Here is a 56,332-nt window from a genome sequence, read left to right as displayed (position 1 = left end):
GGCGGCCAGCACCGCGCGGGTCGTGGCCCCCACGACATCGGGGACCGCGCCGTCGGCGGCGTCCCACGGGCGACCGTGCGACACCCACCCGGTGCGCACCCCGGCGGCCCGCCCGGCGGCGACGTCGGCGTGCCCGGCGTCGCCGATCATCCAGACCTGGTCCCGGTCGGCGTCGGTGGCGTCGAGCCGGTCCAGCGCGACCTCGAGCAGCCGGGGGTCGGGCTTCTCCACGCCTTCCTCGCCGGAGACCACGATCGCGTCGACGTGCTGGGCGATCCCGCAGCGCGCGATCTTGCCCCGCTGCTGGTGCGAGACCCCGTTGGTCACCACGGCCACCCGGTCCCCGGCGACCCGCAGCGCGTCCAGGTCGTCGAGCACGCCGTCGTAGGCCCGGACATGGTCCCGGATGCCTGCGCGGAACCGGTCGATCGCGGCCTCGACGTCGTCGGGCCAGCCGAGCCGGTCGACGAGCTCGCGGGCGACGTCGGCCTTGGGCGAGAACCCGCCGCGGTCCGCCGCCACGATCGCGGCCAGGTCCGCGTCCGTGCCGCCGTCGTCCGCCACGGCGGCCGCCGCCCAGGCGGCGAAGGCGTCGTCGCGGCCCACGAGGGTGTTGTCGAGGTCGAGGAGCCAGATCATGGCGGCAGGCTACGCGGAGCGGCGCCACCGGCGTCGCGGGCGCCCGGCCAGCGGATCGGGCGGCCGGTGGCCGGGCGGCAGCTCGGCACGCTCGCCCAGCGCCACGAGCACCGACGGCACCAGCTCCTTGGCCGTGCGCCGGTAGCCGGCGGCGCTGGGGTGGAACCGGTCGAGGCTGAACGCCTCGTCCGGGTAGGAGATGAAGAACGGTCCGACGACCTCGGCCAGCGAGACGGCGTGCGCCCCGGCCCGCCGGGCCGCCACCGACTGGGCGGCGGCGAGCTGGCGCGACGCCCGCGCGCCGAGGACCCGCAGCGGCTGCGGCACGGGCCGCAGGGCGCCCAGGTCCGGGCACGTACCCACGACGACGGCGCTGCCCCGGGCGTGCAGGCGGTCGACAGCCTCGACCAGGTGACGCACGGAGACGGCGGTGGGGACCCGGTGGGTGACGTCGTTGCCGCCGACCACGACGACGGCGACGTCGGGCCGGTAGCCGGCCGGCAGGTCGTCGAGCTGGGCGGCCAGCGCCGACGACTCCGAGCCGACGACGGCCGCCACCCGCAGCCGGACCGGGCGCTGCAGCTTCTTGGCGACGCCGCGGGCGATGCGCGCCCCGAGCGTGTCCTTGCGGCGCTCGGCGCCGAGGCCGGCCGCGATCGAGTCACCGAGGACGAGCAGCTCGAGCGCGTCGCCGCCGTACTTCTTGCGCCAGACCCGGTCGGCGTCGGGGGCGACCTCGCCGAGCGCCTTGCCGATCCGGCGGCGCGCGACGGCGGCCTGCCGCCGCAGCAGCTCGACGGTCGCCGCCGCGGTGACCGACGCGACGAGGGACACGGCGAGGGCGGTCAGCATGGTGCGGGTACGGCCCATGCCTGCTTTCAACCAGACGCGCCTGAACTCCAGGTGACGTCCGGCTGACGTGTCGGCGGCAGCGTGTCGACGCGCGCCCACGCCCGGTCGGCACCATGATGCCGCCATGACGCAACCGCGCACCATGGGTGTCGAGGAAGAGTTCCTGCTGATCGGACCGGACGGGTCGCCGGTGGCGAAGGCGCAGGAGGCGCTCGAGGCCTCGGGGCACGCCGACGGCGACGGGGGGACGGGAGCGCTCGAACCGGAGTTCATGGAGGAGCAGCTCGAGACGGCGACGCGCCCGCGGGCGTCGCTGGAGGATCTTGCCGCCGAGATCCGTGCCGGACGGGCGCGCGCCCAGGACGCGGCCGACCGGGTCGACGCCCGGGTGGTCGCCCTGGCGACCTCTCCGGTGCCCTTCACCGGGACGACGGTGTCGAAGCTGCGCTATCTGCAGGCGCGCCACACGTTCGGCATGACGGCGCGCGAGCAGCTCACCAGCGGCTGCCACGTGCACGTCGCGGTGGCGGACGAGGTCGAGGGCGTCGCGGTGCTGGACCGGATCGGGCCGTGGCTGGCCACGCTGCTCGCGGTCAGCACCAACTCGCCGTACTGGCAGGGAGAGGACTCGGACTACGCGAGCTTCCGGTCCCAGGTGTGGGCGCGGTGGCCGACGGCAGGCCCGACGCGCCGGTTCGGCACGCCGGAGGCCTACCACGCAGCCGTCGACGCGATCGTGGCCACGGACACCGTGCTGGACCGCGGCATGGTGCACTTCGACGCACGGTTGTCGCCCCGCTATCCCACCGTCGAGCTGCGTGTCGCCGACGTCTGCCTGCACCCGGACACCGCCACCTTGCTGGCCGCGCTGGGGCGAGGGCTCGTCGAGACGGCCGCACGGGAGGCGGCCGACGACGCCCCCGTCACCGAGACCTACCCGGAGCTGCTGCGCACGGCGGCCTGGCGGGCCGGCCGGTCCGGTCTGGGCGGTGACCTCGTGTCCCCGATCACCTGGCGGCCTGCGCCGGCGCACGACGTCGTCGGCCAGCTGGTGAGCCACGTGCGTGAGGCGTTGGTGGACTCCGGCGACCTCGACACGGTCACGGACCTGCTGGGCCGGCTGTGGTCCACCGGCGGGGGAAGCGCGCAGCAGCGGGCCTGGTTCGCCGAGTCCAGCGGCGACCTGCACCGGGTGGCCGAACGTGCCGTCGAGGTCACCCACTCGTGAGCCGGGCAGCGGCGCCCACGACGCGCCCCGTTGCCGGCGTCGCGGACCGGGTCGACGACGGCCGTCCGACGGCGACGTGGTCGGCCCGTTGAGGACGCCACCGGGGACCTCCTCGCGGAAGTGGAGGGTGATGACGATCTCGGGCCGGTGGCGGCGGATCGCGTGGACGATCGCGGCCCGCAGCAGCAGGCCGTACTCGATCACGCCGTCGGGGAACCCGAGGGACTCGACGTCCTCGACGCCGAGGACGCGGGCCGAGTCGGTCTGCTCGTCCCCCCGGGCCCGAGCGCGAGGTGGGGCTGTGACGTTGCAGCCGTACCGTCGGACCACCACATCGGCGGTGAACGAGGTCAGGCGTCAGACTCCTCAGAACCCTCGACCACCCAGGCAGTCGCGATGACGACGTTGTCGGCGAGGAGCGTGACCGCGTCACGCGCGTCCAGGTGCGGGGTGGAGAAGGACAGCTCGACGACGCCGCGGTCGCCGGGGGCTGCGAGCCAGTAGTCGAGCACGAGCACTTCAAGGTCCTGCCCACCGACCTCGGCGGCCCCGCGGGTCACGTGGGCGTGCCTGAGGAACGACCCCGCGGCCGTCGCGGACCCCACCAGCGTGTCGCGCTCCCCCATGGACTTCCGGATCCTGTCCGCGATGCCCAACAGGTGCGGTCGGCCGCCGATCTGGGGCCCGAGATCGTGCCAGTAGAGCGCCAGACTCAGAGCTAGAGCCGCATCGTCCGTGCGCTGCAGCAGGAACGCCAGGAGCCGGCCGCCCCCCGACGACGCCTGGGCACCCGTACGCTCCAACCACTCGCGCATCTCTCGACGCAACCCGGCCCCTCGGTCGCCGAGCACCGTCGTTTGCTTCTTCACGAGCCGGCGGATCTGCTGCCGGCGACGCCCGGCGTCGTCGAGCTCGAGTACGGCCCACTGTCGCGGAAGGTTGAGATCGAAGCCCACTGCCCTCGCACCACCGATCGCGTCGGTATCGTCCGGCCCCAGCTCCGGCAGCGGGACAACGATGTCGGCGCCCTCGTCGGGTGCATCGGTCGGAGCGTCGCCGCTCAGCGCCCCGGCAACCCAGGCGGCGTCGTCGTCACCCGGCTGCGGGGCCAGTGCCAGGAGCACGTCCTCGGGAGTGGCCGACACCGGGTGCGGGCCGGCAGGGTCGAATACCACCCGCTCGATCACCTCGGCGTGCTGGTCGAGGAACGGGACCAGGGTGTCCCCCCGGCGCAGGGCGAACTCCCGATCCGGCGCCTGCGGGGTGAGGAACGCCGCGAGGGTCTGCGCGGACGAGAACAAGCACAGCAGGTACGGCCGCGCCGCACCCTCCGGCGCCGCGAACACCCGGTTCTGCGTCTCGCCGTCGCTGGGCCGCAGGATCGGCACGACCACGAAGTCGTGCCGCAGTGCCTGCCCGATCGCCGGAACGTCCTGCGCCTCCAGCGCCGCCGCCAGCGGTTCGGATCCCACCTCCGGCAGTGCGGCCACGGGGATGGCGTCGCGGTCCTGACTGCTCGTGTCGTCGGTCATGCCACGATCATCCTTTGCGTGCCGGCCCCGTCATCCCGAGGGTGCCTCAGGAAGGATACGCACGTCGAGGTGACCGGCGATGACGTCCGCTGCCTCCGAATCCCCTCGGGATCGCCGGTCCAGAGCCCGTTGTCCCACGTTCGGGTCGACCTCCCACAGGACCTCCGCGTAGAGCCCCTCGACGCTCTCGAACCCACGGAACATGACGAACCACCGGTGAGGAGCCGCGACCGTCGCAAAGACCGGCATCCCGCCTTTCGTCTCGCCCGAGCGGACCTCCAGGACACCGGCGTCGGGGTGCACCAGGAACCACCGTCCGTACAGCTCCACCCCACCCACCGGGGTGTCGGCGCCGGCGCGCGGGCGCCGCCTGAAGAGGCTCATCGGGCCACGAACGGCGCGTCGAGCACCACGTCGACGGCACCATTCTCCAAGGGGCCGGGGATGAGGAACTCGGGCGCCCCGCCAGGGTTGCCGTCCAGCGGGAGACCGTGCCTCACACCCGCCACCTTGCTGCTGTCCACGAGCTCCCCGACGACGATGTTGTCCGCCGCGTTGTAGGCCCCGCTCTCGAGGCCCGTCGGCAGGCCCATGGTCGACCGCGGGTTCTCGAGCGTCCACGGGCTGGTCGGGGTCCACGATGCACCGTCGGCCTTGGCCGCCCATCCCGAGTACGACGGGTTCCGACCGTAGAGGCGGTAGACGACTTGACCGTCCACGGCACCGTCGACATTGCCGCGCAGTGCACCGGCCCACAGCCTCGTCGACTCCCACACGGCACGGGGATCGTTCCGGAGTATGCGCGCCGCGTGCGACGTGCGGAACGCCGTCACGCCCGCTCGTGCCGCCCTGATCATGTGGGGGTTGGTGCCGGCCTCGCGGAGCAGCACCCGCGTCGTCACGACCTTCCCGATCGCCCTGGCCGCACCGCCTAGCCCGATGCATGACAGCGCAGCACCCGCGATGGAGATGATCGACTCGGTCCAAGACCGATCGCCGGTGGCAGCCAGCGCGATGTTTCCGATCGCGTTCACCATCGCGGCGACCGCCGCGACGATCAGCAGCACACCGGCCAGTGCCTGCCCGATGACGGGGATCCACGCCACTGCCAGCGCGAGCACGCCCGCGATGGTCGAGACCCAGCCGGCGATGTCGGTGATGGCGGCGAACAGGTCGGCGCCCCAGTCGTCCCACCAGCCGTCCTTGAGCCCGTCGTGCTGCGTGATGTTCTCGATGTCGCCGAAGGCCCGCTCGGCGGCGCGGTCGCGCATCTCGACGGCACCGTCGATCTCGGATCGAGCAGCCGAGACGGCACCGTTCCACGCCGCGGCGTCGACCCCGAACTGCTCGGCCAACCCCTCCCACTGAGATCGCTCGGCAGCGTCCCGCGCTCCGTCCGCGAGGTCGATGTAGTAGCGCTGTCGCCCGGTCGCGTCCTCGGCCTCCGCCGCCGCGGACCGCGCCCGCTCCAGCGAGGCCGCCGAGTCGTCCTGCGCGACCCGCAGCACCTCGGCGTAGTCCACCAGCGCCTGCCCCGTAGCCGCGTACCGCTTGTGCGCCTTCTGGATGTCCTCGATGGTCTCTTCCTTGCGCTCCATCAACGCGTCGAGCGCCGCGGAGACCATGCCGCCCGTCTCGAGCTGTCCCATCCGCCGCGCGGCCCGGTCGATCGAGTCCGCCACCTCGAGATAGTCGTTCCCACCGGCGAGCACCATCACGGCGTCGCCGGGCACCGGGTCGCTCGGCAGCCCGACCGGGCTCCAGTCCGCAGGCCTGCTCACGCGTCGCCCTCTTCGAGCGCGCGCGCCAGCTCCGAGTCGGCGTCCGTGAACGTGGTCGCCACCGTTGTAGCGACCTCCGCCAGCGAGTTCAGGTTCTCGGTCATCTTCGCCCGCTTGTCGTCCCAGTTGTGCGCGAAGGAGCGCACAGCGTCGGCCAGGCCGTCGTGGCCCACCGACTGCGCGATGCCGTCGCTGCGGGTGTTCGCATTCTCGAACTCGTCCGCTACGGCCGACAACGACTCACCCAGCTCCGTCACTGCAGCGACGTCCATCCGCAGGTCACTCATACCACTCCTCAGGGTTCCCGGCCGAGTGCAGCGTACCCAGCCGTCGGCGCCTCGGCGACGGACAGCGCTCCCTGGCCTTCAGCCCCGACGCGCATGGTCGGGCGAGGCGGCCAAAGTATCGGCCCGGGTCGGTGTCCGCCGCCTCAGTCCTGAGCGAGCGCCGCGAGCGCGTCGCGGACCGTGTCCTCGGCACGCAGGCGCTGCGCGGTGACGATCTGGTCGCGGCTGGCGTGGTCGAGGAACTCGACGGGCAGTCCGCGGTGCACGAACGGCGTGCGCACGCCCTGCTCGCCGGCGCGCTGGGCCAGCATCGCGCCCACCCCGCCGTCGACGACGCCGTCCTCGACCGTGACCACCAGGTCGTGCTCCCCGACCATCTTGACCAGTGCCTCCGGGACGGGCAGGACCCAGGTCGGGGACACCACGTCGACCTCGAGCCCGTGGGCGGCCAGGGACTCGCCGGCCGCGAGCGCCGCACCGGCCATCGACCCGACGCCGACCACGAGCACCCGCCGCCCGGACGGCGCGCCGGAGCCCGGGACGTGCCGGGCCAGGACGTCGAGCCCGTCGAGCTCCTCGACGGCGTCGATCGCCTCGCCCAGCGCCCCCTTGGGATAGCGCACCACCGTCGGGGCGTCGTCGACGTCGACGGCGGCCCGCAGCGCCCCGCGCAGGGTCGCCTCGTCGCGCGGCGCCGCCAGGCGCAGCCCGGGCACGATCCGCAGCATCGCCATGTCCCACATGCCGTTGTGGCTCGCGCCGTCGTCGCCGGTGATGCCGGCACGGTCGAGCACGAACGTCACCCCGGCCTTGTGCAGCGCGACGTCCATGAGGACCTGGTCGAAGGCCCGGTTGAGGAAGGTGGCGTAGACGGCCACGACGGGGTGCAGGCCGGCGAACGCCATGCCGGCCGCGGAGGTGGCGGCGTGCTGCTCGGCGATGCCGACGTCGAAGGTGCGCTCGGGGAACTCGCGCGCGAACGGCGCCAGGCCGACGGGGTGCAGCATGGCCGCGGTGATCGCCACGACGTCGCTCCGGCGGCGGCCGATCTCGACGATCTCGTCCGCGAAGACCTGGGTCCACCCGAACCGCGACGGCGCCACGGGCAGGCCGGTCTCGGGGTGGATCTTGCCGACGGCGTGGAAGCGGTCGGCGACGTCCTCCTCGGCCGGGGTGTAGCCGCGCCCCTTCTCGGTCATGACGTGCACGATGACCGGCCCGCCGAACGCCCGGGCCCGCCGCAGCGCGGCCTCGGTGGCCGCGACGTCGTGCCCGTCCACCGGCCCGATGTACTTCAGCCCGAGGTCCTCGAACATGCCCTGGGGCGCGACGACGTCCTTGAGACCCTTCTTGAGCCCGTGCAGCCAGTCGTAGGCGAAGCGCCCGGGCGCGCCGGTGCGGTGCAGGGCGCGCTTGCCCCAGCCGAGGAACGCCTCGTACCCGCGGGTGACCCGCAGGGTGTCCAGGTGGTTGGCGACGCCACCGATCGTCGGTGAGTAGGACCGACCGTTGTCGTTGACCACGATGACGAGCCGGCGGTCGGCGTCGGCGGCGATGTTGTTGATCGCCTCCCACGCCATGCCCCCGGTGAGCGCACCGTCGCCGATCACCGCGACCACGTGCCGGTCGTCCCGGCCGCTGACGGTGTTGGCCTTGGCGACGCCGTCGGCCCAGGACAGTGCGGTCGAGGCGTGCGAGTTCTCCACGACGTCGTGCTCGGACTCGGCGCGGCTCGGGTACCCGGACAGGCCGCCCCGCTTGCGCAGGGCCGAGAAGTCCTGGCGTCCCGTGAGCAGCTTGTGGACGTAGGACTGGTGGCCGGTGTCGAAGACGAACGTGTCCCGGGGCGAGACGAACGCCCGGTGCATCGCGATCGTCAGCTCGACCACACCGAGGTTCGGACCGAGGTGGCCGCCGGTGCGCGAGACGTTCTCCACCAGGAAGTCCCGGATCTCCCCCGCCAGCCGCACGGTCTGGGCCGGGCTGAGCCGGCGCACGTCCTCGGGCGAGGAGATCGTGCTCAGCAGACCCATGGGTTCCTCCTGCACATCATCGGACCACTCTATGCGGTGATCGCGACCCCGCCGTCCCGACGCCACGGGGTAGATTCGGGGGGTGCGTTTTCTCTCCGGACAGCAGCCCACGACCGACCTCACCTACGGCGACGTCTTCATGGTGCCCTCCCGCTCCGACGTCACCAGCAGGTTCGACGTCGACCTGTCCTCCGACGACGGCACGGGCACCACGGTCCCGATCGTCGTGGCCAACATGACGGCCGTGTCGGGGCGCCGCATGGCCGAGACGGTCGCACGGCGGGGCGGCATCGCGATCCTTCCGCAGGACGTGCCGGTCGACGTCGTGGCGGACGTGGTCGCGGACGTGAAGTCCAAGGACCCGGTGATCGAGTCGGTGGTCACGGTGGTGCCGACCGAGACGGTGGCGACCGTCCTGACCCTGCTCGGCAAGCGGTCGCACGGCGCGGCCGTGGTGGTCGACGACGGCCGCCCGGTCGGGGTGGTCACCGAGTCCGACTGCCTGGCCGTGGACCGGTTCGCCCGGGTCGGGACGCTCGTGGGGGACGACCTGGTGACCCTGGACGCCGCCCAGGTGGAGGCCGACGGTCTCGAGGCGACGTTCGAGCGCCTGCACGCCCAGAAGGTGCGGCTCGCCCCGGTGGTGCGCGACGGCGTGCTGGTCGGTGTGCTGACCCGCAAGGGCGCCGTGCGGTCCACGGTCTACTCCCCCGCCCTGGACACGTCGGGTCGCCTGCGGGTCGGTGCCGCCGTCGGGATCAACGGCGACGTCGCGGCCAAGACCCGCGAGGTGCTGGCCGCGGGCGTCGACGTGCTCGTCGTGGACACCGCGCACGGCCACCAGGACAAGATGATCGCCGCGCTGCGGGCCGTGCGCTCCGTGGACCCGCAGGTGCCGGTCGTGGCCGGGAACGTCGTGACGGCCGACGGCGTGCGCGACCTGGTCGCGGCCGGGGCCGACATCCTCAAGGTGGGCGTGGGCCCGGGCGCGATGTGCACCACGCGCATGCAGACCGCCGTCGGGCGCCCCCAGTTCTCGGCCGTGCTGGAGTGCGCCGCCGCGGCCCGCGAGCTCGGCAAGCACGTGTGGGCCGACGGCGGTGTCCGCCACCCCCGCGACGTCGCGCTCGCGCTGGCCGCGGGCGCCTCCCAGGTGATGATCGGCTCGTGGTTCGCCGGGACGTACGAGTCGCCGGGCGACCTGCACGAGGACGGGTCCGGGCGCCAGTACAAGGACTCCTTCGGCATGGCCTCGGCCCGGGCCGTGGCGGCCCGCACGGCCGGGACCGGCTCGGCGTTCGACCGGGCCCGCAAGGCGCTCTACGAGGAGGGCATCTCGACGGGCAAGATGTACCTCGACCCGGCCCGCCCGGGCGTGGAGGACCTGCTCGACGAGATCACGTCGGGCCTGCGGTCGAGCTGCACCTACGCCGGCGCCCGCACGCTGGGCGAGTTCGCCGAGCGCGCGCTGGTCGGCGTGCAGTCCGCGGCGGGATACGCCGAGGGCATGCCGCTGGCCACCTCCTGGTGACCACCCGCACCCGCCGACGCCGTGCTCGGCGCTAGCCTGCGGTGATGACCGAGACCTCGGCTCGCGACCAGCTCGCCGCGCTGGCCGCCGACGGCTCCTTCGCGGGTCCGTGGCGGCACGCCCGCGGCGAGATCGACCTCTCGGCCGCCCGGCCTGCCGCCGTGCTCGTGCTGTTCGGCGTGCTGGACGCCTTGGCAGCCGATCACGACGCCCAGGCCCGGGCGGTGCACCGCGACCTCGACGTGCTGCTCCTGGCCCGCGCGGCCACGTTGCGCTCCCACGCGGGGCAGGTGGCGTTCCCCGGCGGTCGGGTCGAGCCCGACGAGGGACTCGTCGCCGCGGCGCTGCGCGAGGCCACCGAGGAGACCGGCGTGGACACCGCGGGCGTGGAGGTGCTCGGCACGCTGGACGCGCTGCCGATGCCCGTGAGCAACCACCTCGTCACGCCCGTGCTGGGCTGGTGGGCGCGGCAGTCCCCCGTCGGCGTGGTGGACCCGGCCGAGTCGGCGCACGTCTTCCGGGCCCCCGTGGCCGACCTCCTCGACCCGGCGAGCCGCGTCACCACGGTGCTGCGTCGTGGTCGACAGGTCTGGCGCGGGCCCGCCTTCGAGGTGGACGACGGCGGCACGCAGCACCTGGTGTGGGGTTTCACCGCGGGCATCCTCGACGCGATGTTCGACCACCTGGGCTGGACCGAGCCGTGGGACCACTCCCGCGAGCGGGAGCTGTGATGGCACCCGCGGAGATCGACGTCGACGTCGCGCTCGTGCGCGCGCTCCTGGCCGAGCAGCACCCGGACCTCGCCGACCTGCCGGTGGAGATCGTCGCCCACGGCTGGGACAACGTCATGGCCCGCCTCGGTGCCGACCTGGCCGTGCGGGTCCCCCGACGGGCGCTGGCGGCGCCGCTGATCGAGCACGAGCAGCAGTGGCTGCCGGTCCTGGCCCCTCGGCTGCAGGTCCCGGTGCCGGTGCCCGTCCGGGTGGGCGTCCCGAGCCGGGCGCTCGGCTACCCGTGGGGCTGGTCGGTGGTGCCGTGGATCGCGGGGCTGCGCGGCTCGGACGTGCCGGTGGACCGCCGTCGTCCGCTCGCCGAGCCGCTGGCCGACCTCTACCGCACCCTGCACCTCCCCACTCCGCGCGACGCCCCGGCGAACCCGGTGCGCGGCGTCCCGCTCGCCACGCGGGACGGCGCGGTCCGCGACCGGGTGGCCTCCGGCGTCGTCCCCGGGCCCGAGCGGGTCCTGGCGGTGTGGTCGCAGGCCGCGGCCGCCGCACCGTGGGCGGGACCGGCCCTGTGGATCCACGGCGACCCGCACCCGGGCAACCTGGTCCTGGCCGAGGACGACTCGTTGCGGGCCGTCGTCGACTTCGGTGACCTGACCGCGGGCGACCCGGCCACCGACCTCGCGACCGCGTGGCTGACGTTCGACGCGCCGGGCCGCAGGCGGTTCCGCGAGCGCCTGGGAGACCTCTACCCCGCCGACGACCCCGTCTGGCTCCGTGCCCGCGGGTGGGCGCTGTCGATGGCGACGTCGATGCTGACCTCCGGCCCGGAGCACGCCTGGGTGCACGCGATGGGTGCGGAGGCCCTGGACCGGGTGCTCGACGACTCCTGACGCGACACACTGACCCCATGAGCCGGTCGGTGGTCCCCCAGGACGTGCGTGACGTCGTCGCCGCCGTCGACCCTCCCGGGCGGCGCCGTGACGCCGGCACGCTGCTGGACCTCATGATGCGCGTCACCGGTGAGCCCCCGGTGCTGCACGGGACCATCGTCGGCTTCGGGCAGTACCACGACGAGTACGCCTCGGGCCGTTCCGGGGACGCCCCCGCGGCGGGGTTCGCGCCGCGCCGGGCGAGCTCGGTGGTCTACCTCATGGACGGGATCGACGCGCACGCGGCCGAGGTGGAGCGGCTCGGGCCGCACCGGCGCGGGGTCGGCTGCCTGTACCTGACGAACCTGGAGAAGGTCGACCTCGACGTCCTGGAGCGGATCGTGGCCGACGCGTACCGGACGCTGACGGCCGGCACCTACGGCTCGCGGGCCCGCGACGGGCAGGCCTGACCGCTGCTTCTTGCCATCCCGGGGACCACCGAGGTTTAATACCTCGTAGATCGAGGGATAGAGGAGCTATGCACATCGACAAGGACCTGGTCGCGGCGTCCGCAACCCCGCTCGTCCTCGGCATCCTGGCCGACGGGGACTCCTACGGGTACGCGATCGCCAAGCAGGTGGCCGAGCTGTCCGCCGGGCACCTCGAGTGGACCGACGGCATGCTTTACCCGCTGCTGCACCGCCTGGAGCGCAACGGCCTGGTGGAGGCGTCGTGGGACCGCGCCGGGTCCGGCCGGCGCCGCAAGCACTACGCGATCACGCCGGCCGGGCGCGCCGCCCTGACCGAGCGCCAGGAGCAGTGGGCCGTGGTGACAGCGGCGCTGGGGCGCGCCTGGCAGTCGGTCGCCGACGCCGCGCCGCGGCCGGTCCTCGGCGGACCCCACCCGGCAGGCGGGCCCGCGTGATGACCGAGGACGCCACCCCGCTGGAGGTCCAGGTCGACCGGTGGCGGGACTACGTGCGCCGCCACCGCGCGATCGCGCCGGCGGACGTCGACGAGATGACCGACCACCTGCGCGAGCGCATCGACGACCTGCGCGCTACCGGGCTGGACGACGAGGAGGCCTTCCTGGTCGCGGTCAAGCGGATGGGACGCCTCGACGCCGTCTCCCGGGAGTTCGCCCGGGAGCACTCCGAACGACTCTGGAAGCAGCTCGTGCTGCCACCCGGCGGGGACGCCACCACCGCTCGACCCGGCTGGCGCGAGCTCGGGATCGTGCTGGCGCTCGGCCTCGGGGCGGGCCTGACCGTGCGCCTCGGTGTGGCGACGCTCAGCGAGGACGCCCTGCTGCGCAACGTCGTGCTCCTGGTCGCGCCCTACCTGCTGGCCTACTTCGTCTGGAAACGCCGGCCGCCGGTCGCCCTGGTGACCGCGCTGGCCGGGATCCTCGCAGCGCTCGCCGCCGTGGTGAACCTCTACCCGTTCACGCCGGGTGGCTCCACCGAGCTGCTCGCCGCCGTGCACGCCCCGGTCGTGGTGTGGGCCGCCGTCGGGGTGGCCTACGCCGGCGGGCGCTGGCGCTCGGCCGACCGCCGGATGGACTTCGTGCGCTTCACCGGGGAGCTGGCGATCTACGTCGTGTTGCTGGCGCTCGGCGGGGGCGTGCTGCTCGGCCTGACCGCCGGGCTGCTGAACCTGGTCGACGTCGACCTCGAACCGGCGATGGGACAGTGGATCCTGCCGTTCTGCGTCCCCGGTGCCGTGCTCGTCGCCGCCTGGCTCGTCGAGGCCAAGCAGGAGGTCGTGGAGAACATCGCCCCGGTCCTGACCCGCGTGTTCACGCCCCTGACCACCGTCACGCTCGCGGTGTCGTTCGTGGTGCTGGCCGCCGCCGGCGGGCTGGCGGACGTCGACCGCGAGCTGCTGATCCTGCTGGACGCGGTGCTGATCCTCGTGCTGGCCCTGCTGCTCTACTCGATCTCCGCCCGCGACCCGTTGGCGCGGCCCGGGGTGTTCGACGGGCTGCAGCTCGCGCTGGTCGTGGCGGCGCTGGCGGTCGACGCGCTCGCCCTGACGGCCATGCTGACTCGGATCGCGGAGTTCGGCGCGAGCCCCAACAAGGTCGCGGCCCTCGGCCTGAACCTCCTGCTGCTGGTCCACCTGGTCCGCACCGGCTGGCTGCTGCTGCAGTTCTGCCGCCGACGCCGCGGGTTCGGCGCGCTCGAGCGGTGGCAGACCCGTTACCTGCCGGTCTACGCGCTCTGGGCCGCGGTGGTCGTGGTGGCGTTCGGCCCGGTCTTCGCCTTCGCCTGAACCGACGGCGCGCGCGTGGCGGCGCGGGCGTGGCGGTCAGGCGAGCCGGGACGGGTCGGCGCCCCGGGCGACGAGCACCGCGCGCACGGCCGCGAGCGCCCGCCCGTAGGCGCCGTCGTCCCCGAGCAGCACCGACCGGTCGTTCGCGGCGCCCAGGAGCGCGCCGACCTCGAACACGACCTGCGGGGCGTCGGTGTCCGGGGCGAGCTCACCCTGTCCCACCGCCACCTGCACGTGATGGCCGAGGTAGGCGTCCCACTCGCGACGTACCGCGACGACGGCGTCCCGGACCGGCCCCGGTCGCGAACCCTCCTCGGCCTCGGCGGCACGGAAGAAGCAGCCGCCGGCAAAGGTGCGCGAGCGCGAGTACGCGTTCCAGCGCGCCACCAGCGCCCACACCCGGGCCAGCCCCGGGGCCGCGGTCCGCGCGGGGGCGACGACGTCGTCCAGGAACACCTCGCGGGCGCGGGCCACGGTGGCCAGCTGGAGCTGTTCCTTGGCCCCGAACAGGCCGGCGATCGCGCTCTTTCCGGCCCCGGTCCCGGCCGAGAGGGAGCCGAAGGTCAGCCCCTCCAGGCCGTGCGTGGACGCCACCTGGACGGCGTGGTCCAGCACCGCCTGCCGGCTGCGCTGCCCGCGCAGCCGTCGCCCGTCCGACGGCGGGCCCTCGTCCCGCGGCGGGGCGTCGAGAGGGTGCGTCTCAGCTGTCATGAGATAACTATACGCTCGTTCGTACAGTGATATCGTCGAGGAACACGCCGATCCTCGGAGGAACATCGTGGTCCCCACCGCCGTCCGCACCACCTTCCGGACCCTGTCCGCCGCCGCACCCCCGCTCGCCGTCGGGCTCGGAGCGCGCACGTTCACCCGCGTCGGACCGCCCGCGCGGGTCCGCAGCATCGACGCCGAGACCCACGGTGCCGCCCGGTGCGCCACGGTCGAGGTCGACGGGGACAGCGTCGTCACGTCCTCGTGGGGCGCCGCGCCGCAGAGCGGCGCGCCCGCCGTGCTCCTGGTGCACGGCTGGCAGCTGCGAGCCTCCCGGTTCGGGTTCCTCGTCCGTGCGCTCGTCGAGGCCGGATGGCGGGTCGAGTCCTACGACGCACCCGCCCACGGCGACAGCACCGGCGACCGGCTCACCGTGCTCGAGCACATGGCGGCCATGCGCGCCGTCGAGGCCGCCCACGGCCCCTTCACCGCCGTCGTCGGGCACTCCCTGGGCGCGTTCTCCGCCGCCACGGCCCTGCACGACGGGTTCGCCGCCGACCGGTTCGTCTCGCTGGCGGCGCCCACCGGGTTCGACTCCGTCGTCGCCTCGTTCATGCGGCTCGCCGGGATCTCCCCGAGGCTGCACGACCGGCTCTGCGACCGGATCGCCCGGACCGGCTTCCCCGACGAGACCGACCTGCGCGACCGGTTCGACCTGTGCCGGCACCCGGTGCCGGCCCGGGTCTCGACCCTGTTCGTCCAGGACCTCGACGACACCATGCACAGTGCCGACGAGGCCCGCGCCCTGCATGCCGCCCACCCGGGCAGCGAGCTCCTGATCACCTCGGGCCTGGGCCACAACCGCATCATGGACGACGAGACCGTGGTCAAGACCGTCGTCGACCACCTGGGCCCCGCCCGATCCTGACCCGGCACCGCTGTGGGTGCACGACGCGCCGCCGACCCGATCGTCTGATCGGCGCGTCGTGCACCCACAGCGGGGTGGTGCTCAGTCGACGAGCGAGCGGAGCACGTACTGCAGGATGCCGCCGTTGCGGTAGTAGTCGGCCTCACCCGGGGTGTCGATGCGCACCACGGCGTCGAACTCGACGGTGGAGCCGTCGTCCTTGGTGGCCGTGACCGCGACCGTCTCCGGCACGGAGCCGTCGTTGAGGGCCGTGACGCCGGAGATGTCGAACGTCTCCGTGCCGTCCAGACCCAGGGACTCGACCGACTCGCCGGCCGGGAACTGCAGCGGCAGCACACCCATGCCGATGAGGTTGGAGCGGTGGATCCGCTCGAACGACTCGGTGATGACGGCCTTGACGCCGAGCAGCGCGGTGCCCTTGGCGGCCCAGTCGCGCGAGGAGCCGGAGCCGTACTCCTTGCCGCCGAGCACGACCAGCGGGGTGCCCTGCGCCGCGTAGTCCTGCGCCGCGTCGTAGATGGTGTCCTGCTCGCCCTTGACGAAATTGTAGGTGAAGCCACCCTCGACGCCGTCCAGCAGCAGGTTCTTGAGCCGGATGTTGGCGAACGTGCCGCGGATCATGACCTCGTGGTTCCCTCGGCGCGAGCCGTAGGAGTTGAAGTCGCGGCGGCCCACACCGTGCTCGGCCAGGTACTTGCCCGCCGGGCTGTCCGGCTTGATCGCACCCGCCGGGGAGATGTGGTCGGTGGTGACCGAGTCGCCCAGCTTGGCGAGCACTCGGGCCCCCGCGATGTCCTCGACCGGAGCGGCCTCCGCGCCCATGCCCTCGAAGTACGGGGGCTTGCGCACGTACGTGGACTCGGTGTCCCAGGCGAACGTGTCGCCCTCGGGGGTGTCCAGCGCCCGCCAGCGGTCGTCACCGGCGAACACGTCGGCGTAGTCCGACTCGAACATCTTGCGGTCGATCGAGGACTCGATGGTCGCCTGGACCTCGTCCGGGGTCGGCCAGATGTCGGCCAGGAAGATCGGGTTGCCGTCCTCGTCACGGCCCAGCGGGTCGTGCTGGAAGTCGAACTCCATGGTGCCGGCCAGGGCGTAGGCGATGACCAGCGGCGGGGAGGCCAGGTAGTTCATCTTGACGTCCGGGTTGATCCGGCCCTCGAAGTTGCGGTTGCCGGAGAGCACCGAGACGACGGCGAGGTCGTTCTCCTGCACCGCCTCGGAGATCTTCTCGTCCAGCGGGCCGGAGTTGCCGATGCAGGTGGCGCAGCCGTAGCCGACCAGGTGGAAGCCGAGCTTCTCCAGGTACGGCCACATGCCGGCCTTCTCGTAGTAGTTCGTCACGACCTGCGAGCCGGGGGCCATCGACGTCTTGACCCACGGCTTGGACGTGAGGCCCTTCTCGACGGCGTTCTTGGCCAGCAGGGCCGCGGCGAGCATGACCGACGGGTTCGAGGTGTTGGTGCAGCTCGTGATCGAGGCGATCGCGACCGCGCCGTGGAAGAGCTCGAACTCCTTGCCCTCGGAGTCGGTCACCGGGACGGTGCGGCGCACCGCGGCGTGCGTCGACGGCGAGTCGGAGGCCGGGAAGGACTCCTTCTCGGCCTCGTCGACGGAGTCGATGACGTCCGAGGCGTAGTTCGGCAGGTCCCGGGCGAACGCCGACTTGGCCTGGGACAGCTCGATGCGGTCCTGCGGACGCTTCGGGCCGGCGATCGAGGGGACCACCGAGGACAGGTCGAGCTCGAGGTACTCCGAGAAGACCGGCTCGACGTAGTCCGAGGACTCGGGGTCGAGCCACAGGCCCTGCTCCTTGGCGTAGGCCTCGACGAGCGAAAGCTGGTCCTCGCTGCGGCCGGTCAGGCGCAGGTAGTCGAGCGTGACGCCGTCGATCGGGAAGATCGCGGCGGTCGAGCCGAACTCCGGGGACATGTTGCCGATGGTGGCGCGGTTGGCCAGCGGGACCTGACCGACGCCGGAGCCGTAGAACTCGACGAACTTGCCGACCACACCGTGCTGACGCAGCATCTGCGTGATCGTCAGCACGACGTCGGTCGCGGTCACGCCCGCCGGGATCTCACCGGTGAGCTTGAAGCCCACGACCCGCGGGATGAGCATCGAGACGGGCTGGCCGAGCATGGCCGCCTCGGCCTCGATGCCGCCGACGCCCCAGCCGAGCACTCCCAGCCCGTTGACCATGGTGGTGTGCGAGTCGGTGCCCACGCAGGTGTCCGGGTAGGCCCGCAGCACACCGTCGACCTCACGGGTCATGACGGTACGCGCCAGGTACTCGATGTTGACCTGGTGGACGATGCCGGTACCGGGCGGGACGACCTTGAAGTCGTCGAACGCCGTCTGGCCCCAGCGCAGGAACTGGTAGCGCTCGTGGTTGCGCTCGTACTCGATCTCGACGTTGCGCTCGAACGCGTCCGCGCGGCCGGCGACGTCGATCTGCACGGAGTGGTCGATGACCATCTCGGCCGGGGCGAGCGGGTTGATGCGGGTGGGGTCCCCGCCGAGCTCGGCGACGGCCTCACGCATCGTGGCCAGGTCCACGACGCAGGGCACGCCGGTGAAGTCCTGCATGATCACGCGCGCCGGCGTGAACTGGATCTCGGTGCTGGGCTGGGCGTCCGGGTCCCAGCCGGCCAGGGCGCGGACGTGGTCGGCGGTGATGTTCGCGCCGTCCTCGGTCCGCAGCAGGTTCTCGGCGAGGATCTTCAACGAGTACGGGAGGCGCTCCAGCCCCTCGACGGCCGACAGCCGGAAGATCTCGTACGAGCTCCCGGCGACCTCCAGGGTTCCCTTCGATCCGAACGTGTCCACGCTGCTCACTGCGGCTCCTTCATCGGGGGCTGTCCGGCGCGGGCACCGATCCTGCGTCTCGCAGCGGTTCCGTCGCCGATGTTTGCGGGGGCTCCGCCCAGCGTACGCAGTCGTCGCCGGGCTGTGCTCAGCATAACCCATATATCTTGACGTCAAGATACTTAGGCGTGCCTCACCCGGGAACGCCGCTCCGCCCCCGGCCGTTGAACCGCTGCCGCCCACGGAAGGTCAGCGCATGCCCGCACCCCTGCCCCCGCTCGGCGACCAGGCCGACCGCCTGGTCACGCTCGGCCTGGTGCCCGACGACGCCACGCTCGACGCGGCCGCCCTGCGGGACGCCGCGGCCGGCCTCGCCCGGACTGCACCTCCCGGCGCGCTGCTGGTCGTGCACCCGCGGCACCTGCCGCCGTCCGCCCTCGCACCCCACCTGCTCCGGACCGTGGCCACCCGGTCGGGCGACGTCGTGCGCCACGGGTTCGTGGTGGCGGACATGACCGACGTCGACGACTTCGCCCCGGCCGCCGTCGACGTCCCCGACGCCGACGTCTACGCGGTGGCGGTCCCCGACCGTGGCGACGACCTCGCCGGGTGGTCGCCCCAGGAGGCCGCGGCGGAGATCGCCGGGCGCGGACGAGCACCGCTCACCCTCGCCGAGGGGCTGCACTGGGTGCTGCAGGTGCCCGACGTGCTGGAGAGGAACCGCTGCTTCATGACGATCGGTTCCCGGCGTCGCTCCGCCGACGGTCGCTACGACGCCCGCACCCCCGCGATCTGGATCTCTGGCGGGACCGGACGGGACGGCGCACAGCGACGCGGAGCGGCCAAGGTCGGCTGGTGCTGGTGGCGCAACCGGCACTCCTGGCTGGGCTTCGCCTCGACGGATGGCAGGCTGGCACCATGACGAGCCCCGCCGCCGTCACCGAACGGCCCCTCGTGACCTTCCTGCCCAGCCCCTTCCTCGGCCCCTCGGTCTGGGAACCCGTGGCGCAGCGCCTGCGCACGCACGGATGGCAGACCCACGTCGCCGACACCTCCGGCACCACGCCCGCACAGGTCCTCGAGCGGTGCGACGCGTCGCTGCCCGACGACGCTCCCCTCGTGCTGGTGCCGCACTCGAACGCCGGCCTGTACGTGCCGGCGATCGCCGCCGTCGCCCCGCCGGCCGGGACCGTGTTCGTCGACGCCGCGCTCGCCCCGGCGTCGGGCACGGCGCCCGTGACGCCCCAGGCCGTGCGCGAGCACCTGCGCGGGCTCGCGGACGCCAACGGGTTCCTGCCACCGTGGCCCGCCTGGTGGCCGCGCGAGGAGGTCCGGGCGCTCGTGCCCGACGACGAGACGTACGACCGCCTCCTGGCGGAGGCGCCGCGGCTGCCTCTCGACTACGTCGAGGCCTCGGTCGAGGTCCCGGCCGGGTGGGAGCGCGGGCGGCTCGCCTACCTCGCGTTCGGGGAGACCTACGCCGCCGAGACACGGCGTGCGCGGGACGCCGGTTGGCCCACCGCGACGCTGCCCGGTGGGCACCTCCACCTGCTGATGGACCCGGACGCCGTCGCGGCCTCGCTCGCCGGTCTGCTCGCGCAGCTCTGAGCCCGGCCGGGCCGCGGACCGCCCGTTCAGCGCTCCAGGACGGCCACGGCCTCCACGTGGTGGGTGTGGGCGAACAGGTCGAACGCCCGCAGCGGGCCCAGCGTGTAGCCGTGCCCGGCCAGCAGCCCGACGTCGCGCGCCAGCGCCGCCGGGTCGCAGGCCACGTACACGACACGTCGCGGCGCCCGCGCGGCCACCGCGTCCACGACGGCACGGCCGGCCCCGGCGCGGGGCGGGTCCAGCACGACGACGTCCGCGGCACCCACGCCCTCGCCCGCGGCATCACCGTCGGCCAGCACGCGATCCACGGCTCCGAGGCGCAGCTCCACGTGACCGAGCCCGTGCACGTTGCGCCGGGCGTCCTTGACCGCCTGGGTGTCCCCCTCCACGGCCACGACCCGCCCGGAGGGGCCCACGGCCGCCGCCAGCGGCAGCGTGAACAGCCCCGCCCCCGAGTAGAGGTCCAGCACCGTCGCGCCGTCCACGTCCCCGACGGCGTCGAGCACCGCGCCGGCGAGCACGCCGGGAGCCTCGCGGTGCACCTGCCAGAACCCGTCGGCGGCCACCCGGTAGCGGTGCTCCACGCCCCGCACCGCGAGCGTCTCGGTCACCGCCCGGCGGGCGTTGGGCCGGGTGTCCGCCCGGCCCCGGCGCCACGGCGTGCCGTCGAGGAGCACGAGGGGGTCGGCGCCGCCGGCGGGCGCGACGAGCTCGAGCTGCCGGCCCGGACGCCAGCGACGCGTGAAGACACCTTCGGTCGCGGCGAGCGCCGCCACCTCCGGCGTCCCGAGAGGCATGGCGTCCAGCGGCACCACGTCGTGCGAGCGGAACCGTCGCATGCCGGCCCGCCCCTCGGCGTCGGTCACCAGGCCGACCCGGGTGCGGTAGCCGAGCCCACCCCGCTCGTCGTCCCCGGGCGCCGCCTCCACGACGACGTCCCGGGTCAGCCCCGCCAGTCGCTGGAGCTGCTCGGCGAGCACGTCGGCCTTCCACCGGCGCTGGGCCGGCAGCGCGACGTGGGAGAGCTCACCGCCGCCGACTCCCCCGGGACCGGCGGCCGGCCAGGCCGGCGTGACCCGATCGGGTGAGGCCGCGAGGACCTCGACGGCGTCCGCACGCCAGTAGCGCGCGCCGCCCTCGGTGACCCGGGCGCGGACCCGTTCACCCGGCAGCGTGTGCCGCACGAACACCACGCGCCCCTCGTGCCGCGCGACGCAGTGGCCGCCGTGGGCCACGGGTCCGACGTCGAGCTCCAGCTCGAGGCCGACCTCCGGGTCCTGGTGGCGGGTACGGGGACGCGGGGCGGAGCGGCGGGGACGGGGCACGCGACCATTGTCCCCCGCCGGGGAACCCGTCAGCGCCCGGCGCGGTCGGGGCCGAGACCGTCGCCGTCGAGCCCCGTCTGCCCGGCCGACGACGACAGCTGCCACGGCACCGAGGCCACGACGACCCCGGGCGTGAAGAGCAGGCGGCCCTTGAGGCGCAGCGCCGACTGGTTGTGCAGCAGGTGCTCCCACCAGTGGCCCACCACGTACTCGGGGATGTAGACCACGACGAGGTCACGCGGCGAGTCCCGCCGCAGCGACCGCACGTACTGGAGCACCGGCCGGGTGATCTCGCGGAACGGCGAGTCGAGCACCCGCAGGGTCACCGGCAGGTCCAGCTCCTCCCACCGCGCCCGCAGGTCGGCGATCTCGTCGGGATCGACCCCGACGGTGACGGCCTCCAGGGTGGACGGCCGCGACGCCCGCGCGTACGCCAGCGCACGCATCGTCGGCTTGTGCACCCGGGAGACGAGGACGACGGCGCGCACCCGGCTGGGCAGCGCCCGCGCACCGGACATGTCCCCGAGCGCCAGCTCCTCGCGCACGCGCTGGTAGTGCTGGTGGATCCCGCGCATCAGGACGAAGAGCAGGCCCATCGCGACCAGAGTGATCCAGGCACCGTGGGTGAACTTGGTGACCAGCACGATCACGAGCACGGCGGCCGTCAGCACGAAGCCCAGCCCGTTCAGCGTCCGGGACCACTTCATGCGGGTGCGCTCGCGAGGGTTCGGCTCCTTGCGCAGCGCTCGCGTCCAGTGCCGCAGCATGCCGAGCTGGGACAGCGTGAACGAGACGAACACGCCGACGATGTAGAGCTGGATCAGCGCGGTGACCTCGGCGTCGAAGACCACCACCAGCACGATCGCGGCCACCGCGAGGGTCACGATCCCGTTCGAGAACGCCATCCGGTCGCCCCGGGTGTGCAGCTGCCGTGGCAGATAGCCGTCCTTGGCCAGCATCGACCCGAGCACCGGGAACCCGTGGAACGCCGTGTTGGCCGCGAGCAGCAGCACCAGGGCGGTGGCGACCATGAGGACCGCGGCGATCACGCCGGCACCGCCGAACACCGTCTCGGCGAGCTGCGCGAGCACCGGGTGCTGCTGGTAGTCCTCCGCGAGCGGGACGCCTCCGCTCGTGAGCTGGGTCGTCGGGTCCTCGACGAACTTGACCCCCGTCGCCCGCGCGAGGAACAGGATCGTCAGGAGCACGGCGGCGGAGATGGCGCCGAGCAGGGCGAGCGTGTTGGCCGCGTTGCGCCGCCGTGGCTTGCGGAACGACGGCACCGCGCTCGTGATGGACTCCACGCCGGTGAGTGCGACGGCACCCGAGGCGAAGGCGCGTGCCACGAGGAACGCCCCGGCGACGCCCACGAGTCCCTGCTCGAACCCGGCGGCCGGCACGATCTCCAGCTCGGCGCTGGCCGCCTGGGGCAGCGTGCCGCTCAGGTACCGGACCGCTCCGACCACGGCGAGGGCCCCCAGGCCTCCCATGAAGCAGTAGATGACCACCACGAACACCCACGCGGACTCCCGCACGCCCCGCAGGTTCACCAACGTCACAGCGACGACCAGCACCACCGCGACGACCGACTCATGACCCCGGGTGAACGGCAGCAGCACGGCCAGGTACTGGGCTCCCGCGGACAGCGAGACCGCGACCGTGAGCACGTAGTCGAGCAGGAGCGCCGAGGCGACGCCGATGCCCGCCGTCGGCCCGAGGTTGGTGGTGGCGACCTCGTAGTCGCCGCCGCCGGAGGGGTAGGCCCGGACGATCTGCCGGTAGGAGGCCACCACGACGAGCAGCACGACGACGACGGCGAGCCCGACCCACGGCGAGATCGTCGTGGCCGTGACGCCCGCGAGCGCGAGCATCAGCAGGATCTCGTCCGGTGCGTACGCCATCGACGACAGCGCGTCCGAGGCGAAGACCGGCAGCGCCGCCCGCTTGGGCAGCGGAGCCTTCTTGGAGCTCTCGCTGCGCAGGGGGCGCCCTACCAGCAGCCGCTTGGCGGCGTCCGCGATGTCCGACACGGAGACTCATGCTATGCCCATGACCCACGCGTCGCGGGGCGGCGGGGCGGATCGGCACCGGCCCGCCGCTGGGTATAGCGTTTCGTGCTGTGCACTTCGTGATCATGGGATGCGGGCGCGTGGGCTCGACCCTCGCCCAGCGGATCGAGGCCAACGGCCACTCGGTCGCCGTCATCGACCAGAACCCCGACGCCTTCCGCCGGCTGCCCCCGGACTTCTCCGGCCACCAGGTCACCGGCGTCGGGTTCGATCGCGACACGCTCGCCCAGGCCGGGATCGACGACACCTACGGGTTCGCCGCGGTCTCCGACGGCGACAACTCGAACGTCCTCGCGGCACGGGTCGCGCGCGAGAACTACGGCGTGGAGCACGTCGTGGCCAGGATCTACGACCCGCACCGGGCCGAGGTCTACCAGCGGCTCGGCATCCCGACCGTCGCGACCGTGCGGTGGACGGCCGACCAGGTGCTCCGACGCATGCTGCCGCTGGGCGCGACCGACGAGTACCGCGACCCCTCGGGCGCCGTCCGGCTGGCCGAGGTGGACTACCACCACGGCTGGCTCGGCCTCTCCGTGCGCCGGATCGAGGCGACGACGGGCTCCCGCGTGGCGTTCCTGACGCGCTACGCCGAGGGCATCCTCGTCGGGCCCGACACGCTGCTGCAGGAGAACGACGTCCTGCACGTGCTCATGACCGCCGACGACGCGCCCCGTGTCGAGCGGCTGCTCACCCACGCCCCCGGGCCCGAGGAGGAGCGGGACTGATGCGCGTCGTCATCGCCGGGGCCGGGTCCGTCGGTCGGTCCATCGCCTCCGAGCTCCTGGCCAACGACCACGAGGTGGTCCTGGTCGACAAGAACCCCTCGGCCATGCGGGTCGCCCAGGTGCCGGAGGCGGACTGGCTGCTCGCCGACGCCTGCGAGACCTCCTCGCTCGACGGCGCGGACGTGGCCTCGGCCGACGTCGTGGTGGGCGCCACCGGTGACGACAAGGTCAACCTGGTGTTCTCGCTGCTGGCCAAGACGGAGTTCGCCGTCCCCCGCACCGTGGCGCGGGTGAACAACCCCCGCAACGAGTGGATGTTCGACGACTCGTGGGGCGTGGACGTCGCCGTGTCGACGCCGCGGATCATGACCGCGATGGTCGAGGAGGCCGTCGCCGTCGGCGACCTGGTCCGGATCTTCACGTTCCACCAGTCGGGGGCGGACATCTTCGAGGTGACGCTGCCCGAGGAGTCGCCGCTGGTGGGACTGCGCATCACCGACGTGCGGTGGCCCACCGACATCGTCCTGGCGTGCGTCGTGCGCGGCACGCAGCCGTTCAGCCCCACCGGCGACGACGCGCTCGAGGCCGGGGACGAGCTGATGTTCGTCACGGGTCAGGAGGCCGACCAGTCGATGCTGCAGCAGCTCGTCGTCGACGGCCCCGAGCTCGGCTGACCCCCAGGACCCGCCCGCGGCGCAACCCGGACGGCCCGGTCACGACCGGGCCGGGCCCGCTCAGCGGGTCGTCGGCTCCCCGGCGGAGTCGCCGCGGTGGGCGCCCCGCACCACGACCCAGGTGAGCCAGAGCACGAGCCCCCACAGGGGCACGCCCAGCACGAGGTGCATGGTGCCCAGCCAGCCGACGTCCCCGTCGAGGTACAGCGGCACCTTCACGGCCAGCCGGACGGCGAAGAGCCCGACCCAGAACCAGCTCGCGATCGTGTAGCGACGCACCAGGTCGGCGTCGGACCGCCAGGCGGCGAGCGCCGCGAACGAGCTCGCTCCCGATTCCTGCCCGACACCCGCGCCGTCGGCGTCGTGGGTCGCGTCGCCGTCGTCGTCCGGGGTGCGCCGCGCACCGGACAGGTCGGAGAACCCGGCCCGGACCGCCTCCACGAACAGACCGACCAGGGGCCAGCGCACCGCGATCGAGACCAGGAAGGCCAGCAGGTAGGCAGCGTTGGTCCACAGCCCCACCGCGTAGAAGTCCTCGGCCTCGCCGGTCCGCCAGGCCCAGAAGACGCCGACGGCGATGCCGAGCACCCCGCCGAGCGCCTGCGTGACCGGGGTGCGCTGCACGAGCCGGGCGACCACGGCGAGCAGCGCCGCACCGCAGGAGGCCACCAGCGACCAGGTCAGGTCCTCGGTGACGACGAAGACGACGACGAAGACCAGGCCGGGCAGCACGGCCTCGACCACGCCGCGCACACCCCCGACCGCCGCGGCGAAGGAGAACGTGTCCCCGGTCAGGGCACGCACGCCGCGTCGCGCGCCGTCACCGGAGGAGTCCTGGTCCGGGTGCGTGGAGGGCGTGGAGCTCATTCGCCGGCCCGCGCGCGCAGCTCGTAGCGCGGGTTGTACATGGTGCGCCGGCCGTCGCGGTCGGTGACCATGCCCTCGACCCGCAGGCGGCGGCCGGGCTCGATGCCGGCGATCTCGCGGCGGCCGAGCCACACGACGTCGATCGAGTCCGACCCGTCGAAGAGCTCGGCCTCGACGGTGGGCACCGTCTGCCGCGGGTGCAGCACGACCGAGCGCAGGACACCGGACGCGCTGACCCGGCTCCGGGCGCGGACGTCGCACAGCGCCGTGCACCCGGAGACCGTGGACGCGGCGTACCGCTCCTCGTCCGCCGCGACGGCGTCCGTGGACGCCAGGGCGGAGCGGAACCGTGACTTGAGAGACATGGCGGTCAGCGGGTCTCGGTGATCTCCGGCCCGCGCGTGAGCGGGTCGAAGGAGGGCGTGTCGGGCGACGCGCCGGCCGGTTCGCCGTCGGTGGCGGCGCCCTCGGTGCGGGCCTGCTGGGGAAGCGTCAGGGCGAGCAGGTCGCGGGGCGGTCGCGGGCTGGAGTCCCGCACGACGACGACGTTGGCGAAGACGGACTCCAGCGGCTTGGCCGCCTCGGCGTCGACCGCCGCCCGTCCGGACAGGACCCCGCGCAGGAACCACCGCGGTCCGTCGAACCCGATGAACCGCGCCGGACGCACCGCGGGCTTGCCCTCGGAGGTCTTGGCGGGGATCCGGGCCAGCAGCTCACGGCCGAAGGTGCCCGGGACGTCGTCGACGGTGCCGCCCTGCTTGGTCAGCGACGCGGCGATCTCTCCGCGCACCTCGTCCCAGATGCCCTCGGACTTGGGGGCGGCGAAGGCCTGCAGCTGCAGCACCGAGCCCTTGAGGGAGGCCGCGACACCCGTCACCTTCTGCGACTTCTTGTCGACCTCCATCCGCAGCTGCAGGCCGGGCAGCACGGGCAGCCAGACGGCACCCAGGTCCACGCGCGGGCCCATGACGTCGACCTGCGTGGAGTCGAACGGACCTCGTTCGCGCGGCGCCGCCGGCTCGTCGGTCCTTGCCGACCCGACCGCGTCCGCCGAGCTCGCGGAGGCCGTCTCCGCGGCTGCGGGCTCGGTCGCCTTCGTCGACGCCTTGCGCCGGAACAGACCCACCAGGGATCTCCTTGTCTCGTCGATCGGCACGGCGCTCCGCCGTCCCGCCTTCCAGGGTAGACCGGTCCGCGCAGCGGTCCGGACCTGCGCAGGTCAGGCCTGCGTCACCCCGCCGCTGGAGCCGAACCCGCCCCCGCCCCGGTGCGATCCGGGGAGCGTGCGAGCGGTCAGGAAGCGGGCCCGCTCGACGCGCTGGACGACCAGCTGGGCGATCCGGTCCCCACGACGCAGGTGCACCGTGTGCTCCGGGTCCGTGTTGGCCAGCACCACCTTGATCTCGCCGCGGTACCCCGCGTCCACGGTGCCGGGGGCGTTGACCACGGTGACACCGTGCTTCGCCGCCAGGCCGGAGCGCGGGTGCACGAATGCGGCGTAGCCCTCCGGCAGCGCGATCGCGATGCCCGTGGGGACCACGGCCCGCTGCAGCGGGCCGAGCTCGACGTCCTGCGTGGTGGTCAGGTCCGCCCCGGCGTCACCGGGATGGGCGTACGACGGCGGTGCGACGCCGTCGTCCAGCAGGGTGACGAGCACGTCGAGCGTGCTGGGGTCGGTGGCCGGCAGGGTCGTCTCGTCAGGCACGCGGGCAGCCTATCCGACCTCGGGGACCTGCGATCATGGACCCATGAACGACGCGCCCGCCCGTCCGGGGGACCTGCCCCGACCCGCCGCGACGCCCCTCTTCCGCGAACGCCTGCTGCCGGGACCCGGCGCCTGGGTGGCAGCCCTGGGACTGGGGGTGCTCGTCGCGATCGTGCTGCTCCCGCTGGTCCCCCTCGCGGCGCCGGGGGCCGGCGTCCTCGTCGCGGCCGGCACGGTCCTGCTGCTCGTGGTCACGGCCCCCGTGGTCGAGGTCCGCGCCGGCGAGCTGCGCGCGGGGCCCGCCCGGGTTCCCGTCGACGTCCTCGGACCGGTGACGCCGATCTGCAGCGCGGAGGAGATGCGGGCGGCCCTGGGGCCGGATCTCGACGCCCGCGCGTACGTCTGCCTGCGCAGCTGGGCGCGCACCGGTCTGCGGGCCGAGCTGCGCGACCCCGCCGACCCGACGCCGTACTGGCTCGTGTCGACCCGGCGACCCGACGACCTGGCGGCGGCGCTCGGCGAGGCCGGGGCGTCGCGCTGACCGGGGCCGCGACGGCGGCAGGGACGACGAAGGCCGTCACGTCGCGGACGTGACGGCCTGCCGGGAGTCGCTGAGGGCGCGCGCCGTGGAGCGGTGGTGCGTCAGGCTGCGCACTCCGTGCAGATCATCTGGCCCTTCTTCTCGTAGGCCAGCTGGCTGCGGTGGTGGACGAGGAAGCAGCTCGAGCAGGTGAACTCGTCCGCCTGGCGGGGCAGGACACGCACGGCGAGCTCCTCGCCGGAGAGGTCGGCGCCCGGAAGCTCGAAGCCTTCCGCCGCCTCCGTCTCGTCCTCGTCGACGACACCCGACGACTTGTCGGACCGACGGGCCTGGAGCTCCTGGATGGAGTCCTGCTCGTTGTCCTCGTCGGTCTTGCGGGGTGCGTCGTAGTCGGTGGCCATCTGTGGTGTCACGCTCCGTGATCTCGGTATCGGTACGCGCTGATAATGCGTGCCGGGCTGGTTTTGTTCCCGCTCGGCCCCCGGATTCTGCACCATCCGGGCCGGGCTCGCGACACGACGCGGTGTCGCGCCGGTCACATGCCGTCTGAGCAGGCAGAACAGTACGTCCGGGGACACGGGCGGGCAACGCCGTCCGCACTGCGGAAGCCATCGCCCGGGCCAACCGTCCCGGCGCCGGATCCGGGAGGTTCAGACCTCCGGGGCGTCCGCGCCGGCGTCCTCGAGCACCGCCACGAGCTCGGCCTGCCTCGCCGGCGCTCCGGCGACCGTCATGAGGTCGGTCGCGGGCGCTCCGCGCAACCCGCCGACGGCGGCTCCGGCCTCGGCCGCCACCAGCCCACCGGCAGCCATGTCCCACGGGTTCAGACCGCGCTCGTAGTACAGGTCGAGGGTCCCCTCCGCGACGAGGCACAGGTCGATCGCGGCCGAACCGAGGCGGCGGATGTCCCGCACCCGCGGCAGCACGTGCGTGAGCACCCGGGCCTGGTGGGCCCGGCGGTCCGCGGCGTACCCGAACCCGGTGCCGACCAGGCTGGTGGCGAGGGAGCCCGCGGTCCGCACCGCGAGCGGTGTGCCGTCCCGGTCGGCGCCCTGGCCACGGGCGGCGGACCACGTGGCGCCGTCGACGATCGAGTGCACGGCTCCGGCCACCGGGGTCCAGGTGGCCGGGTCCGGTCCGCCGGCGACGACGGCCACCGACACCGCGTAGGACGCCACGCCGTACAGGTAGTTGACGGTCCCGTCGATCGGGTCGACCACCCAGGTCAGCCCGCTGGTGCCGGCGACGTCGTCACCCTCCTCGCCGAGGACGGCGTCGTCGGGCCGTCGCACCGACAAACGGCGGCGCAGCAGATCCTCCGAGGCGCGGTCCATCGCCGTCACGGGGTCGACGTCGCTGGACTTGGTGGCGGCCACCTCGACGTGCGCGGGGCGGCCGCCCCGCACGAGGGCACCGGCCTCCACGGCCAGGGATCGGGCGAGGGTGCGCAGGTCGGCGGTCTCGGACTCGGTCGGCAGGGTCGATGCGTGGCTCACGTGTCCATCCTGCCCGATTCGCGCCCCCATCGGGCCGTCCATCCAGCCCCGACATCGGGTATCAGCCAGCCGCGGGCCAGCGCGAGCAGCCGCAGGCCGAGGACCAGGACGGCGACCGCGACCGCCGACCACCAGGTCCACCACCCGTTCTGCCACAGCACCACGACGGCGACGGCCCCCAGGATGGCGGGGACCGCGTAGAGCTGACGGTCGGCGAAGATCAGCGGCGTCTCCCCCACCAGCATGTCGCGCAGCACCCCGCCGCCGATGCCGGTGAGCACCCCGACGACGACCGAGGCCAGCAGGCCGGCCTCGAGCCCGAGCGACTTGCTGGTGCCCTGGACCACGAACAGGGCGAGGGCCGCGGCGTCGAGCACGATGACGCTGCGCCGCAGGCGAGCGAGCCCCGGGTGCGCCACGAACGTCGCCAGCCCGGCCGCGAGCGCCGCCGTCACCAGGGGCCAGCTGGCGATCCCGACCGGCGGGGTGTCGCCGATCAGCACGTCGCGCAGGATCCCGCCGCCGAGGCCGCACACCCACGCCAGCACGAGCACGCCGAACATGTCGAACCTCTTGCGCACCGCGGCCAGCGCGCCGGAGACGGCGGCGACGAAGACGGCGACCAGCTCGAGCGCGGAGGTGCCGGCGGCGAGGGTGTCCATGCGCGTCATCCTCCCAGGACCCGCCGCGGGACGCCCGGACCGAACGCGGCAATCGGCGGCACACCGACGCGCCTGCGGCGGGGCGCGGCGGCCGGGTGGCACTCTCGAACGAGCGGGCCCGCCGCGCGGGCGGGCGTGAGGAGGAACCATGGCCGAGCTCGAGCTCGTCACGTTGCACGAGGACGCCGAGCGCCTGGTCCTGCGCGACCCGGCCGGCGTCGAGCACACCCTGGCGATCTCGGAGGCGCTGCGTGCCGCGGTCCGCCGGGACCGTCCGCGGACCGAGGCGCTGCAGGCCGCGTCCGAGGCGACGCTGCGCCCTCGCGAGGTGCAGGCCCGCCTGCGTGCCGGGGCCTCCGCCGAGGACCTGGCCGCCGAGTCCGGGCTGCCCCTGGAGCACGTGCGCCGGTACGAGTGGCCGGTGGTCGCCGAGCGCGCCCACGTCATCGACCGGGTGCGCGACCACCGTGTCGAGGCCGACGGCGGGGCCACGCTCGGTGAGCTGGCCGACTCCCGTCTCGGCGCCCGGGGGGTCGAGGCCGCCGAGGCGGAGTGGACGGCGAGCAGGCAGGGCGGTGCGCCCTGGCAGGTCGCCGTCCGGTTCGTCGCGGGCGGCCGGGAACGGGACGCGCGCTGGACGTTCGACCCCAAGGGCCGGGTCGTGACGGCCCTGGACGACGAGGCACGGTGGCTGAGCCAGCCCGACGACCCGGTCTCCCCCGAGATCCTCGGCGTCCCGTCCCGGCTCGACCCGCCGCGTCCCGCGACGCGGGCAGACGCCGCCGAGGACGCCACCGCCGTCCTGCTGGACGACCTCGCCGGACGGCGCGGGCAGCGCCCCCGGGGACGCGGGCCCGATCGCGGGCCGCAGCGCGACGAGCTGCCCCTCGACCTGGAGCAGGCGCCGTCGGACGGCGACGCGAGCCGTGCGCCGGCCGCCGCCGAGCGCCGTGACGGGGCCAGCGTCGTCGACCTCGGCGCTCGCCGGGACGCCCAGCGGGCCGCGCAGCCGGACGCCCCCGCACCCGAGCGATCGTCCGACGACGCCGAGCAGGCGGCCCAGGACGAGACCGGCGCCGGCGACGCTTCGACCGGTCCCGCACCGCAGGCCCCGGCGTCCGCCGACTCCGCCGACGCGCCGCAGGCCGCACCGGGACCGGTGTCCGTCCCGGCACCCGCTCCGTCCGGGCACGACCGGCAGGCTGCACCCGGCGCATCGGCCTCCAGCGCCGCGGACGCCCCCGCGGAGCCGGCGCCCGCGAGCTCGCCCGCGCCGGCTCCGACCGGATCCGCCGGCACGACGGCGGGTGGCGGCGCCGCGGGCCGCCGCGCGTCGCGCAAGGGCCGGGCCCCGATGCCGAGCTGGGACGAGATCGTGTTCGGCGGGGCGCGGCCGTCCTCCTGAGCCGGCCCGGCGGCAGGCGGACGCGGACGCCCCGGACGGTCAGCCGACGTCGAGCAGGGTGTCCTCCTGCGGGGCGAGGCGGCGCGCGACGCCGGAGGTCATCCGGCGCATGTGGTGCCGGCGGCACAGCACCTCGTAGGCGACCTCCGCCCCGGAGGTGACGTCCCCGACCACCACCTGGTCGCCCTCGACCACCATCACGCCGTCGACGGTGCGGGCGTTGTGCGTGGCCCGGGCCCCGCACCAGCACAGGGACTGCACCTGCAGCACCTCGATGCGGTCCGCGAGCTCGACCAGCCGTGCGGATCCGGGGAACAGACGGGTGCGGAAGTCGGCCGTGATGCCGAACGCGAAGACGTCGATCTCGGTCTCGTCGACGAGCCGGGCGAGCTGCTCCACCTGCTCCGGGGAGTAGAACTGCGCCTCGTCGCAGACCAGGTAGTCCACCAGCAGGCCGCGCCGACGCTCGGTGGCCAGGAGGTCCCAGAAGTCGGTGTCGTCGCCGACCTCGCGCGCCTGCACCTCCAGGCCCAGACGCGAGGACAGCCGCGCCACCCCGGCGCGGTCGTCGCGGGTGAAGATCAGCCCCTGCCGTCCGCGGGCGCGATGGTTGTGATCGGTCTGCAGGGCCAGCGTCGACTTGCCGCTGTCCATGGTCCCGGAGAAGAAGACGAGCTCGGCCATGTCCCCGATCCTCCCAGACGCCGCGGCGGTCCGGTCACCGGGACCGCAGCGCCCGGGCGCGACGCACCGCGTAGGGCAAGCAGGCGACCAGGGGCAGCGCCGACGCGCCCAGGGCGCCGCTCAGCCCGATCCCCTGGGCCACGAGCCCCACACCCAGCGACCCGGTGCCCGTCCCGCCGTCGTAGGCCATGTTCCAGGCGGCGCTGGCCGTGCCGTGCCCGCCCGGCCCGGCCTGGCGGAACATGAGCACGAGCGTGTCGTTCTGCAGGGCGCCGAACCCGAGCCCGTAGACCAGACCGGCGACGGCGGCCGTGACCACCGCGAGCGCTCCGCCGAGCAGCCCCGCGCCCGCCGCGATCCCGAGCGTCCCCACCGCGCACGCCGCGATGCCGAAGGGCAGCAGACCGCCCACCCCCTCGGAGTCGGCCCGCACGCCCGCCCACCACCGGCCGACGGTGCCGGCCACGGAGATCGTCAGCAGCACCAGCGAGGCCGTGGAGGCGGAGAACGCGAGCGGGACGAAGGACGTGGCGCCGCCGAACGCGCAGGAGGCCACGAGCAGCAGCACGCCCGACCCGGCCAGGGTGCGGTAGCGCACCGGACGGGCCTCCCCCGGGGTGGCGTCGTCGTCCGCGTCGGGCGCGACCATCCCGGCCGACCGGCTGGTGCGCCCGCTCTCCCGGATCGCCAGCACCACCGCGGCGCCCAGCACGCCCGCGGCGCCCGTGACCGTGAAGACCGCCGCGAAGCCCACGTGCTCGACGGCCCACACCCCGGCGGGCAGCAGCACGACCTGCGGCAGGCCGATCGCCACGCCGTAGGCGCCCAGACCGCGGCCCTGACGCTCGGGCGGCACGAGCTCGGCGACCAGCGCGCTGCCCGCCACCACGAGGATCCCGAACCCGACCCCGCGCACGGCCGAGACCGCCAGCACCCAGCCCACCGCGGGCGAGACCAGGTAGGCCCACGTCGGTACGCCGAGCAGCAGGGCACCGATCGCGGAGGCGCGTCGCAGGGTCACGTACCGCAGGATCCGTGGCATCGCGAGCTGGATCGCGACCGTGCCGACCATCATCACCCCGGTCGTGGCCCCCACGCCGCCGCTGGCCGCTCCGCCGTCGGCGGCCCACAGCGGCACCACGGACAGCAGCGGGGCGAAGCAGGAGAACGCCGCGACGGTCGACAGCAGCAGGAGCCGGAAGTCCCTCGACACGCCTACCCCTGCGCGACCAGCAGCGGGACGTCCATCTCGACGGGGGTCAACGACCCGTGGACGCCGGGCATGTGCCGCGCGGCGGCGGGGTGCAGGCGGGAGTCGACGACGGTGGCCCGGCCGCGGGCGGCGACGACGAGGTCCCCCACGGCGGGGCGCACGTGCTCGGCCACCGGGCCGAACCAGCCCGCGCCGACCGCGGCGTCGCCGGTGGCCACGAGGGCGTCCTGCCCCAGCGATCCGGCCCAGCGCTCGGCCATCGCCGCGACGTCGGCGCCCGGCGCGGCGTAGACGTGCGTCAGCCGCGGCTCGCCGCCCAGCAGGACGACGTCACGGTCCAGCTCGGGGCGGGCGGCGACGTCGTGCTGCGCGCCGAGGTCCGAGGTGACCTGGCCGTGGTCGGCCGTGACGAGCACGAGCGTCCCGGTGGGCACCGAGGCGACGAGCCGGCGCAGCTCGGCGTCGGTGGCCTCCAGCGCGTCCCCCCACTGCCAGGAGTCGGGGCCGTGCTGGTGGCCGACCTTGTCCACGTCGCCCTGGTACAGGTAGACGAGTCCCTCGTGCCGCAGCGCCGCGACCGTGGCGTCGACGCGGTCGGCGAAGGTCTCCGCGGCCACGTAGCGCGGCCCGCGCAGCGCCGCCCGGGTCATCCCCGAGGCCGCGAACTTGCGGGGTCCGGGTGCGACCACGCTGAGCGCCGCACCGACCTGCTCCAGGATCGTCGGCTCCCGCTGCAGGTCGGCCGGGTCGACGGCGAGCGGCGCGGAGGTCTTGGTGCCGGGGCGGTAGGGGTCGGACTGCTCGGTCCAGGACACCATGGTGGCCAGGCCGCCGGTGGCCGGGTTGCGCTGGGTGTAGCCGAGCAGCCCGGTGAGGCCCGGCGAGGTCCCCGTGCCGAACGTCGCCAGCGCCGCCGCCGTGGTCGAGGGGCAGCTCGCGGTCAGCGAGCGGGCCTCGGGCAGCAGCCGGCGCAGGAACGGGGCGTGCCCGCCGCGCTCGACGAGGTTGTGCCGGCCGAGCCCGTCCACCAGGACCACCACGACGCGGCGGGCGGTCGGCAGGCCCAGCGCGGCACGGACCGCGGTCGAGCGCAGGCCGGTCGCGGTGCTCAGGTCGATGCCGAGCGCCCCGGCCGCGGCCGGCAGGACGGCCGCCAGGGAGTCCTCGGCGTAGGAGGGTGGGACGAGGTCGTCGGGCAGGGCAGGCTCGAGGGTCATCGGGCTCGGCGCCCGCCGACGCCGGTGGCTGCCGAGAGCTGGCGGGCGAACCCGGCCGCGCGGCGTACCGCGTCGTCGCCCTCGGCCGCTCCGCTGACCCGCACGACCACGTCGTCGGGGGTGATCTGGCCCGTAAGGCCGTGGTCGGCCTCGCAGGCCGGGTCCGGGCACTGCGCCGGCTCGAGGTCGACGCGGGAGATGCCTCCCCAGCCGATGGCGAGCGTGAGCTCCGCGGCGCTGTCGCCGGGGCTGTGCTCGGCCGGCTCGGCCACCACGTGCGTGAGCGCCACGGAGCGGATCTCACCGATCGGCACGGCCTCCGTGGTGGCCGCCGCCGAGGACGGGTTGGCGGCGTCGCCCTCGTGGTCGTCCACGTGCGCGGCCACCAGCCGGGTCGGCGTGAGCGCCAGCACCGTCAGGTGGCGCCGCACCTGGCTGTCGAACGTCGTCTCGGCCTGCACGAGGTGCGCCAGGACGGACTCGTCGGCCAGCGCGACGTCCAGGACGTCGGTCACCAGGTCCGGGTAGTAGCCGGCGCGGTAGACGTGGGCGGTCAGCTCGTCGCGAAGGTTCTTACCGGTGGTCGCAGAAGGCACCGGCCCATTGTCCCACCGTTCATCCTGCCGCCCCCGCCTCCGCGCTGTGGGTGCACGACGCGCCGTCGGCTCGGTCGCGGAGTCGGCGTGTCGTGCACCCACAGCATGAGGGGCGGGGGCGCTCGGGCTCAGTGGCACTCCACCGGGCCGTAGGGCCGCTCCAGCACCGTGCGCCGCCCCCGCAGGTCGGTCACCCGGAGCTCGACGACGCCCTCCGCCGCCGCGACACCGCGCAACCGGACGGTCCGGTCGACGCCGGGCACCACGACGGGCAGGGTGCGGTGCGCGTCGCCGGCCCGCAGCCGCGCCGTCGCGAGCCCTTGGCCGCCCGTCGAGACCGTGGCCTCGACGACGGGATCGCCCGCCATGCAGCCGCCCTCGACCACCAGGGTCGCCGCCACGGCCCCGGGCAGCTCGGGGTCGTCCGCACCGGGCGGGAGCACCTGCAGGGAGGTGACGCCTGGATCCCCGTCCGACCAGTCGGTCGACAGCGCGACGTACCGGGCGGTGACCCCCCGGAGGTCGACGACGTCGCGCCGTCCGCCCGGCAGCGTCGGGTCGACCTCGGTGAAGTCGAGCCCGTCGTCGCTGACCGCCACCGTCGAGGCGGGGGCGCCGCGACCGTCCCATCGCACCACGAGACGACCGAGGTCCTGCGGCCGGCCCAGGTCCACGACCATGCGGCCCTGCGGCCCCGGGACCCAGGACGTGTCCGGGTCGCCGTCGGTCGCGAGACCGGGTGACGTCATGCCGTCCGGCAGCACCGACGCGGGGAACGTCGGTGCCGCGAGCGCCAGGTCGGCGACCGGGTAGGGCGCGCTGTCGAGGCGGACGTCGACGGCGCGGGGACGCCGCAGCACGACGTCCTGCTCGGCGTGGGCCCCCGTCCCGACCGCGCGCACCGAGACGACCCGTGCCCCGCCGCGCACCCACGGGCCCACCGTGATGCTCCGGCCGTCGTGAACGGTCACGTCCAGGTCCTGCAGCGTCCCGTGCCTGCCCGTCGGCGTGATCTCGGCGCGGGGCGCCAGTACCTGCGCGGTGCCGGCAGGTACCGACACCTCGACGGCCGAGGACCCGTCACCGATCGTCTGCGTGCCCGCGAACAGCGCGACAGGACCCTCGTGCCGGACCGTGACCGTGGCCGCCACGTCCTCGTCGCTCAGGTTGAGCACCGACAGGTAGCCGTCGAGGTCGCTGACCACGAGGCGGTCGTCGTCGACGGTCGCGCGGTCCCGTGAGGCGACGGCACGCGTCGTGGCCTCGTCCCCCGCGACCATCTCGACCAGCCGCCGCCCGGACGTCCCGTCGGTCAGCTCGACCGTCTGGGCGTCGTCACCGTCGGCGGTCACCGTGATCGCCCCGTCGCCGGTGGTCACGAACCCGGCGACGCCGTCGACGTCGAGCCAGCCCGCGTCGGTGGTGACCACGCGGTCCCCGGTCTCCTCGTGCGCCCCGACGTCGGTCCAGGTGGCGCCGTCGTCGGACACCTGGACGCGGTACTCGGCCCCGGCGGCCGCCTCCCAGCCGAGCTGCACCTGCGTCAGCGCCGTCGTCGTGCCGAGGTCGACCTGAATCCACGAGTCGTCCCGCAGGCGGTCGTCGCGAGAGACGGCCCACCGGGTGTCGGGGGCGCCGTCCGTGACCGCGCTGGCCGGCTTGCCCGCGTCGGCGCTCGATGCCGTCGCCGGGCGGCCCGCCGCCACGTCGGTGCCGTCGGGTGCGAAGGCGCGCAGGTGGTACAGCGAGTACCCGTAGGCCGGGTCGCCCTGGACGCCCTGCATGCGGACGTACCGGCCCTCGACCGGCGTGGCGCCGTCCGGACCCGTCAGGTCCACCGTGTCCAGACGCGCGACGTTCACGTCCGCGGCGGCCCGGCCGTACGTCGCCGCGGTCGACCACGTCTCGCCGTCGGCGGACGTCTGCACCGTGTACCGCTTGCCCGCGGCGGCCTCCCACGCCAGGCGCACGCTCGCGAGGTCGGTGGGCTCACCCAGGTCGACCTGGATCCACGAGTCCGCCCGTTGCCGGTCGGCACGCGAGACCGCCCACCGCGTGGCCGGGTCGCCGTCGGTGACCGCGCTGGCCGGCTTGCCCGCGTCGGCGCTCGACGCCGTCGCCGGCCGTCCGGCGGCGAGGTCCGTCTCCGCCCCGGGAGCGTAGGCGTGCACGGCGTACAGGGAGTAGCCGTAGGTCGGGTCGCCCTGCACGCCCTGGACGCGGACGTAGCGCACGTCCTGGGCGTCGACGACGAGGTCGTCGACACGCGCGGCGTTGACGTCGGCGGGGTCGTCGGGCGCCGTGACAGGGTGCTCGGCGGTCGTCGTCCCCTCCGCCGTCGTGTAGGACCGTGAGCCGTCCGGGCCACCGTCGCCGCCCAGGTCCAGGTTGCGGACCCGGACCGTCTCGCGGCCGGGCGCCGTGCCGTCGGAGGCGTACAGGGCCGACCCCGTGGGGAGGGTGACCTGCCCGGCGTAGCCGTCGCGGACCCGGAACACCGAGGCTGACGCCTCGAACCCGTCCCGTGGGCCGGTGTACACGTGCGTCGAGCGCTCCTGGACCGGCGATCCGGTCGACGGGTACAGGAACGGGGTGCCGCCGGAGACGTCGAAGAGCCAGGTGTCGTGGCCCGGCACCCACGGGAACTTGACGAAGCCGGGCTTGCTCACGGCGGCTGCCCAGGCGTCGGCGGTCTGGTGGGCGGTGATGCCCGCGTCGTCGCCGAAGTCGCGCACGCCGGCGAGACCCGCGAACCACTCGTCCTGCGGCGTCGGGACCACGGTCCCGTCCGGGGACGCGGCCGCCTCCTCGTGCAGCAGGTAGGCGATGGCGAGCTCGGCGCGGGCCTCGGGCTCGTACTTGGGTTCGCCCGAGAACTTCGTCAGTCGGTCCACCGGCGGGTAGGCCTGGTAGCTCTCGAGCGCCTCGGCGAGCTCGGCCTCCGCCCGCACGGCGTCCGGGTCGCGCAGGACCTGGCCGACGAACGCGAGCGGCAGCACGTCGCGCCCGTAGAGGAACTCGCGGTCGGCCACCATCGGCATGAACGGCTCGCCCTGGTTGCCCATGACCAGGCCGATGGACCGCCACAGCTCGGCGGAGTTGGGCTGCCGGAGCAGCACCGACGGCAGCGGCTCGTCCGCGAGCAGGAAGTGGACCGCGTTGCGGGCCCCCGACCGCCAGATGTCCGACTGGTAGTGCGGTCCGAAGGACCCGTGGTTCTCGACCAGGTAGGAGTCGTAGATGTTCTGGGTGACGTTGTCGGACACCGGGGCGCCGGCCACCACGGCGGGGTTGTTCCGGTCGGCGACGGGGAGCCCTGCCGCGTTGCGGGCCCAGGTGGAGAACTGCGTGCGCCACGCGTCGGCGTCCTGGTCGCCCGCGGCGTACGCGAGCCCGGGCGCGAGGGCCTGGGTGTAGACGCCGGCCTCCTCGAGCGCCGTGTCTCCCTGGTAGCCCCCGTCCGGCCAGCGCGCGGTCCACGACCCGGACAACGGGTCGTCGGCGAAGTCGAGGGCCGCCGTGTACCGCGAGCTCTCGGCCGCGATGGTCTCGAGGTGCCCTCGGGTGGTGGCGTCCAGGTCGTCCCACAGCAGGTGCCCCGCGGCGAGGAAGTACGACTGGAAGGTCGAGTCCCAGAACAGCCGCTTGCCCCAGGACCCCTGCGGGTCCACGAGGCGGTTGGTCGCGGCGTAGTGCTCGATGGTCGCCACGGTGTGCGCCTTCAGCTCGTCGCGCCCGACGCCCGCGACGTCCTCGTCGTAGTCACCGCGCGTGACCAGCACCGCGTTGCCCAGGACGACGGCGAAGTCGAAGTTGGACGCCCGGTACACCCCGGCGTCGTCGTCGAACGCCGACTCGGCCCAGCGCGTGTGGCGCAGGAGGGCGCCGTAGTAGTCGGCGGCGATCGGGTCGGGCGCCCCGTACTCGGCGGTGGCGGCCTCCGCAGCGGCGGAGGAGATCTCCGTGGCGGCGGAGGGCGCCACCGCCACGGCCGGGACACCGACCGAGGCCAGGGCGGCGACCGTCGCGGCGGAGACCGCGGCGCGGACGCGGGAGGTACGGCGCTCGGGGCGCCGGGGGGACGTCGACGTCATCGTCTGGCCCTTCGGGTTGATCGGTCGGGCCTCCGATATCGGTCCGACAGCGTTGTCATACGACGGTCAGGCTAGCACGTCCCGCCGCCCCCGCCTCCACGCTGTGGGTGCACGACGCGCCGTCGGCTCGGTCGCGGAGTCGGCGTGTCGTGCACCCACAGCGTGAGGGGCGGGGGGTTAGCCGGGGAGCGCCCGGCGCAGGGTGTCCGCGCGCCGGCCCGCCGGCCGCAGCCGCGCCGTCGCGTGCAGCACGGCGGCGCCCTGACCGGCGACGACCACGGGGTAGAGCTCCAGGGCGGCCAGCTCGGGCAGGTCGTCCGCCATCACCGACACCCTCGCCAGGACGTCCTCCAGGGCGTCGACGTCGGCGGGAGGCGTCCCGCCGTACCCGTAGAGCCGCGGGGCGGCCCGCACGGTGCTGACCATGGCCGAGACGTCGACGTCGGTCAGCGGCGGGATCGCGTGCGCGACGTCGTCGAGCAGGTCGACCGCGTCCCCCGCGAGCCCGAAGGAGACCATGGGGCCGAACAGCGGGTCCTCGGCGGACCGCACCACGCACGCCACGCCCGCCGGCGCCATCGCCTGCACCTCGAACTCCGGGTCGTCCTCGCCGAGAACCGTGGCCGCCACGCCGCGCAGGCGGGCGACGTCGTGGCGCAGGTCGTCCGCGTCGGCGATGTCGAGCCGCACTCCCCCGAGGTCGCTGCGGTGGCGCAGCGCCGGGGAAGCGCTCTTCAGCGCGACGGGCCACCCCACCTCCTCGGCCGCGGCCACGGCCTCGTCGGCGGTGCGCACGCGTCGGGCGCGCCACAGCTCGACCCCGTAGCAGCCGAGCAGCTCCGCGGCCTCGTCCACGCCGAGGTCCCTGGCCTCGCTGCCGGCGAGCCACCCCTCGACCAGCGCCCGTGCGCGACGCGCGTCCACGCCGTCGGGCACCACGTAGTGGCCGCGGTCCTCGGCACGCGAGCGCGCGTGCTCCACGACCTTGCCCAGCGCGACGACGGCGTCCTCCGGCGTGGAGAACGCCGGGATGCGCACCGTGCGGCCGTCGTCCGCGGTGGCGGCCAGCTCGTCGGGCATGCCGTGCAGCCCCAGCATCGAGGCCACGGTCGTGCGTCCGGTGCGAGCGGCGGCCTCCGCGACGGCGCGGGCGATCGCGCCGGTGCGCGGCTGGACCACCGGGACGTCGACGGCGACGACGACGTCGCAGGCGCCCGGCGCGTAGAGCGCCTCCACGGTCCGCGCGATCTCGTCCTCGGTGGCGTGCGGGGCCAGGAAGTCGCTCGAGGCGGCGACCTGGAGCCCCTCGGACGCGGCGGCCTCGGCCACCAGGGCCGCGAGCGCCGGCGACGAGGCCACGATGCCCACCCGGTCGCCCGCGGGCAGCGGCTGGTGGGCCAGGACCTGGGCGACGTCCATCAGCTGGTGGGTGTTGTCGGCCTGGATGACGCCGGACTGGCGCAGCAGCTCGTCGAGCAGCCGGCGGGGGGCGCGGGTGGCCCGCACGGCATGCCCGGGCGGGACCACCTGACCGGAGCGCCCCGCGGTGGCGACCACCACAGGTTTGACGGCGGACAGCCGCCGGGCGATGCGGGAGAACTTGCGCGGGTTGCCGATGGACTCCAGGTACAGGCACACGACACGGGTGGCGTCGTCGTCCTGCCAGTACTGCATGAGGTCGTTGCCGGAGACGTCGGCCCGGTGCCCGGCGGAGACCAGGGAGGACACGCCGAGGTCGCGGCGCTCGAGCGTGGCGGTGAGGGTGACGGCGGCGGCCGCCGACTGGCAGAACAGCCCGACGACGCCGGCGGGCGGCGGCCGCTCGGCCAGCGAGGCCCGCAGGCTCGACCCCGGTGTGGTGGTGAGCAACCCGTAGGAGACCGGCCCGACCACCCGCATCCCGGCCGCGTGCGCGGTGCGCAGCAGGTCGCGGCGTCGGTCGAGGCCGTCCTGGCCGTTCTCGCTGTACCCGCCGGACAGCACGACGACGCCGCGCGCTCCGGTCGCGGCCAGGCTGCGCACGGCGTCGACCGCCTCCTCGGGTCCGACGGCCAGGACCGCGAGGTCGACCTCACCGACGTCCGCCCACCCCGCAGCGCGGGTGACGCCGGCGGGCACGTCACCGGGCGGGTCGAGGACCACGAGCTCCGTGTCGCCGGGGTCCTGCCGGTGGGCGTCCAGGACCCGGCGGGCCAGCAGCGCCTCCGGGGTGCCGTCGTCGGACCCCGGACCGACCAGCAGCACGCGGCGCGCGGAGAGCAGCCCCGCCATGGACCTGGCCTCGGCGCGGTGCTCCCGGTCGGCCATGACGGCGCGGGACTTCTCCGTGGGGTCCAGGTCGATGCCGACCATGACGATGCCGTCGTCCAGGTGCTGGCTGATCTCGTAGCCGGCGTCGCGGAAGACCCCGAGCATGGGCGCGTTCTGCGGCAGCACCTCGGCGCTGAACCGGCGCACGCCCCGCTCCCGCGCGGCGGCGGCGACGTGCTCCAGCAGCACCGAGGCCAGTCCCTTGCCCTGCACCGAGTCGGCGATGTTGAACGCGACCTCGGCCTCGCCGTCGGAGATGACGTCGAACCGGGCCACGCCCAGCACGTCCTCGCGGCCGGCGCCGTCGTCGTCCGTGCCGGGGCGGACCGCCACGAGCGCGACCCGCTCGGCGTGGTCGACCGTGACGAGCCGCGCCAGCTCCCGCTCGGTCAGCCGTTTGATCGGCGCGAAGAAACGGAAGTACGCCGAACGCTCGGACTGCCCCTCCTGGAAGCGCTGCACCGCGTCGGCGTCGTCGGGCCGGATCGGGCGGACGTGCATGGTGCTGCCGTCACGCAGCACGACGTCGGCCTCCCACTCCACGGGGTAGTCGGCCTGCGAGGAGTCCATCGCAGCAGGTTAACCGCTGGGTGCGACGCTCACCGGAGTGCGCCGGTGGGCACCACCAGCACACGCACAGGTGCGGCCCAGCGCCACGACAGGTACGCGAACCAGGCTGGGCAGCAGCCGGAAGGGTTCCGGACCGGAAGGAGCAGCACCATGAAGCGACGTTTCCTGCGCCGTACCGCGGCCGGGACGGCCCTGGGGCTCGCCGCGCTGGGCGTGGGCGGGACGGCGGTGGCCGCGCCGACCGCACCGGCCCCGGCCCCGACGGCGGTGGTGCAGGTGGTACCGGCCACGACGGAGCTGCAGCCCGCCACGGCGCGCGTGACCCGGGCCGTGGCCTCCCGCTCGGCACGCTCCGGCGACGTCGCCGACCTGCTGCAGGACCTGGTCGACGACGGCGTGCTCTCCGCCGACGAACGGGACGCCATCGCGGCGGACGTCGCCCGCGCCTCCGCACCGGCGGACGACGAGCGTCTGTTCAGCCTGCAGTCGGCCGCCGAGGTCCTGGGCACGGACGCCGCCGGGCTCCGCGCCGCGCTGTCGCAGGACGGCGCCACCCTCGCCACCGTCGCGGCGGCGTCCGGGATCATGACCGACGACCTGGTCGACGCCCTCACCGCCGTCGCCGGCGAGCACGTCGACCTCGCGGCCGCCCGGGGCCTGATCGACGCCGACGAGGCCGCCGGGCGCCGCGCCGCGCTCGCCGCCGTCGTCGCCGACGCCGTCCAGGCCGAGTACCCGGACCCCCTTCGCGGGGGCGCGACGACGAACACCGTGTGAGTCCACACGTAGCGTCGCCCGGGCGTCGCATGTCTTGACACGGCGAGACCGCCCCCGGACTGTAGACCCAAGAGCTCGCAGCGAGAGGCGTTGCCATGTCCCCGACGAATCCCTCACCACCCGGATCTCCGGAGCCCGCGGTCACCTGCGACGCGAGCGGCATGGCCCAGATCCACCGCTACTTTCGCGCCGGCTTCGGGGAGGCACCGGATCTGGTGCGCGGGGTCGGCCCCGGAGACGTCTCCCACGCGACGGCCGTGGCCGAGCAGCTCTGGTTGCTGTCGACGGCGCTGCACACCCACCACGAGGGCGAGGACGAGCGCCTGTGGGACGCGCTCGCGTCCCGCGCCCCCGCGTGCGCCCTGCACGTCGAGCGGATGAAGATCCAGCACGCCCAGATGCTCGAGCACCTCGCCGAGCTCGACACGGCTCTGCCAGCATGGAAGGCGAACCCTGCTGAGGACACCGCCGGCACCGTGCTGAGCGCTCTGGACGGCGTCAACGCCGCCCTCGCCGAGCACCTGCCGGACGAGGAGCGGGAGATCGTGCCGGTGATGGAGACCACCCTCACCCAGGAGGAGGTCGACTGGTTCAGCGAGCACGGCAGGCGTGCGACTCCGCGCGGACACCTGTGGACCCAGCTGGGAGGCATCATGGCGGCGCAGCCCGACCCCGACGCCTGGCTGCGAGCGCACCTGCCGGCGCCCGTCCGGCTCATGTGGCGCGCGGTGGGGCGACGGCGGTATGCGGCGCAGCGCGCCGGCCTGCGTCGCCCAGCCTGAGCCTCAGGGCTCGCAGGGCCGCTACTCGTACACCTCGCGGCGGTGCGCCACGCGGACGACCCGGACCACGAGGACGTCATCCTCGATGTCGTAGAGGACGCGATAGCTCCCCACTCGAATGCGCCAAGCCTCTCGCCCCACAAGCTTCTTGCCGCCCTGCGGGCGGGGGTCGGTCGCGAGCTCGTCGATCGCCTCGCCGATGCGCTGACGCATCTTCGCGTCAAGCTTGGCGATCTCCTTCAGCGCGCGGCGCTGGATCTCGACACGGTACGGACCGCTCACAGACCGAGCTCAGACTTCGCCTGCTCCCACGGGACGGGCTCTCCGCCCTCGTCCTTGGCCCGGTCGTACAGCAGGCGGTCGTTCAGGTCCTCCAGGCGCTCGAGCAGCTCGAGGTCGTCCATCCCGATGATGGCACCGGCGGGCTTCCCGTTCTTGGTCACGACGATGCGCTCGTGCGCGAAGCGCGCACGCGCCAGGAGATCCGCGAGGTCGTCTCGCAGCTCACGAGTCGAGACGCTCAACGTCGCCGTCTCCGGCGACCACTGCACTGGCCGATCCATCGTGTCCATGTACCCAAAGTACCATCCAGCCATGATCGACACTGTGTACATAATGGTCAGCAATCCCGGGCAGCTCGGCTGAGTCGCCGGTAGCCCGAGCGCTGCTCGAGCATCCCTGAGTCGTGATGCGCCGATCCGCGCGAATAGTTGCTCACCGTCGACGGCCCGCCTGCGCGGCCCACGCCTCCGCTGGCGCTACGCTGCCCTCGAACGTCCGTACGGGGGCCATGTGCCGCCGTCGGACGTCACGCCGGAGCCGAGAACCAGCAGGGAGCCGCACCGCATGGCGCGCAAGAAGGCCGCACCCGTCGCCGACGAGCCGTACGACGAGACGATCGTCGACATCGACGTCGCCGCGGAGATGGAGACGTCGTTCCTCGAGTACGCCTACTCCGTCATCTACTCGCGCGCCCTGCCGGACGCCCGCGACGGCCTCAAGCCCGTGCAGCGCCGCATCCTGTACATGATGGCCGACATGGGCCTGCGGCCGGACCGCGCCCACGTGAAGTCCTCGCGCGTGGTGGGCGAGGTGATGGGCAAGCTGCACCCCCACGGCGACGCCGCGATCTACGACGCCCTGGTGCGCCTGGCGCAGGACTTCTCGTTGCGCCTGCCGCTGGTGGACGGGCACGGCAACTTCGGCTCGCTCGACGACGGTCCGGCGGCCCCCCGGTACACCGAGGCCCGCCTGGCGGCGCCGTCGATGGCGATGACGGCGGGGCTGGACGAGGACGTCGTCGACTTCGTGCCGAACTACGACAACAAGCTGACCCAGCCCGAGGTGCTGCCGGCAGCCGTGCCGAACCTGCTGGTCAACGGCGCGTCCGGCATCGCGGTGGGCATGGCGACGAACATGCCGCCGCACAACCTGGTCGAGGTGGTCGCGGCCGGGCAGCACCTGCTCATGAACCCCGAGGCCACCCTCGAGGACATCACGCGGTTCGTCCCCGGGCCGGACCTGCCCACGGGCGGCAAGATCGTGGGGCTCGACGGCGTCCGCGACGCCTACCGCACCGGTCGCGGGTCGTTCCGCACCCGCGCCACGGCCCGCATCGAGAACGTCACCGCGCGCCGCAAGGGCATCGTCGTCACCGAGCTGCCGTACACGGTGGGCCCGGAGAAGGTGATCGAGAAGATCGCCGACGGCGTGAAGAACAAGAAGATCCAGGGCGTGACCAACGTCCAGGACCTCACCGACCGGGCCCACGGGATGCGGCTGGTCATCGAGGTCAAGACCGGGTTCGACCCCGAGGCCGTGCTGGAGCAGCTCTACCGCACCACACCGCTGGAGGACTCCTTCGGCATCAACAACGTCTCGCTCGTCGACGGCCAGCCGCGCACGCTCGGCCTGCTCGACCTGCTGCGGGTGTGGGTCGACCACCGCATCGACGTGGTCCGGCGCCGGTCGATGTTCCGCCTCGCCAAGCGCAAGGACCGCCTGCACCTGGTCGAGGGCCTGCTGGTCGCGATCCTCGACATCGACGAGGTCATCCAGGTGATCCGGACCTCCGACGACGCCGCGACGGCCCGGGGCCGCCTGCAGACGGTGTTCGACCTGTCCGAGCCGCAGGCCTCCTACATCCTGGACCTGCAGCTGCGCCGCCTGACGAAGTTCTCGCGGATCGAGCTGGAGTCCGAGAAGTCGGACCTCGAGGCCGAGATCGCGGCGCTGGAGGAGATCCTCGGTGACGAGGCGCGGCTGCGCGGCGTCGTATCGGAGGAGATGGGTGAGGTCGCCTCCACCTACGGCACCCCGCGCCGCACCGTCCTGCTGGACTCCGCCGGAGGGACGGCGTCGTCGGCCGCCGCGGCCCCGGCGCGCGGACGCAAGGCGCCCGCCATCGACCTCGAGATCAAGGACTCCCCCACCCGGGTGCTGCTCTCCGCGACGGGCCTGCTGGCCCGCACCTCGGGCGACGACGCCGACGCGCCCCTGGAGCGGGCGGGGCGCCGGCACGCCCACGACGCGCTGCGCGGAGACGCCCCGGCCACGACCCGGTCCGAGATCGGCCTGGTGACGACGGCGGGACGGCTGCACAAGATCTCCGTGCTCGAGCTCCCGGCACTGCCCGCGACCGACGGTCCGCCGTCGCTGTCCGGCGGCGTGCCCGTGCGCGAGCTGGTGACGCTCGAGCCCGACGAGGAGGCGCTGGCCGTGGTGTCGCTGGCCGAGGACGCCCCCACGCTGGCGCTCGGCACCCGCCACGGCGTCGTCAAGCGCGTCGCCGCCGGGGACGCGCCGAAGAACGGCGACGTGTGGGACGTCATCGGGCTCAAGGACGGTGACGCCGTGGTCGGCGCCGCCCCGGCCGCCGACGAGGACGAGCTCGTGTTCGTGGCCTCCGACGCGAGCCTGCTGCACTTCGACGCCACCGCGGTACGCCCGCAGGGCCGGTCCGCGGCCGGCATGGCAGGCATCCGGCTCGGGGCCGGGCAGCGGGTCGTCTTCTTCGGCGTCGCGCGCGCGGCCACCCGCGACCTGCACACGGTGGTGACGATCGCCGGCGCGGCCGGGGCCCTGCCGGGCACCGGCGCGGCGTCGGCCAAGACGACGCCCTACGAGCTCTACCCCGGCAAGGGCCGCGGCACCGGCGGGGTGCGGGCCCACCGGTTCCTCAAGGGCGAGGACGAGCTCGTGCTCGCCTGGGTGGGTGAGGGGCCCGCGCGCGCGGTCGGCTCGGGCGGGCAACCCGCCGAGCTGCCGGAGGAGAGCGCGCGCCGCGACGGGTCCGGCACGCCGCTGGCGGCGCCGGTCGCCGCGATCGGATGACGGGTCGCGCCTCGGCCCGCCCGACGCCGGTCGCAGCGGCGGTGCTGACGGTGGCGGTCGCGCTGCTGGCCGGGTGCGGGGCGGACGACGACGGGACGACGGCGGCTCCGGCGCCGGACGCGCCGCCGTCGGCCGCTTCCTCGGCGGACCCTGCACAGACTGCCTCGCCCGAGCCGGCGAGCACTGCCGACGTCTCGGAACCATCGAGCGCGGACGACGGCGGGAACGAGTCCGATGTCGACGCCTTCTGCGCGACGGCGGCGCCGGCCCTGCGCGTCGTCGACCGCGAGGTGATCGGCTCGGCCGAGCACGTCGAGATGCTGGAGGCAGTCGGTACCTCCGCCGCCGAGGACCTGGGCGACGACGATCTCGCCGCCGACGTCGCGGACCTCGCCGAGCACTACGCCACGGACGTCTCCCCCGCCGACCCGGAGTCGCAGAACTTCGACGCGTTCCCCGCGCGCGTCCAGGAGCTCGCGCTGGGCGTGCAGGAGTCGGTCACCGACCTGTGCTGAGCGGCGTGCCCGCTCAGGTCGACGACGCGCCAGGCTCGTAGGCGGCGTCAGCCAACCGTCACCGCTGGCTCGGCCTTCGCCCGGCCCCGCGCCGTCAGACGCAACCAGGTGCGTGGATGAGCGCGGATCCACCATTGACGTACCCGGACGTCGCCGGACGACACCAGTACAGCGACCTGGTCGTCGAACATCGCGGTGCCCACCGGGACAGCACTGTGGACGACCTCCCGCTCGGCCTCGTCCACCGTCGTGAGTGCGGTGATGATGCGGTCCCTCACCTGATCGGCGTCCTCGGGGGCAGACCTCGGACGGTCCGCCGCAGAGGAGTGCGGTGCGGTCGGCGGTTGCGTGCGTCGGATGAGCCAACCCGCCGTCGCGGCGGGTGCGGCGACGAGTGCGCCGAGTGCGGCAGAGAGCACTGGGGAGAGGGCTGTCGCGTCGAAGAACGCGAACTGCGCCCAGATCACCACCCACAGGACGCAGGACAGGAGCGAACCGATGAGGTCCGTCCGGCGCGCATGCCGCGGTGTAGCGCGGATGCCAAGTTCACGCCACCATGAAACAGCAACGAGGACGGCCGCGATGGGTATGCCGATCCCGCTGAGCCCCGCGTCGCCCTGGCCGGCGACGAGGGCGACCACAGCACCCGCGACGCAGCCGAGCAGTGCGACAGACCAGCCGTAGACCGCGCGGTCGCGTGTCGAGGCGTGGCACTGGTGGTCCGCGTCGTCGCTCCTGTGTTCCGGTGCCATCACTGCAGGCTAGAAAGCCTCAGCCGCAGGGGCAAGGACCGATACGGAACGCCGTCGGACGCGCTGCCGTCGGCTTCTGCGGAGGTGGACGCGTCGGAGGCACCCTCGCCGAGCCCACGAGCGGTCACCGACCTGTGCTGAGCGGCGTGCCCGCTCAGGTCGACGACGCGCCAGGCTGGTAGGCGGCGTGCAGCTCGCGCTCCCGGTCGTGGCGCGGGAAGAAGATCGCCACCAGCGCGGCACCGATCAGCACCGCCGCGATGCCCGCGAGGTAGGCCCACTGGTCTCCCGCGAGGAACGCCTCGCGGGCCGCCGAGGTGATCTGGTCGGCGTACTGCGGGTAGCGGGCGGCGATCGCCTCGGCCCCGGCGAAGGACTTCTGCAGGGTGGCCTCGGTGGTCGCCGTGATCTTCGACGCGTCGGGTGAGCTGCTGATCTGCGCGGCGATGGACCCGGAGTACCCGGACGCGAGGAGCGAGCCGAACACCGACTGCATGATCGCGCCGCCGAGGTCGCGCTGCAGGTCCGCCGTCCCGGACGCCATGCCCACGCGTTGCACGGGGACGGAACCCGTGAGCGAGTTGGACGCGGGGGTACCCGACAGCCCCACGCCGACACCGACCAGGAAGTACCCGAGACCGACGGGCCAGTAGCTCGCGTCCTCGGTCCACAGCAGGAGCATCACGAGGAAGCCGGCCAGCACGAACACGTAGCCGCTGAGCATGGTGACCCGGGACCCGTACCGCACGACGAGCGTGGCCGACCGCGGCGCGACGAGCACCATGCCGACGGCGCCCGGGAGGATCGCCGCACCGGCCGCGACGGTGCTGTACCCCAGGACGTTCTGCATGTACTGCTGACCGATGTACATCGCGCCCATGAGGGATCCGAAGATCACGAGCCCGGCGACGGCCGCCACCCAGAAGGTCGGACGGGCGGCGACGCGCAGGTCGTACAGGGGTTTCGCGATGCGCAGCTGCCGCAGGACGAACCCGGTGCCCGCGACGAGCACCACACCGGCGAGGACGGCGATGACGACGCCCTCGTCCGGTAGCACGGTGAGGTTGATGGCCATGACCAGCGACCCGACGAGCAGCACGGACAGCACGCCGCCCAGGTGGTCGACAGGCTCGGTGCTCTCGTTGACGTGCGAGGGGACCACGACCCAGGCCAGGACCAGGGCGAGGATCGCCAGCGGGATCGTCAGCAGGAACACCGACCCCCACCAGAACTGGGTGAGGACCCAGCCCGCGGCCAGCGGCCCCAGGGCCGCGAACGCGGCACCGATGCCGGACCACAGGGCGATCGCCCGGGTCCGCGACTGCCCGGACCAGAGGGCCGAGACGAGCGCCAGCGTCGTCGGGAACGCCATGCCGGCGCACAGCCCGCCGCCGACGCGCGCGAGGAACAGGACCTCCGTCGACGGCGCCCAGGCAGCCAGGAGGCTGAACGGGACGGCACCCGCGGTCCCCAGCAGCAGCAACGCGGTGCGGCCGTACCGGTCCCCGACCGCCCCGAGGTAGAGCACCGAGGCCGACAGACCCAGCGAGTAGCCCACCGCGATGAGGTTGAGGTCCACCTGCGAGGCGTCCAGGGCGTCGCCGATGTCCGGCAGGGCGACGTTCGCCACGGCGAGGTTGAGGTTGGCAACGGCTGCGACGAGGATCAACGCCACCAGGACGATGCGGCGCGGCGCGGTGTCGGTGGCTGCGGCGGTGTTGGTGGCGGACGACGACGCCCCGGGTCCGCCGTCGTGGGCTCGGGCCATACAGCGAGGCTAGGCAGGGACGGCGCCACTCACGCGTCGAGCGCACCGGATTCACCCCGTGCGCGAGCGGGACGGCGCGCCGGACACGGCCGGGGTCAGCGAGCGATCGCCGCGGTGATCGCCTCCCCGAGGTCCCCCGGACGCGTGAACATCGGCCAGTGCCCGGTGGGCAGGTCGACGATCTCGTAGTTCCGGTGCCTGGCCAGCTCGACGACGTACGGGTGGCCCTGCGTCATGAGGTCGCGCAGCACGCTCGCGGGCATCTCCGAGGCGATGACGGTGGTGGGGACGTCCAGCCGGGACTCGTCGTCGCTGAGCCGGTGCGGTTCGCGCACGGTCCCGCCGGGCTGTGGGATCGCGCGTGCCCGGAACTCGGCGCGCAGCTCGTCGGTGAGCCCGGTCAGCGACGCCTCATCGAGTTCTTCCCACGGCGGCAGGTCGTGGTCGAGGACGTCGTCGGGCAGGTCGGCGTTCAGCGCCTGACCGTCCGCGAGCGGCCCGGAGTCGACGTACACGACGTGCCGGATGCGTCCGGGCCGGGCGTCGGAGGCCGCGTAGACCAGCGGGCCGCCGGCCGAGTGCCCCACCAGGACCACCTCGGCGCTGTCCGGCAACGCGTCGATCGCGGCCACGACGGCGTCGACGTGGTCGGCGAGCGTGATGCCCGCGCGGTCGGCGTCCGCCGACTCCATGCCGGGCAGGGTCAGCGGGTGCACGGTGTGCCCGGCCGCGACGAGCGGCGGGGTGACGGCGTCCCACGCGGACGCGTCCAGCCAGAATCCCGGAACCAGGATGATGTCCATGCCCCGAACGTAGATGTGGCCTCCGACACAACCGTCGGGCCCGGCCGTTGTGATGGGATCGAGCCGTGACCGCGTACGAGTTCTCCGCCGACCCCGCCCGCCTCGACGTCGACTGGGTCCACGCGATCCTGTCCACGACGTTCTGGGCCCGCGGGCGCTCCCGCGCGACGATGGACGCCGTCGTCGCGGCGTCGCGCAACTACGCGATGTACGCCGACGACGGCGCGCAGGTCGCCTACGCCCGTGCGGTGACGGACGGCGCCACCTTCGCCTGGATCGCCGACGTCATCGTGCACCCGGACCACCGCCGCCAGGGGCTCGGCACCCGGATCGTCGACGGCCTGATGGCCGACCTGGAGCGCCTCGGCCTCAAGCGCGTGCTGCTCAAGGCCTCCCCGGACGGCCACGAGCTCTACCGCCGGGCGGGCTTCGACACCCTCGACGAACCCGAGACCTGGCTGGGCCGACGCCTGCGCTGACGGGCCGAGGTCAGCGCTGCCGCGCCACGACCCCGGCCACGATCAACGACTGCCCGAGCACGTAGGTGGCCATCACCCAGAACCCGGACGCGGGCGGGACGAAGCCGGCGAACTCCCCCAGCGCGATGAGCGCGTCGGAGAACAGGAACAGCAGCGCGCCGACCCAGGTGAGCCGGTGCACGCCGGTGGCGAGCACGGCCATCGCGGTCAGGCACACCGCGTAGACGACGACGGCGGCCGACAGCAGGCCCGACGTGCCCGGCAGGCACAGCGTCACCAGGGTGATGGCCAGGAACGCGTACACCGCGCCGGCCGCCGGGTGCAGGTGGAGCACCGACTCGCGCCAGAACGGCCGAAAAGCGACCGCGTAGACCACCTGCGCGCACAGGAAGGCGCCGACCATCGCCAGGAACGCCGCGTCCCCGTCGAAGAGGTCGGGCAGCACGTCGCCGACCCAGGACAAGCCGAGCGCCAGCAGGACGAGACGCTCGAGGCGCGACCGGGGTGCCGCCGTCGTGCACCACAGCACGGCCGCGAGCGCCGGCATGAGGAACCACTGCGAGACCTCGGCCGCGGTGGAGGCGTCGAGAAGCTGCGCGGCGAGGTTCGTGGCGGTGGCGGCGCCGAGCACGACGAGCGCCGCGATGGCGCCACCGGGCAACCGGGAGCGCTGATCAGGGACGACGTCGGTCACGGGCGCAGCGTAGCGCCTCCTACAGCTCGATCGACAGCATCGTCGAGGAGGTGGTGACCTCGTAGCCGAGGCTGGCGTACATCCCGTGCGCCCCCGACGGGTTGGCGGTGTCGACGTCGAGGGCGGCGTACTCCATCTCGTCGTTGACGAAGGCGCGCATGCCGGCGGCGAGCGCGGCGAGGCCGGCGCGGCGTCCGCGGTAGGCGCGGCGTGTGCCGAGCAGCTCGGTGTAGCCGAACGTGTAGCCCTTGACGGCGAAGTCCTCGGTGAACTTGGACGCCATCTCGTAGGCGACGACGAGGGGTTCGCCGGCCTGCAGGGCTGCGGCGGTCTCGGCGTCGGTGTCGGGGTCGGCGAGCAGTGCGGCGACGTCGGGGGCGTCGTCGACGACGACGAACGACCACTGCGGCATGAACGCCGTGCGGGCGGAGCGCCACTGCTCGGGGGTGCGGGGCTCGCTGCCCCAGTGGTCGCGGAAGGCGTCGTTGTGGGCCAGGCGGGTGGCCTCGTCGAGCTCGTCGCTGAAGGGGACGACGCGCAGTCCGCCGGCGGGCTTGACGTCGGGCAGTGGCTGGGCGGCCAGGTCGCGCAGGTCACGGCGCAGCTCGGTGTAGTACCGGCGCGGGGCGAACCCGGCGGCCTCGATGATGCGACGCTTGGCGGCGGGGCCGTCGTCCTCGACGAACACGCCGAGACGTGCGGGCAGGTCCTTGCCGGACTCGGCGAGCACCTGGCGGCCGCGGGCCACCTGCCAGGCGAACAGCTCGCGGCCGATCCCCTGCCAGCGCACAGAAGGGTGCACGCCGCCGAAGAGGAAGGCGCGCACGGTGCGGGTGTCGCCGGGCTGGGACTCGACCATCGCGTACGCGAGCATCCGGCCGTCGTCGTCCAGGCCGACGATCGAGTCGACGTCGAACCGGCGCCAGGGGGCGCTGAACAGCTCGGTGATCTCCTCGAGGCTCTCGCGGTACGGCTCGTGGTCGGCTGCGGCGATGGTGTTGCGCAGCTCGAGCAGCGCCGGGACGTCGTCCGCGGTGGCGGGACGCCACGTCAGACCGCCCGCCGTGATCGCGGGCAGCGTCTCGGGTGCGGCGGCGCGCTCGGTGATCGGGGCGAGGCTCGGGGTGGTCGTGGCCATGACAGGAGAGTAGGTCTCACCCGGTGTGCGCCGCACCCCCATTTGCGCCGACGGCGTGCTGTCGCAGAGCGGCGCCCCGGCCGGGCGGATCTCAGCGACGCGCACGCCGTGCTGGGTGATCACGATGCGGTCGCCTCCGGCCACCCTGCGGAGGAGCTCGGGACCACCGTCAGGTTCGTCTGCTCCCTCCGGATCACGCGCGTTGAGGTCTCACCTGTCGTACGGCGGGCCCTGGGCCACGGCGACGCGAACTAGGCTGAGCCGGTGACCTCCACGCTCGACATCGCCGCTGCCGACGCCCGTTCCGCTGCCCTGCGCGAGGCGCTGCGCACCCGGGTGGTGGTGGCCGACGGCGCCATGGGCACCATGATCCAGGCCGCCGACCCGACCCTGGACGACTATCAGCAGCTCGAGGGCTGCAACGAGATCCTCAACGTCACCCGCCCGGACATCATCCGCGGCGTGCACGACGGGTTCCTCGAGGTCGGCGTGGACGCGATCGAGTCGAACACGTTCGGCGCGAACTGGTCGAACCTGTCGGACTACGGCATCGACGACCGCATCCGCGAGCTGGCCCGCGTCGGCGCGGAGCTGGCCCGCGAGCGCGCCGACGTCTACGCGACGCCGGACCACCCGCGTTGGGTGCTGGGCTCGATGGGTCCGGGCACGAAGCTGCCCTCTCTGGGGCACACCACGTACGAGAACCTGCGCGACACCTTCGCCGAGCAGGCCGCCGGGCTGCTGGAGGGCGGCGCGGACGCGATCCTGGTCGAGACCAGCCAGGACCTGCTGCAGACCAAGGCCGCCGTGACGGGCGCGCACGAGGCGATGCGGCCAGTCGAGGCAGGCGGCGTCGGCCGCGTCGTGCCGGTGATCGGCTCGGTGACCGTCGAGACCACCGGCACCATGCTCATGGGCTCCGAGATCGGGGCGGCGCTGACCACGCTGAAGGCCGTCGGTGTGGACGCCATCGGCCTGAACTGCGCCACCGGCCCGGACCAGATGAGCGAGCACCTGCGCTACCTGGCCAAGCACGCCGAGGTGCCGGTCACGTGCATGCCGAACGCCGGTCTGCCCGAGCTCGGCCCGCACGGCGCCGTCTACCCGCTGACCCCGGACGAGCTCGCGGCGGCGCACAGCCAGTTCGTCGACGAGTTCGGCCTGGGCATGGTGGGCGGCTGCTGCGGCACGACGCCGGAGCACCTGGCGCGCGTCGTCGACGCGGTGCGCGGTCGCCCGCTGCCGGAACGCGAGGTGGAGCGCACATCCGGTGTCGCGTCGTTGTACTCGCACACGGACCTGTCCCAGGACGCCTCGTACCTGGCGATCGGTGAGCGCACCAACTCCAACGGCTCCAAGGCGTTCCGCGAGGCGCTGCTGGAGGGCCGCTGGGACGACATCGTCGACATCGCCCGCGACCAGACGCGGCACGGCGCCCACCTGCTCGACGTGTGCGTCGACTACGTGGGGCGCGACGGCGTCGCGGACGTGCGGGAGGTCGTCTCGCGGCTGGCGAGCGCCTCGACGCTGCCGCTGGTCATCGACTCCACCGAGCCGGAGGTGATCCGCGCCGGCCTGGAGCTGGTGGGCGGGCGCGCCGTGGTGAACTCGGTGAACTTCGAGGACTCCGACGGGCCCACGTCGCGGTTCGCGCGGATCATGCCGGCCGTGCGCGAGCACGGTGCCGCCGTCGTCGCCCTGACCATCGACGAGGAGGGCCAGGCCCGCACCACGGAGAAGAAGGTCGCGATCGCCTCGCGCCTCATCGACACGCTCACGGAGCAGTGGGGCATGCGGGTGGACGACATCATCGTCGACGCCCTGACGTTCCCCATCGCGACCGGGCAGGAGGAGACGCGGCGCGACGCCATCGAGACCATCGAGGCGATCCGCGAGATCAACCGGCTCTACCCCGGCGTGCACACCACGCTCGGCGTCTCGAACGTGTCCTTCGGCCTCAACCCGGCCGCGCGCACGGTGCTGAACTCGGTGTTCCTGCACGAGGCCACGCAGGCCGGCCTGGACTCCGCCATCGTGCACGCCGCGAAGATCCTGCCGCGCACCGCCATCGACGACGAGCAGTGGCAGGCCGCCGAGGACCTCGTGTGGGACCGGCGGCAGTACGACGACGAGGGCAACCTGACCCACGACCCGCTGTCGCACCTGCTGGAGGTGTTCTCCGGCGTCGACGCCGCCGCGATGCGCGACCAGCGGGCCGCCGAGCTCGCCGCGCTGCCCGTGGGCGAACGCCTGGAGCGCCGCATCATCGACGGCGCGCGCAAGGGCCTCGAGGAGGACCTGGAGACCGCGCTGGCCGACGGCATGAAGGCCCTCGACATCGTCAACACGCACCTGCTGGGCGGGATGAAGGTCGTCGGCGAGCTGTTCGGGTCGGGGCAGATGCAGCTGCCGTTCGTGCTGCAGTCCGCCGAGGTCATGAAGACGGCCGTCGCGCTGCTCGAGCCGCACATGGAGAAGGTCGAGGGGGCCGAGGAGCAGTCCAAGGGCGTCATCGTGCTGGCCACGGTGCGCGGCGACGTGCACGACATCGGCAAGAACCTCGTCGACATCATCCTCACGAACAACGGCTACACGGTGGTCAACATCGGCATCAAGCAGCCGATCTCGGCCATGATCGAGGCCGCCGAGGAGCACGACGCCGACGTCATCGGCATGTCCGGGCTGCTGGTGAAGTCCACCGTGGTGATGAAGGAGAACCTCGAGGAGCTCGTCTCGCGCGGCATGGAGAAGCGCTGGCCGATCCTGCTCGGCGGCGCGGCCCTGACCCGCACCTTCGTCGAGGACGACCTCGCCTCCGCCTTCCCCGGCGTCGTGCGGTACGCCCGCGACGCCTTCGAGGGGCTGCGCCTCATGGAGCCGCTGGTCGCCGTCGCGCGCGGCGCCGACCCCGAGGAGGTCGGGCTGCCGGCGCTGCGCAAGCGCCGCCACAACGTCGTCAAGCTCACCGAGACCGCGCCCGAGGACCTGCCCGAGCGGTCCGACGTCGCGACCGATAACACGGTGCCCACTCCCCCGTTCTGGGGCACGCGCGTGGTCAAGGGCATCCAGCTCGCCGACTACGCCGCGTTCCTCGACGAGCGCGCCACGTTCATGGGTCAGTGGGGCCTCAAGCCCGGGCGCGGTGAGGACGGAGCGTCGTACGAGGAGCTCGTCGAGACCGAGGGCCGGCCGCGCCTGGCCCAGTGGCTCGACACGATCCGTACCGACCAGATCATGGACCCGACGGTCGTTTACGGGTACTTCCCCGTGTGGTCCGAGGGCGACGACATCGTCGTGGCGCACCACGGACCGGGCCTGGCCGGCATCGGGGCGCC

Annotated in this window: 51 protein-coding genes and 1 pseudogene (2 of these 52 running past the window's edge); 20 read left to right on the top strand and 32 right to left on the bottom strand. The window is 73.8% G+C overall.

What is annotated here, in order from left to right:
* Positions 1-639, bottom strand: the 5' portion of a protein-coding gene (locus ACIQLL_RS07505; protein WP_402465001.1) for an HAD family hydrolase. It extends 39 nt beyond the left edge of the window; only the first 639 of its 678 coding nucleotides appear in the window; the start codon lies at positions 637-639; its stop codon lies off the left edge, out of view.
* Between the two features lie 9 nt (positions 640-648).
* A complete protein-coding gene (locus tag ACIQLL_RS07500; RefSeq protein ID WP_402464998.1) occupies positions 649-1,509 on the bottom strand; it encodes an SGNH/GDSL hydrolase family protein in 861 nt (286 codons plus the stop codon).
* 106 nt (positions 1,510-1,615) lie between these two features.
* On the opposite strand from ACIQLL_RS07500, the gene ACIQLL_RS07495 reads away from it, so the two are divergent.
* On the top strand, positions 1,616-2,719 hold the full coding sequence (locus ACIQLL_RS07495) for a carboxylate-amine ligase (protein WP_402464995.1): 1,104 nt from the start codon (positions 1,616-1,618) through the stop codon (positions 2,717-2,719).
* 126 nt (positions 2,720-2,845) lie between these two features.
* Here the strand turns inward: ACIQLL_RS07495 and ACIQLL_RS07490 are convergent.
* The 6 genes and pseudogenes from ACIQLL_RS07490 to dxs all read right to left on the bottom strand — a co-directional run.
* Positions 2,846-3,049 (bottom strand): annotated as a pseudogene (locus tag ACIQLL_RS07490) (PIG-L deacetylase family protein); the annotation flags it as partial.
* A 20-nt stretch (positions 3,050-3,069) separates the two neighbouring features.
* Positions 3,070-4,251 (bottom strand): hypothetical protein, encoded by a 1,182-nt coding sequence (locus ACIQLL_RS07485; protein WP_402464992.1) that lies wholly within the window; start codon positions 4,249-4,251, stop codon positions 3,070-3,072.
* A 30-nt stretch (positions 4,252-4,281) separates the two neighbouring features.
* Positions 4,282-4,581, bottom strand: coding sequence for a hypothetical protein (locus ACIQLL_RS07480; protein WP_402464989.1), 300 nt, complete (start codon positions 4,579-4,581; stop codon positions 4,282-4,284).
* A gap of 50 nt (positions 4,582-4,631) precedes the next feature.
* On the bottom strand, positions 4,632-6,032 hold the full coding sequence (locus ACIQLL_RS07475; RefSeq protein ID WP_402464986.1) for a hypothetical protein: 1,401 nt from the start codon (positions 6,030-6,032) through the stop codon (positions 4,632-4,634).
* On the bottom strand, positions 6,029-6,319 hold the full coding sequence (locus ACIQLL_RS07470; protein WP_402464984.1) for a hypothetical protein: 291 nt from the start codon (positions 6,317-6,319) through the stop codon (positions 6,029-6,031). The genes ACIQLL_RS07475 and ACIQLL_RS07470 overlap by 4 nt, the downstream gene beginning before the upstream one ends.
* A gap of 143 nt (positions 6,320-6,462) precedes the next feature.
* Positions 6,463-8,352, bottom strand: a complete 1,890-nt coding sequence (gene dxs, locus ACIQLL_RS07465; protein WP_402464981.1) for a 1-deoxy-D-xylulose-5-phosphate synthase — start codon at positions 8,350-8,352, stop codon at positions 6,463-6,465.
* Between the two features lie 82 nt (positions 8,353-8,434).
* Here dxs and guaB1 point away from each other — a divergent pair, with 82 nt between their 5' ends.
* From guaB1 to ACIQLL_RS07435, 6 genes are all read left to right on the top strand, one after another.
* A complete protein-coding gene (guaB1, locus tag ACIQLL_RS07460; protein WP_402464978.1) occupies positions 8,435-9,883 on the top strand; it encodes a GMP reductase in 1,449 nt (482 codons plus the stop codon).
* Between the two features lie 44 nt (positions 9,884-9,927).
* Positions 9,928-10,614, top strand: coding sequence for an NUDIX hydrolase (locus ACIQLL_RS07455; protein ID WP_402464976.1), 687 nt, complete (start codon positions 9,928-9,930; stop codon positions 10,612-10,614).
* A complete protein-coding gene (locus tag ACIQLL_RS07450; RefSeq protein WP_402464973.1) occupies positions 10,614-11,501 on the top strand; it encodes an aminoglycoside phosphotransferase family protein in 888 nt (295 codons plus the stop codon). Before ACIQLL_RS07455 ends, ACIQLL_RS07450 begins: the two co-directional genes overlap by 1 nt.
* 17 nt (positions 11,502-11,518) lie before the next feature.
* On the top strand, positions 11,519-11,950 hold the full coding sequence (locus tag ACIQLL_RS07445) for a DUF1801 domain-containing protein (protein WP_402464971.1): 432 nt from the start codon (positions 11,519-11,521) through the stop codon (positions 11,948-11,950).
* 68 nt (positions 11,951-12,018) lie between these two features.
* Complete coding sequence (locus ACIQLL_RS07440) at positions 12,019-12,405, top strand: PadR family transcriptional regulator (RefSeq protein ID WP_402464968.1); 387 nt, start codon at positions 12,019-12,021, stop codon at positions 12,403-12,405.
* Positions 12,405-13,754, top strand: coding sequence for a permease prefix domain 1-containing protein (locus tag ACIQLL_RS07435; RefSeq protein WP_402466253.1), 1,350 nt, complete (start codon positions 12,405-12,407; stop codon positions 13,752-13,754). Before ACIQLL_RS07440 ends, ACIQLL_RS07435 begins: the two co-directional genes overlap by 1 nt.
* Positions 13,755-13,790: 36 nt before the next feature.
* On the opposite strand, the gene ACIQLL_RS07430 is transcribed toward ACIQLL_RS07435, so the two are convergent.
* Positions 13,791-14,465: a TetR family transcriptional regulator C-terminal domain-containing protein gene (locus ACIQLL_RS07430; protein ID WP_402464965.1), complete on the bottom strand. Its 675-nt coding sequence runs from the start codon at positions 14,463-14,465 to the stop codon at positions 13,791-13,793.
* A gap of 67 nt (positions 14,466-14,532) precedes the next feature.
* Between ACIQLL_RS07430 and ACIQLL_RS07425 the strand changes: the two genes are divergently transcribed.
* Positions 14,533-15,390, top strand: a complete 858-nt coding sequence (locus tag ACIQLL_RS07425) for an alpha/beta hydrolase (protein WP_402464962.1) — start codon at positions 14,533-14,535, stop codon at positions 15,388-15,390.
* 81 nt (positions 15,391-15,471) lie between these two features.
* Here ACIQLL_RS07425 and acnA read toward each other — a convergent pair whose 3' ends face one another.
* Complete coding sequence (gene acnA / locus ACIQLL_RS07420) at positions 15,472-18,225, bottom strand: aconitate hydratase AcnA (protein ID WP_402464960.1); 2,754 nt, start codon at positions 18,223-18,225, stop codon at positions 15,472-15,474.
* Between the two features lie 226 nt (positions 18,226-18,451).
* On the opposite strand from acnA, the gene ACIQLL_RS07415 reads away from it, so the two are divergent.
* Complete coding sequence (locus ACIQLL_RS07415; protein WP_402464957.1) at positions 18,452-19,117, top strand: DUF5701 family protein; 666 nt, start codon at positions 18,452-18,454, stop codon at positions 19,115-19,117.
* Positions 19,114-19,803, top strand: a complete 690-nt coding sequence (locus ACIQLL_RS07410) for a hypothetical protein (RefSeq protein WP_402464955.1) — start codon at positions 19,114-19,116, stop codon at positions 19,801-19,803. Before ACIQLL_RS07415 ends, ACIQLL_RS07410 begins: the two co-directional genes overlap by 4 nt.
* 26 nt (positions 19,804-19,829) lie before the next feature.
* On the opposite strand, the gene ACIQLL_RS07405 is transcribed toward ACIQLL_RS07410, so the two are convergent.
* Both ACIQLL_RS07405 and ACIQLL_RS07400 read right to left on the bottom strand, forming a co-directional pair.
* Positions 19,830-21,128, bottom strand: a complete 1,299-nt coding sequence (locus ACIQLL_RS07405) for a class I SAM-dependent RNA methyltransferase (protein WP_402464952.1) — start codon at positions 21,126-21,128, stop codon at positions 19,830-19,832.
* Between the two features lie 29 nt (positions 21,129-21,157).
* Entirely contained in the window at positions 21,158-23,158 is a 2,001-nt protein-coding gene (locus tag ACIQLL_RS07400) for an APC family permease (protein ID WP_402464949.1), read from the bottom strand.
* Between the two features lie 104 nt (positions 23,159-23,262).
* Between ACIQLL_RS07400 and ACIQLL_RS07395 the strand changes: the two genes are divergently transcribed.
* Complete coding sequence (locus tag ACIQLL_RS07395) at positions 23,263-23,922, top strand: potassium channel family protein (protein WP_402466251.1); 660 nt, start codon at positions 23,263-23,265, stop codon at positions 23,920-23,922.
* A complete protein-coding gene (locus ACIQLL_RS07390) occupies positions 23,922-24,596 on the top strand; it encodes a potassium channel family protein (protein WP_402464947.1) in 675 nt (224 codons plus the stop codon). Before ACIQLL_RS07395 ends, ACIQLL_RS07390 begins: the two co-directional genes overlap by 1 nt.
* 60 nt (positions 24,597-24,656) lie before the next feature.
* Here the strand turns inward: ACIQLL_RS07390 and ACIQLL_RS07385 are convergent, their stop codons facing one another.
* The 4 genes from ACIQLL_RS07385 to dut all read right to left on the bottom strand — a co-directional run bounded on the left by ACIQLL_RS07385 (position 24,657) and on the right by dut (position 27,168).
* Positions 24,657-25,463 (bottom strand): DUF3159 domain-containing protein, encoded by an 807-nt coding sequence (locus ACIQLL_RS07385; protein ID WP_402464945.1) that lies wholly within the window; start codon positions 25,461-25,463, stop codon positions 24,657-24,659.
* Positions 25,460-25,828, bottom strand: coding sequence for an OB-fold nucleic acid binding domain-containing protein (locus ACIQLL_RS07380; protein ID WP_402464942.1), 369 nt, complete (start codon positions 25,826-25,828; stop codon positions 25,460-25,462). Before ACIQLL_RS07380 ends, ACIQLL_RS07385 begins: the two co-directional genes overlap by 4 nt.
* A gap of 5 nt (positions 25,829-25,833) precedes the next feature.
* Positions 25,834-26,589, bottom strand: a complete 756-nt coding sequence (locus ACIQLL_RS07375) for a DUF3710 domain-containing protein (RefSeq protein WP_402464939.1) — start codon at positions 26,587-26,589, stop codon at positions 25,834-25,836.
* 93 nt (positions 26,590-26,682) lie between these two features.
* Positions 26,683-27,168, bottom strand: coding sequence for a dUTP diphosphatase (gene dut / locus ACIQLL_RS07370; protein WP_402464936.1), 486 nt, complete (start codon positions 27,166-27,168; stop codon positions 26,683-26,685).
* Positions 27,169-27,211: 43 nt separating this feature from the next.
* On the opposite strand from dut, the gene ACIQLL_RS07365 reads away from it, so the two are divergent.
* A complete protein-coding gene (locus tag ACIQLL_RS07365; protein ID WP_402464933.1) occupies positions 27,212-27,709 on the top strand; it encodes a DUF3093 domain-containing protein in 498 nt (165 codons plus the stop codon).
* Between the two features lie 101 nt (positions 27,710-27,810).
* On the opposite strand, the gene ACIQLL_RS07360 is transcribed toward ACIQLL_RS07365, so the two are convergent.
* The 3 genes from ACIQLL_RS07360 to ACIQLL_RS07350 all read right to left on the bottom strand — a co-directional run bounded on the left by ACIQLL_RS07360 (position 27,811) and on the right by ACIQLL_RS07350 (position 29,867).
* The gene (locus ACIQLL_RS07360; protein ID WP_402464930.1) at positions 27,811-28,110 is read right to left on the bottom strand and encodes a DUF4193 domain-containing protein; all 300 of its coding nucleotides are present in this window, start codon (positions 28,108-28,110) and stop codon (positions 27,811-27,813) included.
* A 249-nt stretch (positions 28,111-28,359) separates the two neighbouring features.
* Positions 28,360-29,235 carry an inositol monophosphatase family protein gene (locus tag ACIQLL_RS07355; protein ID WP_402464927.1) on the bottom strand — a complete coding sequence of 292 codons (876 nt, stop codon included), beginning with the start codon at positions 29,233-29,235 and terminating at the stop codon, positions 28,360-28,362.
* Entirely contained in the window at positions 29,202-29,867 is a 666-nt protein-coding gene (locus ACIQLL_RS07350) for a trimeric intracellular cation channel family protein (RefSeq protein ID WP_402464925.1), read from the bottom strand. The genes ACIQLL_RS07355 and ACIQLL_RS07350 overlap by 34 nt, the downstream gene beginning before the upstream one ends.
* Before the next feature lie 148 nt (positions 29,868-30,015).
* Here ACIQLL_RS07350 and sepH point away from each other — a divergent pair, with 148 nt between their 5' ends.
* Positions 30,016-31,272 carry a septation protein SepH gene (sepH, locus tag ACIQLL_RS07345; RefSeq protein ID WP_402464923.1) on the top strand — a complete coding sequence of 419 codons (1,257 nt, stop codon included), beginning with the start codon at positions 30,016-30,018 and terminating at the stop codon, positions 31,270-31,272.
* 39 nt (positions 31,273-31,311) lie between these two features.
* On the opposite strand, the gene ACIQLL_RS07340 is transcribed toward sepH, so the two are convergent.
* The 6 genes from ACIQLL_RS07340 to ACIQLL_RS07315 all read right to left on the bottom strand — a co-directional run bounded on the left by ACIQLL_RS07340 (position 31,312) and on the right by ACIQLL_RS07315 (position 41,956).
* Positions 31,312-31,956 carry a thymidine kinase gene (locus ACIQLL_RS07340; protein ID WP_402464920.1) on the bottom strand — a complete coding sequence of 215 codons (645 nt, stop codon included), beginning with the start codon at positions 31,954-31,956 and terminating at the stop codon, positions 31,312-31,314.
* A gap of 34 nt (positions 31,957-31,990) precedes the next feature.
* Positions 31,991-33,169, bottom strand: a complete 1,179-nt coding sequence (locus ACIQLL_RS07335) for an MFS transporter (protein ID WP_402464918.1) — start codon at positions 33,167-33,169, stop codon at positions 31,991-31,993.
* Positions 33,170-33,171: 2 nt separating this feature from the next.
* Positions 33,172-34,386, bottom strand: a complete 1,215-nt coding sequence (locus ACIQLL_RS07330; protein ID WP_402464915.1) for an alkaline phosphatase family protein — start codon at positions 34,384-34,386, stop codon at positions 33,172-33,174.
* Complete coding sequence (locus tag ACIQLL_RS07325; protein WP_402464912.1) at positions 34,383-34,982, bottom strand: DUF5998 family protein; 600 nt, start codon at positions 34,980-34,982, stop codon at positions 34,383-34,385. Before ACIQLL_RS07325 ends, ACIQLL_RS07330 begins: the two co-directional genes overlap by 4 nt.
* A gap of 128 nt (positions 34,983-35,110) precedes the next feature.
* Positions 35,111-39,076: a discoidin domain-containing protein gene (locus ACIQLL_RS07320; protein WP_402464910.1), complete on the bottom strand. Its 3,966-nt coding sequence runs from the start codon at positions 39,074-39,076 to the stop codon at positions 35,111-35,113.
* Positions 39,077-39,253: 177 nt separating this feature from the next.
* Positions 39,254-41,956, bottom strand: coding sequence for a GNAT family N-acetyltransferase (locus ACIQLL_RS07315; protein ID WP_402464907.1), 2,703 nt, complete (start codon positions 41,954-41,956; stop codon positions 39,254-39,256).
* A gap of 150 nt (positions 41,957-42,106) precedes the next feature.
* On the opposite strand from ACIQLL_RS07315, the gene ACIQLL_RS07310 reads away from it, so the two are divergent.
* Together ACIQLL_RS07310 and ACIQLL_RS07305 are read left to right on the top strand one after the other, a co-directional pair.
* Positions 42,107-42,733: a hypothetical protein gene (locus ACIQLL_RS07310; RefSeq protein ID WP_402464905.1), complete on the top strand. Its 627-nt coding sequence runs from the start codon at positions 42,107-42,109 to the stop codon at positions 42,731-42,733.
* A gap of 161 nt (positions 42,734-42,894) precedes the next feature.
* Positions 42,895-43,515, top strand: coding sequence for a hemerythrin domain-containing protein (locus tag ACIQLL_RS07305; protein ID WP_402464904.1), 621 nt, complete (start codon positions 42,895-42,897; stop codon positions 43,513-43,515).
* Between the two features lie 21 nt (positions 43,516-43,536).
* On the opposite strand, the gene ACIQLL_RS07300 is transcribed toward ACIQLL_RS07305, so the two are convergent.
* Positions 43,537-43,797 (bottom strand): type II toxin-antitoxin system RelE family toxin, encoded by a 261-nt coding sequence (locus ACIQLL_RS07300; protein ID WP_402464902.1) that lies wholly within the window; start codon positions 43,795-43,797, stop codon positions 43,537-43,539.
* Complete coding sequence (locus ACIQLL_RS07295; protein ID WP_402464899.1) at positions 43,794-44,087, bottom strand: type II toxin-antitoxin system Phd/YefM family antitoxin; 294 nt, start codon at positions 44,085-44,087, stop codon at positions 43,794-43,796. Before ACIQLL_RS07295 ends, ACIQLL_RS07300 begins: the two co-directional genes overlap by 4 nt.
* 274 nt (positions 44,088-44,361) lie before the next feature.
* On the opposite strand from ACIQLL_RS07295, the gene ACIQLL_RS07290 reads away from it, so the two are divergent.
* Both ACIQLL_RS07290 and ACIQLL_RS07285 read left to right on the top strand, forming a co-directional pair.
* Entirely contained in the window at positions 44,362-46,848 is a 2,487-nt protein-coding gene (locus ACIQLL_RS07290; RefSeq protein ID WP_402464897.1) for a DNA gyrase/topoisomerase IV subunit A, read from the top strand.
* Positions 46,845-47,363: a hypothetical protein gene (locus ACIQLL_RS07285; protein WP_402464894.1), complete on the top strand. Its 519-nt coding sequence runs from the start codon at positions 46,845-46,847 to the stop codon at positions 47,361-47,363. Before ACIQLL_RS07290 ends, ACIQLL_RS07285 begins: the two co-directional genes overlap by 4 nt.
* 47 nt (positions 47,364-47,410) lie before the next feature.
* Here ACIQLL_RS07285 and ACIQLL_RS07280 read toward each other — a convergent pair whose 3' ends face one another.
* The 3 genes from ACIQLL_RS07280 to ACIQLL_RS07270 form a co-directional block, all read right to left on the bottom strand.
* Positions 47,411-48,115, bottom strand: coding sequence for a hypothetical protein (locus ACIQLL_RS07280; RefSeq protein WP_402464892.1), 705 nt, complete (start codon positions 48,113-48,115; stop codon positions 47,411-47,413).
* Positions 48,116-48,269: 154 nt separating this feature from the next.
* Entirely contained in the window at positions 48,270-49,883 is a 1,614-nt protein-coding gene (locus ACIQLL_RS07275; RefSeq protein ID WP_402464889.1) for an MFS transporter, read from the bottom strand.
* A 95-nt stretch (positions 49,884-49,978) separates the two neighbouring features.
* Complete coding sequence (locus tag ACIQLL_RS07270) at positions 49,979-50,686, bottom strand: alpha/beta fold hydrolase (protein ID WP_402464886.1); 708 nt, start codon at positions 50,684-50,686, stop codon at positions 49,979-49,981.
* A gap of 65 nt (positions 50,687-50,751) precedes the next feature.
* Between ACIQLL_RS07270 and ACIQLL_RS07265 the strand changes: the two genes are divergently transcribed.
* Complete coding sequence (locus tag ACIQLL_RS07265) at positions 50,752-51,165, top strand: GNAT family N-acetyltransferase (RefSeq protein WP_402464882.1); 414 nt, start codon at positions 50,752-50,754, stop codon at positions 51,163-51,165.
* A gap of 10 nt (positions 51,166-51,175) precedes the next feature.
* On the opposite strand, the gene ACIQLL_RS07260 is transcribed toward ACIQLL_RS07265, so the two are convergent.
* Together ACIQLL_RS07260 and ACIQLL_RS07255 are read right to left on the bottom strand one after the other, a co-directional pair.
* Positions 51,176-51,859, bottom strand: coding sequence for a lysoplasmalogenase (locus ACIQLL_RS07260; protein WP_402464880.1), 684 nt, complete (start codon positions 51,857-51,859; stop codon positions 51,176-51,178).
* A gap of 19 nt (positions 51,860-51,878) precedes the next feature.
* A complete protein-coding gene (locus ACIQLL_RS07255) occupies positions 51,879-52,997 on the bottom strand; it encodes a GNAT family N-acetyltransferase (RefSeq protein WP_402464877.1) in 1,119 nt (372 codons plus the stop codon).
* Between the two features lie 264 nt (positions 52,998-53,261).
* Between ACIQLL_RS07255 and metH the strand changes: the two genes are divergently transcribed.
* A protein-coding gene (gene metH, locus ACIQLL_RS07250) for a methionine synthase (protein ID WP_402464875.1) crosses the window boundary here: on the top strand, positions 53,262-56,332 show its 5' portion. It continues 541 nt past the right edge of the window; only the first 3,071 of its 3,612 coding nucleotides appear in the window; its start codon is at positions 53,262-53,264; its stop codon lies beyond the right edge, outside the window.

Source organism: Isoptericola aurantiacus (assembly GCF_044769875.1).
Taxonomy (GTDB): Bacteria; Actinomycetota; Actinomycetes; order Actinomycetales; family Cellulomonadaceae; genus Isoptericola; species Isoptericola aurantiacus.
The sequence above is the reverse complement of the archived record's forward strand: the minus strand, read 5'-3'. Positions and strand labels throughout refer to the sequence as shown.

Bases quoted from the DNA above. Each gene is read 5' to 3' on its own strand.
- ACIQLL_RS07500 (WP_402464998.1), bottom strand. From the start codon at position 1,509: ATGGGCCGTACCCGCACCATGCTGACCGCCCTCGCCGTGTCCCTCGTC.
- ACIQLL_RS07495 (WP_402464995.1), top strand. From the start codon at position 1,616: ATGACGCAACCGCGCACCATGGGTGTCGAGGAAGAGTTCCTGCTGATC.
- ACIQLL_RS07485 (WP_402464992.1), bottom strand. From the start codon at position 4,251: ATGACCGACGACACGAGCAGTCAGGACCGCGACGCCATCCCCGTGGCC.
- ACIQLL_RS07470 (WP_402464984.1), bottom strand. From the start codon at position 6,319: ATGAGTGACCTGCGGATGGACGTCGCTGCAGTGACGGAGCTGGGTGAG.
- dxs (WP_402464981.1), bottom strand. From the start codon at position 8,352: ATGGGTCTGCTGAGCACGATCTCCTCGCCCGAGGACGTGCGCCGGCTC.
- ACIQLL_RS07455 (WP_402464976.1), top strand. From the start codon at position 9,928: ATGACCGAGACCTCGGCTCGCGACCAGCTCGCCGCGCTGGCCGCCGAC.
- ACIQLL_RS07450 (WP_402464973.1), top strand. From the start codon at position 10,614: ATGGCACCCGCGGAGATCGACGTCGACGTCGCGCTCGTGCGCGCGCTC.
- ACIQLL_RS07445 (WP_402464971.1), top strand. From the start codon at position 11,519: ATGAGCCGGTCGGTGGTCCCCCAGGACGTGCGTGACGTCGTCGCCGCC.
- ACIQLL_RS07440 (WP_402464968.1), top strand. From the start codon at position 12,019: ATGCACATCGACAAGGACCTGGTCGCGGCGTCCGCAACCCCGCTCGTC.
- ACIQLL_RS07435 (WP_402466253.1), top strand. From the start codon at position 12,405: ATGACCGAGGACGCCACCCCGCTGGAGGTCCAGGTCGACCGGTGGCGG.
- ACIQLL_RS07430 (WP_402464965.1), bottom strand. From the start codon at position 14,465: ATGACAGCTGAGACGCACCCTCTCGACGCCCCGCCGCGGGACGAGGGC.
- ACIQLL_RS07415 (WP_402464957.1), top strand. From the start codon at position 18,452: ATGCCCGCACCCCTGCCCCCGCTCGGCGACCAGGCCGACCGCCTGGTC.
- ACIQLL_RS07410 (WP_402464955.1), top strand. From the start codon at position 19,114: ATGACGAGCCCCGCCGCCGTCACCGAACGGCCCCTCGTGACCTTCCTG.
- ACIQLL_RS07395 (WP_402466251.1), top strand. From the start codon at position 23,263: ATGGGATGCGGGCGCGTGGGCTCGACCCTCGCCCAGCGGATCGAGGCC.
- ACIQLL_RS07390 (WP_402464947.1), top strand. From the start codon at position 23,922: ATGCGCGTCGTCATCGCCGGGGCCGGGTCCGTCGGTCGGTCCATCGCC.
- ACIQLL_RS07385 (WP_402464945.1), bottom strand. From the start codon at position 25,463: ATGAGCTCCACGCCCTCCACGCACCCGGACCAGGACTCCTCCGGTGAC.
- ACIQLL_RS07380 (WP_402464942.1), bottom strand. From the start codon at position 25,828: ATGTCTCTCAAGTCACGGTTCCGCTCCGCCCTGGCGTCCACGGACGCC.
- ACIQLL_RS07365 (WP_402464933.1), top strand. From the start codon at position 27,212: ATGAACGACGCGCCCGCCCGTCCGGGGGACCTGCCCCGACCCGCCGCG.
- ACIQLL_RS07360 (WP_402464930.1), bottom strand. From the start codon at position 28,110: ATGGCCACCGACTACGACGCACCCCGCAAGACCGACGAGGACAACGAG.
- ACIQLL_RS07355 (WP_402464927.1), bottom strand. From the start codon at position 29,235: ATGGGGGCGCGAATCGGGCAGGATGGACACGTGAGCCACGCATCGACC.
- ACIQLL_RS07350 (WP_402464925.1), bottom strand. From the start codon at position 29,867: ATGGACACCCTCGCCGCCGGCACCTCCGCGCTCGAGCTGGTCGCCGTC.
- sepH (WP_402464923.1), top strand. From the start codon at position 30,016: ATGGCCGAGCTCGAGCTCGTCACGTTGCACGAGGACGCCGAGCGCCTG.
- ACIQLL_RS07340 (WP_402464920.1), bottom strand. From the start codon at position 31,956: ATGGCCGAGCTCGTCTTCTTCTCCGGGACCATGGACAGCGGCAAGTCG.
- ACIQLL_RS07330 (WP_402464915.1), bottom strand. From the start codon at position 34,386: ATGACCCTCGAGCCTGCCCTGCCCGACGACCTCGTCCCACCCTCCTAC.
- ACIQLL_RS07320 (WP_402464910.1), bottom strand. From the start codon at position 39,076: ATGACGTCGACGTCCCCCCGGCGCCCCGAGCGCCGTACCTCCCGCGTC.
- ACIQLL_RS07315 (WP_402464907.1), bottom strand. From the start codon at position 41,956: ATGGACTCCTCGCAGGCCGACTACCCCGTGGAGTGGGAGGCCGACGTC.
- ACIQLL_RS07310 (WP_402464905.1), top strand. From the start codon at position 42,107: ATGAAGCGACGTTTCCTGCGCCGTACCGCGGCCGGGACGGCCCTGGGG.
- ACIQLL_RS07305 (WP_402464904.1), top strand. From the start codon at position 42,895: ATGGCCCAGATCCACCGCTACTTTCGCGCCGGCTTCGGGGAGGCACCG.
- ACIQLL_RS07295 (WP_402464899.1), bottom strand. From the start codon at position 44,087: ATGGACACGATGGATCGGCCAGTGCAGTGGTCGCCGGAGACGGCGACG.
- ACIQLL_RS07290 (WP_402464897.1), top strand. From the start codon at position 44,362: ATGGCGCGCAAGAAGGCCGCACCCGTCGCCGACGAGCCGTACGACGAG.
- ACIQLL_RS07285 (WP_402464894.1), top strand. From the start codon at position 46,845: ATGACGGGTCGCGCCTCGGCCCGCCCGACGCCGGTCGCAGCGGCGGTG.
- ACIQLL_RS07280 (WP_402464892.1), bottom strand. From the start codon at position 48,115: ATGGCACCGGAACACAGGAGCGACGACGCGGACCACCAGTGCCACGCC.
- ACIQLL_RS07275 (WP_402464889.1), bottom strand. From the start codon at position 49,883: ATGGCCCGAGCCCACGACGGCGGACCCGGGGCGTCGTCGTCCGCCACC.
- ACIQLL_RS07270 (WP_402464886.1), bottom strand. From the start codon at position 50,686: ATGGACATCATCCTGGTTCCGGGATTCTGGCTGGACGCGTCCGCGTGG.
- ACIQLL_RS07255 (WP_402464877.1), bottom strand. From the start codon at position 52,997: ATGGCCACGACCACCCCGAGCCTCGCCCCGATCACCGAGCGCGCCGCC.